Source organism: Kitasatospora sp. NPDC059646 (assembly GCF_042734615.1).
In the GTDB taxonomy this organism is placed as follows: domain Bacteria; phylum Actinomycetota; class Actinomycetes; order Streptomycetales; family Streptomycetaceae; genus Kitasatospora.
The window spans coordinates 1-54,241 of record NZ_JBHWDS010000021.1 but is presented as its reverse complement, the minus strand read 5'-3'; the positions used below and the strand labels follow the sequence as shown (position 1 = coordinate 54,241).

The window sequence follows — 54,241 nt, the reverse complement described above, 5'->3', positions numbered from 1 at the left end:
GTGTACGGGGTGGTGAACACCGGGCCGCGGAAGCCGTCCGCGACCAGCTTGGGCAGGTGGCCGCAGTGGTCGAGGTGGGCGTGGGTGAGCACCGCGCAGTGCACGTCGGCGGGGTCGAGCGGCAGCGGACGCCGGTTGCGGCGGCGCAGCTCGGCCGGGCCCTGGAACAGCCCGCAGTCGACCATCACGCGGGCGTGGTCGGTCTCGACGAGGAACTTGCTGCCGGTGACGGTGCCGACACCGCCGAGGAAGGTGAGCAGTCCCGGCCGGGGCGCCGGGGCGGGCTGGTTCTCCATCGGAACCTCCTGGTTCTCCACCGCCCCAGCATCCGCCGGACACCGCCGCACCGCAGCGCACGCCGCCGGGTCCGCCCGGGCCGTGACGGCGCGTCAGCTCGGCTGGCGGCGGGTCCAGTGCGGCTCGACCAGCAGCCACTCGGCGTCCCAGCGGGCGTAGCGGCGGCGATCGAGGACGCACCGTCCGCCGTCCCGGACCAGGACGCCGACCAGCGGCAGGGTGGCGCCGGTCAGCAGGGCCGCGATCCAGGCCGTCGCGACGGCCTGGCCGGTGGTGGCCGGCGCGCGGACGACCGCGCCGGCGGCGTCCAGCCAGATCCGCACCTCGGCGCCGGCGCGCTCGCCGGGGACGACCCGGGCGACGGCCCGGTGGGAGGTGCCGTCGGCGGTCCAGGTGACGGTGGCCGGGACCGTCGCGGTGCCGGCCCCGACCGGGACGTCCTCGGTCAGCCGCGCCGTCACCGGATGCCGGGACGCGGCCTCCGCCCGGGCGGCCCGGGCCTGGTCGTGATGGACCGCCAGGCCGACGGCGAGGGCCATCGGCAGGCCGGCCACCGCCAGGGCCAACGCCAGCGCGGTCAGCCACCACTGGACCCGGTCGCTGCCCCGCCGGAGCGGGTTCTTCCGTTGCCGCAGACGCCTGCGCATGACGTCGCCTCCTCCTCGGTCCACCGTGGCCCGTCCCTGCCACCAGACTCCCCCCGCCGGCCGCGGCGGCACATGGGTCCGAACGGCCCTTTTCGAGGGGCAAGGGGCCCGTAGGGCGGGTCGGCGGGCCGGTCCGCTCACCCGCCCTGGACCAGAACGCGAGGTGCACGGTCGGCCACGCTCGCGGGACGGAACCGGACGAGGCGGCCCCTGGAGCGCTGTGCCGGGTGCCGGACGAGGCTCTGGAGCCGCTGTGCCGGCGCTGCCGGAGCGCGACTCGGGCGGCCGCCCGGGGACGGTCGCCGCAGCGGAGCAGGCCGCCCGGGCGGCACCGGTCGGTGGCGCGGACAGCCCGAGCGCCTCGGTGCGCCGGCCGGGAGGGACGCTCCGGAGGCGCGGCGGCTGCCGGCCGAACCGGAGCAGGAACTCCGGCGGGTGCTGCGGCTGCCCGTCGTCGAGGCCGCGACCGGGCGCCGGCCCGGTACGCCCTGCGGGACCTGCCGGACGGCCGACCCGACCCGATCGCGGCGGCCGGGCCGTTCGGCTTCGAGCCGCGCGCCGCCCACGACCCCACCTCGCCGCTGCGGCCGGTTCGCGGACGGCCGCTGGGCGTGGCGGGTCGGCAGGAGCGCGGCGGACGGGCCGAGGGGGGAGTGGGTGGCGGGGCGGTACGGCCGGGCCCTCCGGTCTGCCGACCGGTCCGGCGGGTGGGGAGCGCGCTCGGTGATCCCGCCGCGCCGCGCGGCGGGCCGAGGGGCTGGTGGCCGACGGGTGGGGAGCGTGTTTCGGGGCCGCGGTGCCGTTGAGGCCGGTTCGTGACGGCCGGTGCGCGCGGCGGGCCGACGGGGGAGTTGGTGTCCGAGCGGCAGGAATCGGTCATCCGGTTCGCCGACCTGTCCGGCGGGTGCGGAGCGCGCTCGGCGGTGCCACCTCGCCGCTGTGGCCGGTGCGCGGGGGCCGAGGGGCGGCACGGGAGCGGGTGGGGGAGCAGGCTGGGGGGAGGAGCCGAGTCCGTCCGCTGCCCACGGATCGCCGTCGCTGTCGGGCGGGCGCCGAGAGGCGGGAGGACGCGATGCGCGGCACGGAGTCGTCGGTCGGGGCGGCGGGCGCCTGGGTGGTGGACCGGCCCGGTCCGGTGGGGTCGGGGGGCGGGGCCGGGCCGCTCGGGTGGGAGCGGCGGCCTCCGCCGGTGCCCGGGGCGGGGGAGATCCTGGTGGAGGTGGAGGCGTGCGGTGTGTGCCGCACCGACCTGCACCTCGCGGAGGGCGACCTGCCGCCGCACCTGCCCCGGTGCACACCGGGCCACGAGGCGGTCGGGCAGGTGGTGTCGACCGGCCCTGGGGTGACGGAGTTCGCGGTCGGCGACCGGGCCGGGGTGGCCTGGCTGGCCGGGACGTGCGGCCGGTGCCGGTACTGCCGCAGCGGGCGGGAGAACCTGTGCCCGGAGTCGACGTACACCGGTTGGGACCGGCACGGGGGCTATGCCGATGCCATCACCGCCGACGCCCGGTTCGCCTACCGGCTGCCGGAGGGGCCGCCGGCCGAGGAACTCGCGCCGCTGCTGTGCGCCGGGATCATCGGCCACCGGGCGCTGGAGCGGGCCGAGTTGCCCGAGGGCGGGCTGCTCGGCATCTACGGCTTCGGCGCGTCCGCGCACCTGACCGCGCAGGTCGCGCTGGCGCGGGGCGCGCGGCTGGCCGTGTTCACCCGCGGCGCGGCCGCCCGGGGCCTGGCGCGGGAACTCGGTGCGGGCTTCGCCGGCGACTCGTACGACCCGCCGCCGGAACCGCTGGACGCGGCGATCCTGTTCGCGCCCGCAGGCGAACTCGTGCCGGTCGCCCTGGCCGCGCTGGACCGGGGCGGCACCCTGGCGGTCGCCGGCATCCACCTCACCGACATCCCCGTCCTGAACTACCGGCAGCACCTGTTCCAGGAGCGGTCGCTGCGCAGCGTCACCGCCAACACCCGGGCCGACGGCCGGGCGTTCCTGGCGGAGGCCGCCCGGGTGCGGCCGACGGTCCGGGTCGTGCGCTACCCGCTGCGGCGCGCGGACGCGGCGCTCGCGGACCTCGCCGCCGATCGGGTGACGGGCGTCGCGGTTCTCGTCCCGTAACGCCGGGAGAGCGGGCCGCGGATTGCCTCCGAGGCAAATGTACGGACAATTCCAGAGGGATTTGCCCTGGTGTCTTGCGGTGGGTCGGCGGGGCGGCCTAGCTTAATGTCCGTACATTTGGCCAGGCCGGGGAGGCCCCTTTGACCAGCAAGCATCACCGGATCGTGATCATCGGCGGCGGGACCGCCGGAATCTCGGTCGCCGCCCGGCTCCGACGGGCCGGGGAACGGGACGTCGCGGTGCTCGACCCGAGCGACCGGCACTACTACCAGCCGCTGTGGACGCTGGTCGGCGGCGGGCGGGCGCCGCTCGCGGAGAGCATCCGGCCGCAGGCGTCCGTCATGCCCAAAGGCGTGACGTGGATACGCCGCGCCGCCGTCGCCGTCGACCCCGAGGCCCGGGAGGTGACGCTGGACGACGGCGGCACGGTCTCCTACCAGCAGCTCGTGGTCTGCCCCGGCATCCAGCTGGACTGGGACCGGGTGCCGGGCCTGGAGGCGGGGCTCGGCAAGGACGGCCTGTCCAGCAACTACCTGCCGCAGCACGCCCCCGCGACCTGGCGCTTCATCCGCGAGACCCGCTCCGGCAGCGCGGTGTTCAGCATGCCGACGGGCGCCATCAAGTGCGGCGGCGCACCGCAGAAGATCGCGTACCTGGCCGCCGACCACTGGCGCAAGGAGGGCGTGCTCGGCAACATCGACGTCCACCTGGTGATCCCCGGCGCGGCCATCTTCGGCGTCCCGGAGTTCGCCCGCGTGCTGGACGACGTGGTGCGCCGGTACGGCATCAAGGTCCACTACGGCAGCGAGGTCACCGAGGTGCGCCCCGGCTCGCGCGAGGTGGTCGTCACCGACCTGGCCACCGGCGGCACGACGACGCTGCCCTACGACGTCGCCCACCTGGTGCCGCCGCAGAGCGCCCCGGACTGGGTCAAGCGCAGCCCGCTCGCCGGCGCCGACGACCCGGCCGGCTACGTCGAGATCGACAAGCACACCATGCGGCACGTCCGCCACCCCGACGTGTGGGCGCTGGGCGACGCCGGATCGTCCCCGAACTCCAAGACCGGCGCCGCGGTGCGCAAGCAGGCGCCCGTCCTGGTCGAGAACCTGCTCGCCGCCCTGAACGGCCGCCCGCCCACGGCCTCCTACGACGGCTACTCCTCCTGCCCGCTGACCACCGCCCGCAACAAGATGCTGCTCGCCGAGTTCGACTACAGCGGTCGGCCCGCCCCGTCGATCCCGCTGATCGACACCGTCCGCGAGCGCACCGACATGTGGCACCTCAAGCGGCGCGGACTGCCGTTCCTCTACTGGAACCTGATGCTCCGCGGCCTCGCCTGACCCCCGCCGCGCGACCCCCCTTCACGCCCCGTCCACCAGGCCGCAGGCCGCCCGGGGCGCAACCACCCACCCTCCTCAGGAGTTTGAGATGACGACGCCTGCCTCCGGGCCGCTGGTCCTCGTGCAGTTCTACCTCGACTGCCTCTCCCACGCCTCGTACCTGGTCGGTGACCGCACCACCGGCCGGGCCGTCGTGGTCGACCCCCAGCGCGACATCCACGCGTACCTGGAGACCGCCGAGCAGCACGGTCTGACCATCGAGCGGGTCATCGAGACCCACATCCACGCCGACTTCCTCTCCGGCCACCTGGAGCTGGCCGAGCGCACCGGCGCGCGCATCTCCTACGGCTCCGTCGCCGAACTCGACTTCGACACCGACCCGCTGGGCGACGGCGAGCGGCTCTCGCTCGGCGAGGTCGACCTGGAGATCCTGCACACCCCGGGCCACACCCCGGAGTCGATCTGCGTCGTGGTGCGCGAACACGCCGACGACGCCGTCCCGTACGGCGTGCTCACCGGCGACACGCTGTTCATCGGCGACGTCGGCCGCCCCGACCTGCTCAGCTCGCGCGGCCGCTCCGCCGAGGAGATGGGCCGCCTGCTGTACCGCTCCACCCGCGCCCTGCTCACCCTCCCCGACGACACCCGGGTCTACCCGGCGCACGGCGCCGGCTCGGCCTGCGGCAAGAACCTCTCCACCGAGCTGAGCTGCACCATCGGCAACCAGCGCCGCGACAACTACGCGCTGGCCGACATGACCGAGGACGAGTTCGTCGCCGTGGTGGCCTCCGGCCAGCCCGCCGTGCCCGCCTACTTCGCGTTCACCTCGGTGCGCAACCGCCAGGCCCGCCCGGTGCTGGACGAGGACACCGCCGTCCCCGCGCTCGCCCCGGAGGAGTTCCTCGCGGCTCGGGCGGGCGGCGCCACCGTGCTCGACACCCGGGACCCGGAGGCGTTCGCCGCCGCCCACCTGCACGGCGCGGTCAACATCCCGCTCGGCGGCCGGTTCGCCGAACTCGCCGGCCAGGTCCTCGACGCCCAGGACGCCATCGTCCTGTGCGGCGACCCGGACACCGCCGTCGAGGCCCGGAACCGGCTGGCCCGGATCGGCTTCGACCGCGTGCTGGGCGCCCTGGCCGCCCCGGTGGGCGCCGTCGACGCCGGCTGCCTGACCACCGCGACACGCCTGGAGGCCGAACAGCTCGCCGCCGAACTGGCCGGCGCCGGCAGCGAGTTCGAGCTGCTGGACGTGCGCGGCCCGGGCGAGGTGCGGGACAACGGCACCATCCCCGGCGCCCGGCTGGTCCCGCTGCCGGAACTGCTCGCCCGGCTCGGCGAACTGCCGACCGGCCGGCCGCTGACCGTGATCTGCGCCAGCGGCAACCGCTCCTCGGTGGCCGCGTCCGTGCTGCGCGCCCGCGGCTTCGAGACCACCGACCTGCGCGGCGGCTTCGGCGCCTGGCACGGCGAGGTCGCCCGCCCCGCCGACAGCGCCCCGGACGGCGTCACGGCGTGAGCGTGCTGATCACCGCTCTGCTCTGCGGAGCCGTGGTCGGCGTGGCGCTCGGCGCGCTCGGCGGCGGCGGGGGAGTGCTCGCGGTCCCGGCCCTGGTGTACCTGCTGGGCGTCGCGCCCGCCGAGGCCGGGACGACCAGCCTGGTCATCGTCACCGCCACCACCGTCACCGCGCTGCTCCGCCACGCCGGCACCGGGAACGTCCGGTGGCGGACCGGCACGCTGTTCGCCGCGGCCGGCGTCCTCCCGGCGATCGGGACGTCCGTGCTGGCCCACCGCATCCCGCAGTCGGTGCTGACCGGCGCGTTCGCCGTGCTGGCCGCCGTGGCCGCCGCGGCCATGCTGCGCGGTGCCCGGACGGCGCGGCGGGCACCCGCCGCGGACGGCGACGCCGCCGTTCCGTCCGGGCCACCGGCCGGCCGGGGCGGGCGGCTGCGGACGGTCGCGGCCGGCGCCGGACTGGGCGCGGTGACCGGGCTGCTGGGCGTCGGCGGCGGCTTCCTGGCGGTGCCCGCGCTGGTGTCGGTGCTGCGGCTGCCGATGCGCAGGGCCGTCGGCACCAGCCTGGTGGTCATCCTGATCAACTCGCTGGTCTCCCTCGCCACCCGGCTCGCGGTCTCCGGCATCTCGCTCGACCTGGCGGTGTTCGGGCCGTTCGTCGGCGCCGCGATCCTCGGCGCCTGGGACGGCAGGCGGCTGGCGGGCCGGCTCTCCGGCGCCGCGCTCCAGCGGGCGTTCGCCGCCGTCCTGCTGGCCGTCGCCGCCTTCATGCTGATCGGCGCCGCCGCCTGACGGCTCCCACGACCGCCGCCCGGGACCCGTCCCGGGCGGCGGTCGGCCGATTTTGAGCTGTCCCCCCGGAAGCACGAACATTGATCGCGTGCTGCGCACCACCCATCCGATCGACCCCAGGACGGCGCCGTGACCTCCGACCCCGGGCCCAGGCCCCTCTCCCGGTCCGCGGGCAGTCCGCTCTGGGCGCAGCTCCGCGCCGACCTGCTGCGCCGGCTCGACGAGGGCGAGTTCCGCGACGTGTTCCCCGGCGAGCACGACCTGGTCGCCGAGTACGGGGTCAGCCGGCACACGGTCCGCGAGGCGCTGCGGGGGCTCCGCGAGGAGGGCCTGGTCAGCGCCGGGCGCGGCAGGGCCTCCCGGTTCACCGCCAGCCGCCCGCTGGAGCAGGACGTCGGCGAGGGGTACAGCCTGTTCCGCTCCGTCGAGGAGGTCGGCGCCGTCCAGCGCAGCGTGGTGCGGGCGCTCGACCGGCGGGCCGACGGCGTGATCGCCGCCCGGCTGGGCCTGGAGGAGTCGACGCCGCTGGTCTACCTGGAACGCGTCCGGCTGGCCGACGAGGAGCCCCTCGCGGTGGACCGGATCTGGCTCCCGGCGGACGTGGCCGCGCCGCTGCTGGACGTCGACTTCACCCACACCTCGCTGTACGACGAGCTCGAACGCCACTGCGGCAGCCGGATCTGCGGCGGCTGGGAGCGGATCCGCGCCGTCGTCCCCGGGCGGGGGGAGCGGATCCTGCTCGACTGCCCGGAGACCACGGCGCTGCTCGCGATCGACCGGCTCGGCCGTGACGACGGCGGCCGCCTGATCGAGTGGCGCCAGACCCTGGTCCGGGCGGACCGGTTCGCCGTCTCGGCGGCGTTCACCGCGCACGACTACCGGATGGGCGCCCCGGTCCAGATGGCCTGACGCCCCGCCGGCGGACCGGCGGGGCGTCAGGCCCGGCCCCGCCGCGTCAACCGCGCGGCGGCGGCAGGAGTTCGGCGAGGAGCGGCGCGACCTGCGCGGTCTCCAGCAGGAAGCCGTCGTGGCCGTGCGGGGACGCGATGGTGCGCAGTGCGTCGGCGTGCGGCAGGAGGGCCGCCAGCTCGGCCTGCTGGGCGGGCGGGTAGAGGCGGTCGGAGTCGACGGCGGCGACCAGGGCGGGCGCGGTGACGCGGCGCAGCGCGGCGGCGGTGCCGCCGCGGTCGCGGCCGAGGTCATGGGCGTTCATCGCCTCGTTGAGGACGACGTAGCTGCCCGCGTCGAACCGGCGGGCGAGCTTCGAGGCGTGGTGGTCGAGGTACGACTCGACGGCGAACCGGCCGCCGCGCCACGGGTGTTCGCCCGGTTGGGGAGCGCGGCCGAAGCGGTCGGCGAGCTCGGCCTCGCTGCGGTAGGTGATCTGGGCGAGGCGGCGGGCCAGACCGAGGCCGCGGTGCGGCCCGGCGCCGTGCGGAAGGTGGTGGTAGTCGCCGCCGTGCCAGCCCGGATCGGTGCGGATCGCGTGCAACTGCGCGGAGGCGTGGGCGATCTGCTCGGCGGAGGCGGCGGCCGCGGTGGCCAGCACCAGCAGCGCGCCGACCCGCCGAGGGTGCGTCACCGCCCATTCCAGGGCCCGCATTCCTCCCATCGACCCGCCGACCACCAGCGCCCACCGGTCGATGCCGAGCGCGTCGGCGAGCCGGACCTCGGCGGCGACCTGGTCGCGCTGGGTGAGGAAGGGGAAGCGCCCGCCCCAGGGCCGCCCGTCCGGCGCGGGCGCGGACGGACCGGTCGAGCCCTGGCAGCCGCCGAGCACGTTCGGCGCCACCACGAACCACCGGTCGGTGTCCAACGCCCGCCCGGGGCCGACCAGTTCGTCCCACCAGCCGGCCGTGGGATGGCCGGCCCCGGCGGGCCCGGCGAGGTGGCTGTCGCCGGTCAGCGCGTGCAGCACCAGCACCGCGTTGGAGCGGTCCGCCGCGAGCGTCCCCCAGGTCTCGTAGGCGAGCCGCCCGCCCGGCAGGGCACCGCCCGCCTCCAGGGCGAGCGGCCCGGGCAGCGCGAACCAGCGCCGCCCGCCGACCGGGTCGCCGTCCCGCCACGCCCCGGTGGCGGGCGGAACGGCGAGGCCCACCGCGCCGTTCAGGACGCGCCCTTCGCCGAGCGGAAGCCCGCCTCCAGGTCCGCCTTCAGGTCGGTGACGCTCTCCAGGCCGACCGACAGGCGCACCAGGCCCGGCGCGGTGCCGGTGGCCGCCAGCTGCTCGGCGTCCAGCTGGCTGTGCGTGGTGGACGCCGGGTGGATCACCAGGCTGCGCACGTCGCCGATGTTGGCGAGGTGGCTGAACAGCTCCAGCCCGTCGACGAACCGCCGCCCGGCCTCGACGCCGTCGCGGAGCTCGAAGGAGAGCACCGCGCCCGCGCCGCGCGGCAGGTAGTGCTGCGCCGCCGCGTGCCAGCGGCTGGACGGCAGGCCCGGGTAGTGGACCGCCGCCACCTCGTCGCGGGCGGCCAGCCAGCGGGCCAGCTCCAGCGCGTTGGCGGTGTGCCGCTCCAGCCGCAGCGACAGCGTCTCGATGCCCTGCAGCAGCAGGAACGCCGAGTGCGGGGACAGCGCCGGGCCGAGGTCGCGCAGCAGCTGGACGCGCAGCTTGGCGGCGAACGCGCCCGGGCCGAGGGCGTCCCAGAACCGCAGGCCGTGGTAGCTCGGGTCGGGCTCGGTGAAGCCCGGGAAGCGCGCGGGGTCGGCGCCGAAGTCGAAGGTGCCGCCGTCCACGACCACGCCGCCGATGGTGGTGCCGTGCCCGCCGAGGAACTTGGTCGCCGAGTGCACGACCACGTCCGCGCCGTGCTCGATCGGCCGCAGCAGGAACGGCGTCGGCACCGTGTTGTCGACGATCAGCGGCACCCCGGCGGCGTGCGCGACGTCGGCGACGGCGCGGACGTCCAGCACGTTGCCGCGCGGGTTGCCCAGCGACTCCGCGAACAGCGCCTTGGTGTTCGGACGGATCGCGGCCCGCCAGGCGTCCAGGTCGTCCGGGTCCTCGACGAAGCTCACCTCGATGCCGAACCGGGGCAGGGTGTGCCGCAGCAGGTTGTAGGTGCCGCCGTACAGCGAGGCCGAGGAGACCAGGTGGTCGCCCGCGGCGGCGACGGTGAGCAGCGCCAGCGTCTCGGCGGCCTGCCCGGAGGCCAGCGCGACGGCCGCCACGCCGCCCTCCAGGGAGGCCAGGCGCTGCTCCAGCACGTCGGTGGTCGGGTTGTGGATCCGGGTGTAGATGTTGCCCGGCTCGGCGAGCGAGAACAGGTCGGCGGCGTGCGCGGTGTCCCGGAACGCGAACGAGGTGGTCTGGTAGATCGGCACCGCCCGGGCCCCGGTCGCCGGGTCGGGCTGCGCGCCCGCGTGGATCTGCCGGGTCTCGAACGACCAGCCGGGGGTGCTCTGCTCGGACATGCTGCTCCTGTACGCGTGCGGGACCGGACGGCCGCACGGGGCCGTCGCGGGAGGAGGGTCGACGGGCCGCCGGACGGAGGGACGGTGGACGCAGGGCCACCGGGACGGCCGTGGCGCCAGGTAAGCACAGCGCGGGAACGGCCCGCCAGCGGATCGCCGGAGCGGACACGCGGGGACACGCGGCGACACACGGCCGAGACCTGACGGGACATCATCCGATCATCAGGTCATACGAGTTCACGAGGCCGGATCGGCCGGGACGCCCAGCAGCGCGAGGAACGCGGCGGTGGCCGGCGTGTGCCCCCCGCGGCTCCACACCACCGTCTCGACCCGGGTCGGCGCGTCCGCGACCTCGACCGCGGCCACCCCCGTCAACTGCGCCGCGTACGCGGCCGGGAGCATCGCCACCGCCAGGCCCGGGCCGACCAGGCGAGGCATGTAGGCCGCGTCGGTGACCTCGAACGCCACGTCGCGGACGAGGCCGGCCGCGCCGAACGCCAGATCGGTCTGGGCCCGCCCGGCGGTGCCCGCCGGCAGGTCGACGAACTGCTCGGCGGCCAGCTCCCGCAGCTCCACCCGGGACCGGGCGGCCAGCGGATGGTCCGGCGCGACCACCGCGACCAGTCGGCCGCGGGCCAGCTCACGGGCCGTCACCCCGTTCGGGCGCTGCGTCGGCGGCAGGCCGAGGAACGCCACGTCCAGGGCGCCCCGGCGGACCTGCTCGACCAGGTCGTCGCTGGCCCCGACCCGCAGCGAGACCCGCACCTGCGGGTGGCGCGTGCGGAAGGCGTGCAGGCCGGCCGGGATGTCCACGGCGGTGACGGTGGGGATCAGCCCGACCGCGAGCCGCCCGCGCACCTCGCCGACCGCCGCCGCCACCTCGGCCGCCGCCCGTTCCGCCGCCTCCACGCACTGCCGGGCGGCCGGCAGGAAGGCCTCGCCGGCGGCGGTCAGCCGCACCCGGCGGCTGGTGCGCTCGAACAGCCGGGCGCCCAGCTCCTGTTCGAGCCGGGAGATCTGGTGGCTGAGCGCCGACTGCACCACCAGGCAGCGCTCCGCGGCCCGGGTGAAGTTGAGCGTCTCGGCCACCGCGAGGACGTAGCGCACCTGCTGGAGCTCCATGCGGGCCATCCTGCATCCATCGCGGACCGAGATCAATGCGCTGACGAACAGGTGTTGGACTCATCGATCGGACGAACGCCAGACTCGTCGGCATGTCAGCCACCGACCGCACCACCGACCGCACCGTCCCTGCCGCGCCGGGCAGTTCGGGCCTCGGCACGCTGCCGCGCACCGCGCTCACCGCGCTCGCCCCCGCCGTCTGGGGCACCACCTACGTGGTCACCACCGAACTGCTGCCGCCCGGCCACCCGATGTTCGCCGGGCTGCTGCGCGCCCTGCCCGCCGGCCTGATCGCGCTCGCCGTCACCCGGGCGCTGCCGCGCGGCACTTGGTGGGGGAAGGCCGCCGTCCTCGGCGTGCTGAACATCGGGCTGTTCCTGCCGCTGCTGTTCACCGCGGCCGAACGCCTGCCCGGCGGGGTCGCCGGCACCCTCGCCGCCGCCCAGCCGATGGTCGTCGCCGTGCTGGCCGTCGTCGTGCTGCGTCAACGCCTGTCCGCCCGGCGGCTGTGGTGGGGCCTGGCCGGCGTGCTCGGCGTCGGACTGGTGGTGATCGGCCCGAGCGCGGCCCTGGACGCCGTCGGCGTCGCGGCCGGACTCGGCAGCGCCGCCACCATGGCGCTCGGCGTCACCCTCACCAAGCGCTGGGGCCGCCCCGAAGGCGTCTCCCCGCTCGCTCTCACCGGCTGGCAGCTCACCGCCGGCGGCCTGTTCCTGCTCCCGCTCACCGCCCTGTTCGAGGGCGCCCCGCCGGCCGTCGACGGACGGGCCGCGCTCGGCTACCTGTGGCTCGGCCTGGTCGGCGGACTGCTCACCTACGCCCTGTGGTTCCAGGGCATCGCCGTCCTCCCGGTCACCAACGTCGCGGTGCTCGCGCTGCTCTCCCCGCTGGTGGCCGCCGTACTCGGCGCGGTGGTGCTCGACCAGACGCTCGGCCCGGTCCAGCTGGTGGGCTTCGCCCTCGCGCTCGCCTCGATCGTCGCCGGACAACTCCCCGACCGCCGCCCCGCCCCCGCCCGGAGCTGACCGGCGATCGGATGCCGCGGCTCCCGCCCGGTGCCGTCAGACCCGGCGGATGGTGTTGATCGAGATGGCGTCGACCTTCATGACCTTCACCACGTCATTGGCCTTCGGCGCGTGCACCACCATGCCGTTGCCGATGTACATGGCGACGTGGCTCCGGTCGGACTTGTAGACCACCAGGTCGCCGGGCTGCGCGTTGTGCCAGTCGGTGCCCACGTTGGTGCCGACCGTCGCCTGCTCCTGCGAGGTGCGCGGCAGCGAGACGCCGGCCTTCGCGTACGCCCACACCATCAGGCCGGAGCAGTCGAAGGTGTTCGGACCGCTCGCGCCCCAGATGTAGTCCGCACCCTGCTTGCTGAGCGCGGCGTCCACCGCGACCTTGGCCGCGCCGCTGGCCTGCGGCAGGGTGGTCGGGTCGACCCGGGAGGCGCTCCGCGAGGCGGACCCGTCGTCGCCCCGGGTGATCGCGGCCCGGTCGGCGGCGGACAGCGTGGAGAGCAGCCTCTGCGCCTCCTGCAGCTTGGACTGCACGGTCGCCTTGGCCTCGTTGAGCGCCTGGGTCTGGCCGTCCAGCTCGGCGAGGACGGCCGCCGCCTCCTGCTTCTGCTGGTTCAGCCGGCGCTGCTGGTCCTGCAGCGCCTTCAGGGTGGCGGTCTGGGTGCTGGCGGCCTGGTCGAACGAGGACGCCTGGGCCAGGTACGCGTCCGGGTCGGTGGAGAGCATCAGCCGCACCGACGGATCCATCCCGCCCTGCCGGTACTGCTCGCCGGCCACCGCCGCCAGTCCGGACGCCAGCTCGGTCAACTGGTCCTGGCTGCGCGCCAGCTGGTCCTGGAGCTGGTCGGCCTGCTTGCGCAGCTGGTCGGCCCGCTCCTTGGCGCCGTTGTACTTCTCGGCCGCCTGCTCCTGCTCCTCGGCGAGCTTGTCGACCTGGGCCTTCACCTCGTTCTTGTTCGGCTGCGCGGGCGCGGCGTGCGCGGCGACCTGCGCGGAGAGGGCGATCGTGGTGGCGGCGGCACCGGTCAGGACGTACGTGCGGGCGCGGCTCGCCTGCTTCGGACGGCGATGGGAAGCCATGCGGGGCTCCTTCCTGCTGCTCCGGTCGGATGCGAGTGATCGTCCGACAATGAGTTCGATGCCAGACCGTAATCAGCCGCGGGCCCCCGCGTCCACTTCCGCAGGTCGCCGAACCCGCCGACGCACCGGACCCGCTGACGGTCGATCAGTGGTGACGTACCTGTCGGCGGGCGTCGATAGCGTGTTCGCATGAACGACGCCCACCACGATCTGCGCCGCCTGCGGCCCGACGCAGAACCGGCCGCAGTGGCAGCCCTGCTCCCCGCCGGACGGCTGGTCGGACCCGACGACAACGACCCGGACGCCCCGCCCGTCCTCTGGATGAGCGACGGGCCCGCACCCCTCGGCCTCTGGGAAGAACTCCACCGCGAGCACCCCACCAGCGGCCTGTGGCCGCTCCTGCTCGCCCCGCTCTCCACCACCGACGGCGCCTTCCGGCCCTGGGGCACCGGCGAACTCGCACCCCGCGCCGGCACCGCACCCGACCTGTACGACCCCGCCGCCCTGCTGCGCACCGGCTGGGAGTACTCCACCACCCTGGTCGACGCCGACGAGGACGGCGAGCCCCTCGACCCCGAGGAGGCCGCGGAACTCGCCGGCAGCATCGCCCCGTTCACCGACGGCTGGCCCGGCCCGGCGCCCGCCGCCGCACACCTCGGCGACCCCGACGCGGCGGCCCGCTCGCTGGCCCGCAACCTGCTCGCCGCCAACGAACACCTGCGGATCGGCCTGGTCCCCGCCGCCACCGGCGCCGAAGCGCTCACCGCCTGCGGCTGGACCGGACCGGTCAACCACGAGGACGACGTCGCCAAGGTATCCGCCGTCCTGCTCGACTGGGAGCGCCGCTACGGCACCCGCGTGGTCCAGGTCGGCTTCGCCGACCTCGAGTTGAGCGTCTCCGCCCCGCCCCGGGACGGCGACACCGCCCTCCGGATCGCCGCGGAACACCTCGCCTTCTGCCCCGACAACATCTTCCAGGGCGCCGGCTCCCTCGCCGAGTACGCCCCCGGCCTGGTCGGCGCCGACCAGTGGACCTTCTGGTGGGACTGACCGGGCCGACGGCCGCTCCGCCAAGTCCCGCTCCATGGCCGTGACATGCCTGAGCGTCAGTCCGACTCGGCCCCGAATCGCCCGTGCGGGTGGAGAGTTGCCCGAGGACTCACTCCGCCGGGTGGTTTGGGGGCCGGACCAGCAGGTTCGCCCGTGAACCGACCCTAGGCTTCGGACCATCCGGAACCGGCCGAAGCCGGACGGGCCGACGGACGGCCGCCGGCCCGCCGGGGCGACGAGGGGGAACCACGTGACGGACACCGCCCGCACCGAAGCGGACTCGATGCTGCGCCGCACCCTCGGCGAACGCCGGATCGCCCTGGTCGCCTGGCGGCTGCTCGTCCTGCAGAACGCCCACCCGGCCGTCGGCGCCGGAGTCGGCCAACTGTCCACCTACCGCAGCCACCCCTGGCGGCGCGTGGAACACACCATGGACAGCGGCCGACGCCTGTTCTTCTCCGACCAGCAGGCCCTGCACCGCGAGATCGAGCGACTCGAACGGAGCCACCGCCGGATCGCCGGCGTCGACGACCGGGGCCGCCCCTACACCGCACTCGACCCGGCCGTCCGGGTCTGGGTGCTGGTCACCCTGTACGAGGCCATGACGGCACTGCGGGCGCTCTCCGGCCGCCCGCTGGGCCCCGCCGAACTCGACCGGCTCTACCAGGAGTTCCGGGAGGTCTGCGCGGCGTTCAAGCTCCCCGACGAGCTGTACCCGCCCACCGCCGCCGACGTCCCCGGCTACCTCCGCGCCACCATCCGCGACACCCTCGAACTCACCGACGCCGCACGGGACATGCTGTACACCGTCCTCACCCGCGCCCCCGCCCCGCGCCGCCTCGGCCGGCTCCGCCCCGGCTGGCCGCTGCTGCGCCGGCTCGTCGCCCGCTTCCTCACCGCGCTCACCCTGGCCGACCTGCCGGCCGAGTTCCGCGCCAAGTGCGGCCTGCCGCGCAGCCGCAGCGCCGCCGCGCTGTCCTGGACGGTCCACCGGGGCGCCCGCCTGATCGCCGAGCGGCTGCCCGACCGGCTCCGCTACCGCACCCTGCCCGACGGGGAGCGGGCCCGGCCCGCCACCGCCCGGCCACCCCGGCCGCCACGCGCGCCACGGCGGGACGACCGGCCGGCCCGGCTCACCGCCTTCTACCACCAAGTGCTGGACCAGACCGGTGACGGACGCCTCACCGCCGCCGACTTCCAGGCCATGGCGCACAACGTCTGCTGGCCGTTGGAGCTCGACCAGGAAGCCGAGACGGCCGTCTACGCGGCCTTCGACACCTGGTGGCGGCAACTGCTGGCCGACACGGACGCCAACGGCGACGGCGAGGTCTCCGCCGAGGAGTTCGTCGCCGCGACGCTGGCCGGCCTCGACCGCGACCCCGACTACCTGAGCCGCGGCCTGCACGTCGCCGTCCGCGCCATGTTCCACGCCGCCGACCTCGACCACAGCGGCCTGCTGTGCGCCGACGAGTACCGCACCCTGTTCGGCGGCTCCCGCGTCCACCCCGCCGAACTCACCCACGGCTTCCGGCAGCTGGACACGGACGGGGACGGCGTGATCACCGAGGAGGAATTCGTCCGGGGCTTCACCGAGTTCTTCACCGCCCGGACCAACAGCACGGCCGGTACCCAACTCCTCGGCCGACCATGACACCGCTGGGGTCGGCCCGGGCAGCTGCGGGCTCCGGGCGGCGTGCCGGGCCGGGGGCGAGAGGGCCGAGGGATCGGCAGTGCGGAAGAATGGACGGCGCGGAAGGATCGGCAGTGCGAAGGGGGCGGCGGTGGAGCTGCGCGCGGAGTTGCGGCCACCCGTGGTGACGGGGGCTCAGCAGGCCGGGCCGGGTCGGGAGATCGAGCGGATCGCCGGTCTGCTGACGGCCGGGGGCCAGGAGGCCGGCGACGCCGTGCGGGCGTTCAACCGGGCGACGGGGCACCACTACGGACCGCTCGACTTCACCGAGTACCAGGGCAGCCGGAGCCTCGCGGAGTTCGCGGTCGAAGCCGCCCGCCCGGCCCGGCCGCAGATCGGACGGGTGAGCCGGGACGAACTGGTGGAACTGGTCCGCCGGGCCCTGGAGGCCGGCCCGGACGCGGACTGGTACCTGCGCGTGGTGCAGGCCGCCGTCACGCACCCCGCCGTGACCGACGTGCTGTTCTGGGGCCCGGCCGGGGCGACGCCGGAGGAGATGGCGGCGGAACTGGCGGCCCACCGGCCGATCGCGCTGTGAACGCCCTCTGAACGCCGCAGGGCCGCCCGGGGAAGGGGCGGCCCTGCGGGGCTCCGCTCAGAGCGCGGTGGTGGGACGGCCGCGGAGCAGGGCGCGCCCGGGGACGGCGGTGGCCGCCAGGCAGAGCAGAGCTGCCCCGGCGCCGAGCGGCAGGGCGATCCCGAGCGGAACGTGCGGGGCCGCGGAGGTGAGTGCGCGGGTGAGCGGGCTGAGCGTCGCCCAGGCGATCGCGCCGCCGGCCGCCAGACCGATCGCCGCGATCAGCAGCGCCTCCCAGCGCAGCATCGAGCGGACCTGGCGGCGGGTGCCGCCGCCCAGCCGCAGCAGCGCGATCTCGCGCCGGCGGTCCAGCACCGTCATCACCAGCGTGTTGGCGGCCGTCAGTGCCGCGAACCCGGCCAGCACGGCCGCCATCACGTTGTTCGCCCAGCCGTTCAGCTCCCGGTCACGGTCGACCTGCGCCGCGAACCCCTGACGGTCCGTCACCGGCAGGCCGCCCGGGGCGAGCTCGGACAGCGCCTTCGCGGTGGCCGCGCCGTCCGCCCCCGGCTTCTCGGCGACCAGCAGGCGCGCCGCGTACGGCGCGTCGGTGTGCGCGGCGACCGCGGCCTTCGGCAGCAGCGCCTGCCCGAGGCCCAGCCCCCGCTGGTAGACGGCCACCACCGTCGGCTCCACCCGGGTGCCGTCGCCGAGCCAGAACGCCGCCCGCTGACCGACCCCCACGTGCAGGCCCTCGGCCAGGAAGGAGTCCAGCGCCACCGTGTCGGGGGACCGGCCGAGATCGGCCAGCGAACCGGACGTCACCCCCGGGTCCAGCACCTTCGACAGGGCCGCCGGATCGCCGTCCACCGCCTGGGCGGTGGCCGTGCTGAGCGCACCGGACGCCTGCACCACCAGGCCGGTGGGCAGCAGCCCGACCGCCGCGTCCACCCCCGGCAGGCGCGCCGCCCGCTCCACGGCCCACGAGGGCAGCCCGGGCGCACCGGCGGCCGCACTCACCACCCGATCCGCCGTCAGACCCGCCCGGACCTGCTCGCCGGCCGAGTGCTGGAGGCTGGACTGCAGGAACACCAGCGTCCCGCAGAAGGCCGTGACCATCACGATCGGCACGACCGCCGCCGACAACCGCCGCGACCCGGCCCGGGCGTTGTCGGCCGCCAGCGAGGCCGACGCCCCGGCGGCCCGCAGCAGCACGCCCACCAGACCCACCGCACCGCGCACCAGCCACGGCCCGAGCAGCCCGACCGCGACCAGGAAGCACATCACCACGCCGAGCGCCGTGTTCGCCGCCGCCGCACCGGGCAGGTGGGCGGCGACCACCGCCAGCGCGACCGCGCCCGCGGCGAACAGCGCGCCGCACACCGTCCGCACCGCACCCGGCGCGCCCGGCCCGGCGACCGCGTCGCCGAGCGCCTGCGTCGGCCGCAGCCGGGCACTGCGCCGGGCCGCGAACCAGCCCGCCCCCAGCGCCGTCACCGTGCACACGGCGACCGAGACCAGCAGCGGCAGCGGGCCGGCATCGAGCGACACCCCGGCCGGGACCGCGCCGCGCGCGACCAGCTCGCCGAACCACCAGCGGGCCAGCAGCAGCCCCGGCAGCACACCGATCGCCGCCGCGACCGGTGCCACCAGCACCGCCTCGGTGGCGATCGCCCGGCGGATCTGACGGGGCGTCGCCCCGATCGTCCGCAGCAGCGCGAACTCGCGGGCCCGCTGACCGGTGGCCAGCGCGATGGTGCTCGCCAGCACGAACACCGCCGTCATGGTGGCCGTCCCGCCGAAGGAGCCGCCGAACCCGGCCAGCAGCTCCTTGGCCCGCAGCAGCGCCGGCTGCTCCACCGCGCCGCGCTGCTGACCCGTCGTCACCTGCGCCTTGCCGTCCAGGGCGTGGCGCAGCGTGCGGGCCAGCGCGGCCGGGTCGGTGCCGGGCGCGGGACGCACCGCCAGGGCGTCGATCCGGCCCGGGTGGCCGGAGATCCGGTCGGCGGCGCCGTCCGCGAACCAGGCGGTGGCGGTGCCGGGCTGCGCGTCGGCGAGGCCGGACACCCGGTAGGAGGCGGTGCCGGCGGGCGTGTCGACGGCCAGCACGGCGCCGGGGGCGAGGCGGGCGGCGCGGGCGCTCGCCGCGTCCAGCACCAGTTCGCCCTCGGCCGGGGCGCGGCCCTCGACGAGCCGCTCGCCCGGGGCGATGCCGAGCGCGGCCCAGCCGCGGCCGGTGAGCGCGGGCAGGCCGGAGGCGGCGGCCGACACCGGGAACGCGGAGTCGGGCCGGGCCTGCCCGACGCCCGGGACGGCGGCCACGGCGGCCGTCAACGAGGCGTCCAGCCGGGCCCGTTCGGGCAGGGACTGGGTCATCGTGTCGGGATCCTCGCCGTGCACGACCGTCACCCCGACCTGCTGGTCGGCGGAGACCACGATCGGCGCGTCCGCGTACCGGGCGGGCGCGACGCTCGCGGTCACGCCGGTCTGCAGCAGCACGCCGCAGGCCGTCACGATCGCCGAGGCGAACAGCAGGGCCAGGAAGGTGCCCGCGAACGGCGCGGGCCGGAAGCGCACGGCGGCGCGGGCCAGTCCGGTGGTCATGCGGTCGGCTCCGAGGGGTGGAAGGGGCGGCGACGGGGGCCCGGGCGGGCGGGGCCCGGGTCGTGGGGGCTCGGGGCGCAGGGACTCATGCGGCGGCTCCGGCCGGGCGGGCGGAGAGGGTGAGCATCCGGTCGGAGACGGCGTGCGGATCCGGGTGCCGGAGCTCGCCCGCGAGGACGCCGCCGGCCAGGAACACCACACGGTCGGCGAAGGAGGCGGCGACCGGGTCGTGAGTGACCATCACGACCGTCGCCCCCAGGCCGTCCACCACGCTGCGCAGCAGGCCGAGGACCTCGTGCGCGCTGCGGGTGTCCAGCGCGCCGGTGGGCTCGTCGGCGAAGATCACGTCGGGGCGGGTGATCAGCGCCCGGGCCAGCGCGACGCGCTGCTGCTGGCCGCCGGAGAGCTGGCCGGGGCGGCGGTTCTCGTGCCCGCCCAGGCCGACCGTGGCGAGCAGGTCGCGGGCGCGGGCCCGGTCCTGCCGCGCGCCGGCCAGGCGCTGGGGGAGCAGCACGTTCTGAAGGACCGTCAGTGAGGGCAGCAGATTGAACGCCTGGAAGACGAAGCCGATCCGGCTGCGGCGGAGCTTCGTCAGCGCCTCCTCGCCGAGCGAGCCGATCTCGCGGCCGGCCAGCAGCACCTGCCCCGCGTCGGGCCGGTCGAGGCCGGCGGCGCACTGCAGGAAGGTGCTCTTGCCGGAGCCGGAGGGCCCCATCACGGCGGTGAAGCTGCCCGCCGGGAGCGCCAGGTCGATCCCGGCGAGGGCGTGCACCACCGCCGGGCCGCGGCCGTAGCTGCGCCGCACACCGCGCAGTTCGATCGCGGGCAGCCCGACCTGTGGCAGTCCCGCTCCCGGCAGACCCGCTCCCGGGTGTCCGGTTCCCGGATGTCCCGCTCCTGGCAGCCCCGCTCCCGGGTGTCCGGTTCCCGGGTGTCCGGCCGGGGATGCGACCGTGTCGAGCCGGGGCGGCCAGGGCGCGGCAGCGCCGTCGGCGGGGAACTGGGTGGGCCGGCCGGGCTCTGAACGGCGCAGGCGGGGCGACATGGTGAAGCCTTCCTCGGAGGTGACGCCCCGGTGGTCCTCGTTCCCGGGGCATCGCCAACGCTAGGAAAATCGCAGGTCACGCACCATGAAGAGGGCAGGAGACTTTACGGTGGGGCTACCCCCACCCCCCACCCGGCAGCCAGCCCCAGGGCCGGTCGGCGCGAGGCGGACTGCACGGTGGCCGGTGTCGGTCGGCCGGGGCGGGCTCAGACCGGCCTGGACGCGCGCACCGGCACCTGGTTGGTGGCCGCCAGCACTTCCCCCTGCGGCCGCACCCCGAGCGAGCGCCGCAGTTCGGCCACCTCCGGGTCGGCCAGCGACACCGTGACGGTGTACGGCGCGGGGCCGGTGACGGCGTTGCGCCCGTCCGTGCGCAGGGACAGCCCGTCGGCCAGTGCCTGCGCGTCCACGCCCGGGCAGAGCGCCGCCGCGGGCAGCACCAGGTGTGCGACCGCGCCGCTGGAGGAGACCAGCCAGCCCCGGCCGTCGGGGGTGTGCGGCGCGCCCTCGACCGTCGCGGCCAGCCCGTACGCGCCGGCCAACAGGCCGTCCGGGCCCTCGATCTCCACCGCCACGCCGTCCGGGCCGAGCGGCGCGGACAGCGCCAGCGGCGCCGCGGAGCCCGAACTGAGCCGCAGGTCGAAGGTGAACTCTCCGGACCGGCCGGCGCCGAGGTCCCGGTGGCCGTGGGCGGCCAGCAGCAGAGCCGGTCCTGACGACCCGTCGACGCCCAGCGAGGCGGGCGCCGTCGGGAAGCGGTGGTAGCCGCGCGTCCCGCAGCGGCTGCCGGCCGACATCCCGCCGCCGGGCAGCGCCCGGTCCACCGAGGGCGAGGGCCGGCCCGGGCCGCCGGCGGTGCGGGCGAGTTGCGGGGTGTGCGCCCGCTGCGGCTCGAACAGCACCCCGCCGACCACCAGCAGCACGATCAGCAGCCCGAGCGCCGCCGTCCACCGCTCGCCCCGGCTGAGCGAGTGGAACCGGCGCAGCCGCCCCAACCGGCCGCTGCCGCCCGGGAGTTCGTGCCGCCCGCGGCGGCGGGCCCGGCGGGAGCGACCCGGGCCGCCGGTCGACCAGCGGCGGCCGCCGGGGTCGACCGGCGGCTCGTGCCGCCAGCGCTCGGCCAGCATCCGGGCCCGGGCGGACGGTTCGCTCACGGTGGCGGCGCGGACGAACGCCTCGTCCAGGACCAGACCTTCGAACGGGTCCGGCGGTTCGACGGCGTCGGGCGGGCGTTGGTCGGACATTGCGCCAGTATGCCCGCCGCGGGTGACGTGGCGGGGACTATGTTCTCCGATCAAGGACGCCACCGTCCCGGGAAGGCCCCGGGCGGTCGAACGTCCGGTGAGGAAGCCGCCATGCCGCAGATCCTGATCGACCACTCGCCCGGCCTCGAGTTCGACGCGACGGCCTTCGCCAAGGAGGTCCACCAGCTGATCCCCGAGGTGATCGACGCCGGCACCGCCGACTGCAAGACCGTGGTGCGCCCGGCCGCCGCACACCTGGTCGGTGACGGTTCGTCGGGCGAGGCGGTGGTGCTGGTCGAGATCAAGATCCTGGCCGGGCGCAGCGCCGAGGCCCGCGGCGAACTGTCCGCAAGGGTCACCGACCTGCTGCGCTCGCACGTCCCGGTGCCCGCCGCGTTCTGCGTCGAGATCACCGAACTCGACCGGGAGACCTACGTGTTCGTGCACCACGGCGGGCACTGACGGGGGCCGCTCCGCCGGTGCTGACGGCGCTGCCGAGGCCGGTGGCGCTGCTGGTGCCGGTGGTGTGCCGGCGGGGCGGGCGACGGTGGCTGCGGTAGCAGGCCGGGCAGGAGGCGGCAAGGGGGTCGTCGCTGGCGGGATCCCGCCAGGGCGGCGAACGGGGCGATAGCGGGGCATCACCGGCGGGCGGAGGGATCCGGCCCGGGCCGGTGGCGGGACCTGGCCAATGTGCGGACAGGAGCTGTCCTTTCACCCTCCGCATTGTCATGCTTCTGCCCACCTCCCGTTCGGCGGCCGTCCCCCCACCCTGACGGGCCGTCGAGCACCGCACGGCAGCAGCACGCCAGCGCCCGTACCGCCCCACGGTGCCAAGCCCGGCGCCCCGGTGCGCGGCCCGACCGCGCACCCGCGGTCTCGTGGAAGGACCCCGTACGTGAAGCGGAAGCCGACCCTCGCCGCCGTACTCTCCGCCGCCGCCCTGCTGGCGGGCGCCGTCCAGGTGGCCGCCGTGCCCGCGCAGGCGGACGCGCCGTCGGCGGGCGTGCCGTCGGGCCGGCAGCGCGACGCCCTGCTCGCCCTGGCCGGGGCCGAGGCCGACCCGATCGCCAGGGCGCTCGCGCTGGGCGGGCAGGAACGCCTGGTCGTCAAGGACGCGGTGCTGGACGCCGACGGCGACCGGCACCTGCGCTACGAGCGGACCCTCGCGGGCCTGCCCGTGGTCGGCGGCGACCTGGTCGTGCACGAGCGGGCCGACGGTTCGATCGCCTCCGTCGACCGGGCCTTCGCCGGCCAGTTGGCGCTGCCGAGCCTCTCCCCGCGGCTCTCCGCCGAGCAGGCCGCCGCCGGGGCGACCGGCGCGGTCCGGGCCGCGCTCGGGGCGGTCGCGGGCCCGGACGCGGCGGACACCGGATCGGACGGGGCGGTCACCGGCTCCGACGGGTCGGCTGCGGGGCCGGCCGGGGCGGCGCTCGCGCGGGTCGATGCCACCGGCGAGGCGCAGTTGGTGGTCTGGGCCGGCGGCGACGCCCCGCGGCTGGCCTACCGGACCGTGGTGGCGGGCGTGCGCTCCGACGGCACCCCCAGCAGCCGGCGGGTGATCACGGACGCGGACACCGGTGCGGTGCTCGCCGCCGACGACGGCATCCGGACCGCGACGGGCACCGGCACCGGCGTCCACGTCGGCACCGTCACGCTGACCACCACGCAGAGCGGCGGCACCTACCTGCTGAAGGACGGCACCCGGGGCAACCAGTCCACCGTCGACGGGGGCGTGGCCGGCAACCCGCTGTTCACCAGCGCCACCAACATCTGGGGCAACGGCCTGCCGTCCAACCGTCAGTCGGCCGCCGTGGACGCCCAGTTCGACGCGGCCGCGACCTGGGACTACTTCAAGAACACCTTCGGCCGCAACGGCATCAGGAACGACGGCGTCGGCATCACCAGCCGCGTGCACGTCGGAAACAGCCTCCTCGACCTCTTCTGGGACGACTCCTGCTTCTGCATGAGCTACGGCGACGGCCCCGGCAACACCAAGCCGATGACCGAACTCGACGTCGCCGCCCACGAGATGACCCACGGCGTCACCTCCGCCATCGCCGGGCTGAGCTACTCCGGCGAGCCCGGCGGCCTCGACGAGGCCACCTCCGACATCCTCGGAACCATGGTCGAGTGGTACGCCGGCCTGCCCGCCGACCCGCCGGACTACCTGATCGCCGAGAAGCTCGACCTCAACGGCAACGGCACCCCGCTGCGCTACCTGGACAAGCCCTCCAAGGACGGCTCCTCGCGGGACTACTGGTACGCGGGCATCGGCAGCCTGGACCCGCACTACTCCTCGGGCGTCGCCAACCACTTCTTCTACCTGCTGGCCGAGGGCAGCGGCACGAAGACCATCAACGGCGTGACCTACAACAGCCCGACCGTCGACGGCTCCACGCTCGTCGGCATCGGCCGGGCCAAGGCCGCCGCGATCTGGTACCGCGCGCTGACGGTCTACTTCACCTCCACCACCACCTACCGCTCCGCCCGCACCGCCACCCTCGCCGCAGCCACCGAACTGTACGGCTCACCGGAGGCCGCCGCGGTGGCCGCAGCCTGGAAGGCGGTCAACGTCAACTAGCGTCGGCGGGGCCGACGGACCGGAGCGGGCCGGGCAGCACGCTGCTGTCGGCTCGCCTTCCGGCCACCGCCCTCGAAGACGTGTCGCAGGAGACGGTCGGAGCCACGGTCCGCGGACTCCTGCTCCACGGACTCCGGTCGTGCCGTTCTCAGAGGTTGAGCTTGAAGCCCTCGTGGCTCGGGGCGAAGCCCAAGCCCGCGTAGAAGCGGTGGGCGTCCGTGCGCTGCTTGTTGCTGGTCAACTGGACCAGCGCGCACCCGCGGGCCTCGGCGCGTTCGACGACGAGGGTCATCAGGGCCCGGCCCCGGCCGCCCCCGCGGCGGTCGGCCCGGATCCGTACCGCCTCGATCAACGCCCGTTCGGCTCCGCCCTTGCCGAGCCCCGGGATGTACGTCGCCTGCAGGCAGCCGACCACGGTGCCGGACTCCTCCAGCACCAGCACCTCGTTCCGCGGATCCGCCTCGATCGCCGCGAACGCCCGCTCGTGCGCCGCGCCGACCACGACGCTCCCCGGATCCACCACCTGCTCCTCGTCGGCGAGCAGCGCGAGCACCGCCGGCAGATCGGTCCGTGTCGCGGGGCGCAGCAGGTACGGTGCGGAGCGGGTGGGGCCGGGCGTCGAGGTCACGGGACCAGAGCCTACTGGTCGGTCAGGCGTCCGCGGGTCGGCGCGGCTGCCCGGCGGGGTGCGCCAGCCAGAAGAACAGCGGGGGCAGCAGCAGTTCGACGGCGCCGAGTACCAGTTGGAACCAGTGGGGCCACCCGTCGGCGGCGATCGACAGGATCCGGCCGAGGCCGCCGAGCAGCATCAGGCCGGCCAGCCAGTGGACGGCCGTCACGGGGATCGGTGATCGGCGGGCGGCCCGGAGCCAGGCGACGCCGTAGCCCGCGAAGATCGCGCCGAAGAAGCGGCCGAGGCTGTCGACGGTGGCCCCGGCCGAGGCCGCGCCCGGGATCGCCGCGTTCCCCAGCAGCAGGTGGTAGAGCCCGATCGCCACGCAGGCGTACCCCATGACCTTCATGAGTCCCCGCAGCGCCCCGACCTTGGTCATGGCGGCATCCCCCGCTCAGTAGACACGTGTCAACCAGGACCACCAGGCTACGGCCGGTCAGTAGACACGTGTCAAGTACCATGGCGGCGTGCCTCCCAGACGACGCCTCAGCCCCGCCGACCGCCGCGCCCAGCTCCTCGCCGTCGCCGCGCAGTGCTTCGCCGCGCACACGTACGACGAGGTGCTGATGGAGGACGTCGCCGAGCGGGCCGGGGTCTCCCGCGCGCTGCTGTACCGGCACTTCCCGAGCAAGCGCGACCTGTTCGCCGCCCTCTACCGGCAGGTCGCCGAGCAGCTGCTCGCCAAGACCCGGTTCGACCCCGCCGACTCGCTGGTCGAGCAGCTCACCGAGGGCCTGGACGCCCACATCGAGTACTTCGCCGAGAACCGCAACACCGTGCTCGCCGCGAACCGGGTCCTGGCCGGCGACCACCTGATCCGGACGATCATCGCCGACGAACTCGACGCCCTGCGCGAGGGCCTGCTCGGCGTCCTCCCGCACGCCGACGCGGACGAGGCCACCCGCGCCGCCGTGTCGGGGGTGCTGAAGAGCTGGCTGGTGTTCGTCCAGGTCCTGTGCGTGGACTGGCTCGCCGACCCGCACTGCACCCGCACCGAGCTGCGCGACGTCTGCATCGGCGCCGTCCTCGGCGCGATCCGCCCGCTGCTCCCCGAGGACCCCGCCCCGGACTGGCCGCGCCGGACGTGAACCGCCGGACGTGAACCGCCGGACGTGGACCGCCGGACGTGGACCGCCGCTGTGGTCCGGCCCATGGTTGAGGTGGCCCGAGGTCGGCGTGGCGGCTCGCCGCACCGGCGGAACCGGGCCCGCGGGCGTCGGCCCCGCCCCGGCGGAGAGCCGGTGACCGGCGTCACATCCCAAGCCTGTCAGCAATCGGTCCGCCGTCCCGTTCAGAGGGCACGCGAACCAGACAGGAGAGCACCGTCATGAGGCACCGCATCGTCGTCCTCGGCGCCGGCTACGCCGGAGCCTTCGCCGCCGGCAACCTGGCCCGCCGGCTGTCCGCCGCCGACACCGAGATCACCGTCGTCAACGCCGCCCCCGACTTCGTCGAGCGGATGCGGCTGCACCAGCTCGCCATCGGCCACCCGGTCCGGTTCCGCCCGTTGACCGACCTGTTCGCGGGCACCGGCGTGCGCGTCCGGGTCGCCCGGGTCACCGGCATCGACCCCGAGCGCCGGACCGTCGCCGTCACCGGCGAGGACGGCGACGCCGAACTGGCCTACGACACCCTGCTGTACGCGCTCGGCAGCTCCGTCGACCGGCACGACGTCCCCGGCGTGGCCGAGTACGCGTTCGACGTGACCGGCCTGCCGTCGGCGCTGCGCCTGCGCGACCGGCTGGCCGAACTCGGTGCGGGCGGAACCGTGTTGGTGGTGGGGGAGGGGCTCACCGGGATCGAGACCGCCACCGAGGTCGCCGAGGCCCGGCCCGACCTGAAGGTGGCGCTCGCCGCCCGGGGCGAACTCGGCGCCTGGCTGTCCCCGAAGGCCCGCCGCCACCTGCGCGACTCCTTCGCCCGGTTCGGCATCACCGTCCACGAGCACACCGCGATCGCCGCCGTCGAACCGGGCCGGGCCCTCGCCGCCGACGGCCGCGCCGTCCCGGCCGACGTGACCGTCTGGGCCGCCGGGTTCGCGGTGCAGCCGCTGGCCGCCGCGAGCGGCCTGGAGGTCACCGCGGACGGCCGGGTGGTGGTCGACCGCACCATGCGCTCGGTCTCCCACCCGGACGTGTACGTCGCCGGCGACAGCGCGTACGCGATCGGCGTCAACGGCCGCCCGCTGCCGATGTCCTGCGCCTCGGCCGGGCTGACCGCCCTCCAGGCCACCACCGCGATCATCGCCCGGCTGACGGGCGGTGAGGCCACCGTCTCCGGGCTGAAGTACTACGGCAACCACATCAGCCTCGGGCAGCGGGACGCGATCGTGCAGATGGTCGACGCCGACGTCCGCTCCAAGTCCTGGTACCTGAGCGGCCGGACCGCCGCCCGGTTCAAGTCGGGCGTGCTCAAGGGCTCGGTGTGGAGCATCGCCCACCCGACCTACGGCCTGCCCAGGCGCAAGCGCCACCTGGCGGTCGCCCCCGAGTCGGCCCGGGTGCGGAGCGCCGCCTAAGTTGTGGTGCATGGACACAGTCGCCGTCGACCGCTTCGAGGCCAGCCGGCCCCGGCTGGCCTCGCTCGCGTACCGTCTGCTCGGCTCGGCCGCCGACGCCGAGGACGCCGTCCAGGACGCGTTCCTGCGCTGGCAGGCCGCCGACCGCGCCCGCATCGAGGTGCCGGAGGCGTGGCTGACCAAGGTGGTCACCAACCTCTGCCTGGACCAGCTCCGTTCGGCCCGGGCCCGGCACGAGCGGGCCGTCGGCGAGCAGTTGCCGGAGCCGCTGCTGCAGGGCGACCCGATGCTCGGGCCCGCCGACACCTACGAGCAGCGCGAGTCGGTGTCGCTCGCGGTGCTGACCGTGATGCAGCGCCTCGCGCCGGTCGAACGCGCCGCGTACGTGCTGCGCGAGGCGTTCTCGTACCCGCACGCCGAGATCGCCGGGATCCTCGACATCAGCGAGTCCGCCAGCCAGCAGCACGTCCACCGGGCCCGCCGCCGGGTCGCCGCCGAACGCCGCGGCGGCGACGGGCGGACCGACCCGGCGTCCGCCCGCCGGGTGGTCGAGGAGTTCCTGCTCGCGGCCACCTCCGGGCGGGTCGACCAGCTGGTGGCGATGCTGACCGCCGACGCCACCGCGGTCTCGGACGGCGCCGGCCTGGCCAAGCGCCTGCTGCGGTTCACCGACCGGAAGCAGATCGCCACCTTCGTGCGGGCCGGGTTCCGGCCCACGCCGGCCAAGATCCGGCTGGCCGGCGGCGCCCCCGCGCTGCACGTCGCGGACGTCAACGGCGCCCCGGCGGTGATCGCCGTGGTCGACGGCCGGGTGCGCGGCGCCGTCGTGCTGGAACTGCGGGACGGCCTGGTCGCCGGCCTGTGCGGCATTGCCGCCCCCGCCCGGCTGGCCCGCCTCGACGCCGCCTGGCAGCAGCACGGTGCCGAGTCGCCCGCGGTGGCCAGCTGGTGACGGACGGTCAGGTCCGCGCGGGCTCGACCCCGACCCGAGGTCGAGCCCCACGCCGAAGGCACGACGAACAACGACACCGCGAGGACACCCGCGCAACGACGGACTGCCCCGCCGAGGACGTCGCCCGCCCGCGAAGGACTCGTCCTGGTCCGGACGACGGTGCCGGACGGCTTCGACGACCACCTCGCGCAGATCGAGCACGGCCTCGACGACCCGCGGCACGCCGCCCTGATCAAGCCCACCTGGAGCGCCGGCAGGCGGGCTGCCGACGACCCCCGGATCGAGGAGTCGCCGAGGAGATGGCGCAGCACTTCCTCGCCGACCCGTCCCCGCTGCCCACCCTGACGGGCCTTCAGCAGCAGGACGAGGCCGCCACCCGCCGCCACGACCCGCTCACCCGCATCACGGCGAGGACGGCCGGCCCGGCCGGACCACGCCCGCCGCACCGATCCGGCGGAGACCGCGCGCGGCGGGCGTGGAACTGCCCCGACCGGCCGCCGGAGCGGACGGAGGCGGGGAGTCGGGAACAATGGGCGGATGCCCGACTCCACGCCGCACCCCGCCGACCCCGCCCGACTGACCGCCTCCGCCTGGCAGCACCTGCGGGACGAGGCCGCCGGACTGGACCACCCCTGGGCGGCGACCCACCGTCAGCTGGTCGAAGCGGCCCACGCCGAGCCCGAGCTGCGCGCCCTGTTCCCGTTCACCAGCCACTGGGCGCTGCGCTTCTCCACCACCACGGGGCCCGCCACGGCCGCCGTGGGCCCCGTCCTGTCGGCGGGCACCGACGGCACCTTCGGAGTGGGCACCGGCCTGGGCGCCCCCGACCTCGGCTGCTACCCCACCGCGCGGGAGGCCGTCGCCCACGCGGTCCGCGAACTCCCGCCCGGACTCGGCCCGGTGGGACTCGGCGGGCCGCTGCGACCGCTCGGCGAGGACGGGTAGGCCGCGCGGGATGTTCGAGTACCACGGCTGGGTGACCGTCCGGGAGAGCGCCGGCCCGGAGGACGGCGAGGAGTTCGTCGTCGAACAGGCGCGCCTGCGGCGGCTGGTGGCGGGCATCGAGGAACGGGCCCGGCAAATCGGCGGCCACGGGCTGGTCGACGTGCGGTGGATCAACGGCGAACCGTTCCTGCACCTGGGTGGGTTCGGCAACCACCGCGACCCCGGGATCCCGGCGTTCTTCCGCGAGGTCGGCGCCCGCGCCCCCGGCTCCTACGGACTGCTGTACGTCCACGACGACGAGGACCGGGCGCACCCCGACGGGTTCGTGGTGCACCGGATGGTCCGCGGCCGGGTGAGCGAGCAGGCGGACGCCCTGCTGTCGCCGTGCGTCCCGGTGGTGGAGGATCCCTGGACGGCCTGACGGCGAGTCACGGGCGGCGGGCCAGGAAGACGAACTCGCGGCCGGGGCGGTCGGGTGCGTCGCGGACCTCCCGGAGGTCGAACCCGGCGGCGCGCAGGTCGTCGGTGACCTCGGCGCGCTCGCGGAAGCGCAGCGTGGAGTCCGAGGTGAGGTGCGCGCCGTCGGCGGCGAAGACGTAGTGCCAACGGAACGTCACCAGCGGGCCGGAGACGTCCAGCAGGTCCGCCCAGGTCTCCACCCGGCCGACGCCCGGTACCTCGTCGATGCGGTGGGTGGCGTCGCGGTTCCACTCCTCCCAGGCGCGGCGCGCCGGGTCGCGGGTCTCGAACACCAGGTGGCCGCCCGGGCGCAGCACGGCGCGGGCGCCCCGCAGGGTGGCCTGCCAGTCGCCCGGATCGGTGATCGACTGGGCCGCGTTGGCCGTCAGGGTGACCAGGTCGACGGCCAGTGGCGGCAGTGTCGCGCCATCGGCGCAGAGCCAACGGACCCTTTCGGCACCGGGTTTGGCGCGGGCCAGCGCGACGGACGCCGCCGCCGGGTCCACCGCCGTGACCTGGTGGCCGCGTTCGGCCAGCAGCAGCGCGAACACGCCGGTGCCGCAGCCGAGATCGAGGACGCCGTGCGCGCCGAGCTCGGCCGCCAGGTCGAGATAGGGGACCAGGTCGCTGCGGTCCGGATCCAGCGCGTCGTAGAGCGCGGCCAGCCGGGGGTCCGTGAAGCACTCGTCAGCCATGCGGGCGAGGGTACGTGCCGACGAGGGTGCGCACCCGCGGTTTTCCGCCCGGCCGGCCCGGCGGGGAAAACCCGTTGCCGCCGGGGCGGGGCGTTGCGTACGGTGTGCGGGTGAACACCGGAACGGCCACGGGCCACGCACGGATCGGCAACCCGGTGGGCGACTGAGCCCATCGCGGGCGTCCTCGGGGCGCCCACCGGTCAGGGGACCGCCCGGTCCCGGGAGCAGTGCTCCCGGAACGACCAGGCTTCTCACCCACTCCCCGACCCGGAACGAGGTTCCTCCGCCATGCCCGCTGCCTTCAACCACACCATCATCCCCGCCACGGACCGCGAGGCCTCGGCACGCTTCTACCTGGAGCTGCTGGAGGCCGAACAGGCGCCGTCCTGGGGCCCGTTCACCAACCTGACGATCGCCGACGGCGTGCTGCTCCAGTTCGCCGAGCCGCCGGTGGAGATCCAGCGCCACCACTACGCCTTCCTGGTCGACGACGAGCACTTCGACCGCGCCTACGCCCTGCTGTGCGCACGCGACATCCCGCACTGGGCCGACCCGCAGATGCAGCGCCTCGGCGAGACCAACACCGAGCACGGCGGCCGCGGCGTCTACGTGCTCGACCCGGCCGGCCACGGCGTGGAACTGATCACCCGCCCCTACCTGTAGGCCGCCCGACGGTGCGGGTGCGAGGATGGCCTGATGGACCATCAGGACGTGCGGGCCGCGCTCGCGGAGCTGCGCCTCGCCCTCGCCCCGCACCTGCAGGCGGACTGGAGCGTCCCGGCCGGCGGGCTGGAGTGGTCGTGCCGGGAGACCCTGGCGCACATCGGCCACGACCTGCTGGCCTACGCCGGCCAGGTGGTCGCCCGGCCCGCCGACCGGTACCTGCCCTTCGACCTGACGGTCCGTCCGGACGCCGACCCCGCCGCCACCCTGCAGACCGCGCTGGCCTGCGGCGAACTGCTGGCCGTCGCCCTCGCCGCGGCCGACCCCGCCCTGCGCGCCTGGCACTGGGGCCCGACCGACCCCGGCGGCTTCGCCGCGATGGGCGTCGCCGAGACCCTGCTGCACACCCACGACATCACCACCGGCCTCGGACTCGACCGGGCCATGCCGCCCGCGCTCTGCGCCGCCGTCCTGGCCCGGCTGTTCCCGGACGCGCCCGGCGGCGACCCGGCGGCGGTGCTGCTGTGGTGCACGGGGCGCGGTGGACTGCCGGGCCTGGAACGGCGCACGACCTGGGGCTGGAAGGCCGCGCTGCCCGCCTGACGGGCGGCGGGCGGTCCGGTGGCGGCGCGCCTCAGGACGGTACGGGCACCATGCGGTGCAGGCCCTTGCGGTCGTAGTAGCGGGTCATCGCGAAGCCGAAGACCAGGGCCACCACGAACCCCACCGCGATCATCACCCAGCCGCGGGTCAGCCCGGCGTCCGCCTGCGCGTCGAAGTACAGGATCGCCCGCACCCCGCCCGCGACCTGCCGCATCGGCTCGAACGCGCCGAGGAACCGGTAGAAGGACGGCGTGGCCTGGAGCGGGATCGTCGCGCCCGAGGACGGCAGGGCGAACGCGATGAAGACGAACATCGCGACGAGTTGGCCGAGCGTGCCGAACGCCGCGTTGATCGCCTGCACGCCGAGCCCGACCGCCATGCAGGCGCAGAACGAGAACAGCCACAGCAGCGGCAGGTGCGGGGCGTCCATGTCCAGGATGCCCACCGTCGCCAGCACGATCATCGTGGTGGTGACGGCCGACAGGCCCGCCGTCATCACCATCTTCACCACCAGCGTCTGCGTCCGGTTGATCGGCACCGTCGGCCGGCGCGAGTGCCACGGGCCGATCTCGCTGTCCGCGTAGCCCAGCGCCGTGTCCACCCCGTTGTGCACCAGGTTGGCGCTCATGAACCCGGCCAGCACCAGCAGCAGCGTGTAGTAGAACGCGCTCAGCCCCAACCCCGTGTGGCGGGCGATCGGATGACCCTGCTGCACCTGCACGTCCACCGGGTCGGCCAGCAGCAGCCGCGCCGTCGCCGAGGCGTTCGGCACCGCGGCCGTCAGCCGCTCGCCGATCGACCGCGAGGACCGGTGCGCCGCCTGCTGGGTGATCTGCGACGCCAGCGACGACGCCAGCGACCCGGTGCCCGGATTGGTCAGCGCCAGCAGCACCGGACGGGCCGAGGCCTGATCCGCCGTCAGCGCGGCCACCGTGCGGGAGAAGTCCTCAGGCACCACCAGCGCCCCGTACACCCGGCCCGACGCCAGCAGCTCCTGCGCCCGCTCGCGGCTCACCCGCTGCCACTGCACCTGGCCCGGCGGCGTCCCCGCCGCCACCGCGTCCGCCAACTCCGCGCCCAGCGGCGCGGACTGCCCCGGCAGCGGCGGCCCCGCGTCCGCGTCGACCAGGGCGATCGGCAGCCGGTGCAGGCTGTCCGAGGGCGTCAGGATGCCGCCCATGTACAGCAGCGACAGCACCAGCGCGACCAGCGCGCTCAGCACCCCCGGGATCAGCCACAGCTTCCAGCGGCGCAGCACCCGCCCCGCGCGGGCCTGCGGGGCGTTCACCTGCGGGGGAATCCCGGTCGCCATGCCACTCCCGGCCACTCGACGCCACCGTCGGTCCCCGGGTCGGGAACCCCCACGACGATAGGGGCCCGGGCGCGCCGCCCGGCTGCGACACCGGCCGTGGTCACCCCAACGGGCCAGCCGGGAGCGGGCGGGCCGGTTCGTTAGGGTGGGGCCATGACTGAACAGGCTGCGCCGGACCGGACGGCTGCCCCCGTTTCGAACTCCGCCGACGGACGGGTGACGGCCCCGTTCGGAAACTTCCCGGACGTGCGGCGGGCGGTCGACTGCGTCGCCGAGCTGGCCGGGCCGGTCGCCGCGCTCCTCAACGACTGGGACACCGAACTCGCCCGCGCCGTACGGTACGTGGACACCGACCCGGAACTCGCCGACACCGCCGTGTTCTGCGCCGCGTACGACGTCCCCGTCGAGGCGTCCGCGAACTGCGTGGTGGTCGCCGCCAAGCGGGGCGGCGAGACCACGCTCGCCGCCGGCGTCGTGCTGGCCACCACCCGGCTCGACGTCAACAGGACGGTGCGCGGCCACCTCGGCGCGCGCAAGGCCTCGTTCGCGCCGATGGACACCGCGGTCGGCGAGAGCGGCATGGAGTACGGCGGCATCACCCCCGTCGGCCTGCCCGCGCACTGGCCGCTGCTGATCGACGCCGCCGTCGCCGCCACCCCGTGGGTGCTGATCGGCAGCGGCCGCCGGCGCGGCAAGCTGATCCTGCCCGGCGCGGCACTGGCCGCCCTGCCCGGCGCGCAGGTGCTGGACGGGCTGGCGTCCTGAGACCTCCGGGAACACCGCGCGCCCGGCGGAGGTTGGACCGGATGGTCCCCGCCGGGCGGCGTCGCGCGGAGGGGCCACGCACCGCACCAGGAGTGCGGACGTCCCATGCGAGGAGTGAGAACGAGATGACCACGGACCGGGCTGTCCTGGCCGGCGGCTGCTTCTGGGGAATGCAGGAGCTGATCCGCAAACTCCCCGGCGTCCAGTCGACCCGCACCGGCTACACCGGCGGCGAGAACGCGCACGCCACGTACCGCAACCACCCCGGCCACGCGGAGGCGCTGGAGATCGTCTACGACCCGGAGCGGATCAGCTACCGCACGCTGCTCGAGTACTTCTTCCAGATCCACGACCCGAGCACCGTGGACCGGCAGGGCAACGACATCGGCAGCAGCTACCGCTCCGCGATCTTCTACGGCGACGAGCAGCAGCGCGCCACCGCGCTGGACACCATCGCCGACGTCGACGCGAGCGGCCTGTGGCCGGGCAAGGTGGTCACCGAGGTCACCCCGCTGGGCGACTTCTGGGAGGCCGAGCCCGAGCACCAGGACTACCTGCAGCACTACCCCAACGGCTACACCTGCCACTACCCGCGGCCCGGGTGGAAGCTGCCGGTGCGCGAAGGCGCGTGACGGGGCGTCAGGGTCCTTCGTCGGCCGCCGGCCGGTTCTGCCGGCCGGCGGCCGGTCCGTCTGACGTCGGTCCCGCCAGGTCGGCCGGCTGCCGGTCCGCGGCCTCTGCGGCCTCGGCGGCTCGCGATCGGCGGCTCGGGATCGGTCGGTGGGGCGGCGGTCAGTGAGCGGCGCGGGCGCGGAGCAGGGCGTCCAGGGAGTCGACGATCCAGTCCCAGGACTCCTGCGGGTCGACCGGGGTGTGGGCGAAGCCGCCGGCGGCCTCCAGTTCGATGTAGCCGTGGAACGCCCCGCCGAGCAGCCGCACCGCGTGCGTCTGGTCCGGCTCCGGCAAGTGGTAGCCGCGCAGGATGGCCCTGGTCAGCTGGGCGTGCCTGGGAGCCGAGCCGGCCGCGGCGGTCTCCGGGTCGAGCCGCAGCCGGGTGGCCTGGTAGCGCCCCGGGTGCTCGCGGGCGTAGCCGCGGTACGCCTCGGCGAAGGCCGCCAGCGCGTCGCGCCCCGCCCGTCCGGCGATCGCGTCGCCGGCCCGGTCGGCGAGCTCGGCCAGCGCCAGCAGGGCGATCCGCACCTTGAGGTCCTGCGAGCTCTTGACGTGCGAATACAGGCTGGCCACCTTCACGTCGAAGCGCCGGGCCAGCTCCGTCACCGTGACCTGCTCGAAGCCCACCTGGTCGGCCAGCTCCGCGCCCGCCCTGGTGAGGACCTCCGCCGACAGACCTGCACGCGCCACCCGGACCCGCCTCCCGCTCCTCGATCGTTCTGTTGCACCGCTCGGTCAGATTATCCATTTGCCTAAACGACTTAGGCAAATTAGCGTGGCGTTTCGTGCGAGAGTTGACCGAAGCCGAGATCCGCGCCGCGTTCCTGAACTGCTCCAAGGGCGAGGCGAAACGACTGAACCTGCCGCGCGAGCTCGCCGAGCAGCCGTGGGGCGAGCTCGACTTCCTCGGCTGGCGCGACCCGCAGGCCCCCGACCGCGCCTACCTGGTCACCGTCCTCGACGGCCGCGCGCGGGCCGTCGTCCTGCGCAGCTCCGCCGCCGCGGGCCGGCAGGCCCGGCGAAGCATCTGCTCCCTGTGCGTCACCACCCACACCGGCGGCGTCTCCCTGCTGGTCGCGCCGCTGGCCGGCCCCGCCGGGCGCCAGGGCAACTCCGTCGGCGCCTACGTGTGCAGCGACCTCGCCTGCTCGCTGTACGTCCGCGGCCTGCGCGAGACCGGCACCAAGATCCACGAATCGCTGACGCAGGACCAGCGGATCGACCGCCTGCGGCAGAACCTGGCCGGGTTCCTCGCCAAGGTGGACGGCGGGGAGGCCAAGTGACGGACGTGCAGGAGGCGGACGGCGTCGGCGCGTTCGAGGCGCTGGAGCGGCGGATCTGGTCCGGCCGGGCCGCCGCCTACGCCGCGAGCTTCGCCCGCCTGTGCGCCCACCCCGTGCCCGAGCTGCTCGACGCCGGCGGCGTCCGGCCCGGCAGCACCGTGCTGGACGTCGGCACCGGCACGGGCACCGCCGCGGCGGCGGCCTGCGCGCGGGGGGCCCGCGTGGTGGCGGTGGACGCCGAACCGAGCATGCTGGCCGAGGCGAGCCGGGCAGCGCCCGACGCCGAGGTGCGGGCTGCGACGCTCCCCGAACTCCCCTTCGCCGACGGCGCGTTCGACTGCGTCGTGGGCAATTTCGTCCTCAACCACGTCGGACGGCCGGAGGCGGCCCTCGCCGAACTCCGCCGGGTGCTCCGACCCGGCGGCCGGCTCGCCCTCACGACCTGGGCCGCCCCGGCGCCGCCCGGACAGTCCCTGCTCGGCCGCGCCTTCGAGGCCGCCGGAGCCGTCCGGCCCGCCGACTTCCCGCCGCCGCCCGCCGCCCTCGTCGCCGTCACGGACCTCGGCGCCCTCACCGCCCTGCTCACCGCCTCCGGCCTGCGGTCGGCCTGCGGCCGCGTCCTGTCCTGGAGCCACCGCACCACCGCCGACGCCTGGTGGGCCGGTCCGGCGAGCGGCGTCGCCTTCCTCGGCGAACTGCTGCACCACCAGGAGCCGGCCGTGCAGTTCGGGATCCGCCGGGAGTTCGACCGCCTTGCGGCAGAATTCCTGGACGACAACGGTCAGTTGGCGCTGCCGCACGCCGCACTGCTGGTGTCGGCGCAGCGCTGACGCACCCCGCACCAGGGGAGGCGCGGTGCCGTCTCCGGCCGGTTCCCGTCCGGAGGCGACCGCCGCGGTGCGGTCAGTCGGGGCGGTCCGCCGCTTCGCGGGCGTCGAGGAGTTGAGGCAGGTGGGCCTCGGCCCAGGCGCGGGCGGTGGAGAGGGGGCCGAGGAGGGTGCGGCCGAGGGGGGTCAGCTCGTACTCGACGTGGCGGGCGGGGCCGGGACGGACGGTGCGGGTGACGAAGCCGTCGCGTTCGAGGGAGCGGAGGGAGGCGGTGAGCACCTTGGGCGTGACCGTCCGCAGCGGGACGCGGAGTTCGGAGAAGCGGCGGGGGCCGCCCTCCAGGCACTGGATGATCATTCCGGCCCACTTGTCGCCCACCCGGATCGGCATCAGCTCGGAGGGGCAGACCGGGTCGAACATCTCGGGGTCCAGGGGTTCGCGCACCGGACCACCGTAGTCCGGCGTCCCGGCGGTATCCCAGCGGTAACCACGCCGGTGACTACCTTTCGGACAGATCGACACCGAGAGAGACGAGGCGGTACCCCGGATGAGCAGGATCATCGTTTTCGGCGCGGGCGGACGGACCGGACGGGCGGCCGTCGAGGAGGCCGCCCGGCGAGGGCACCACGTCACCGCCGTGGTCCGGAACCCCGACAGGTACCCGGAGTTGGGCGGCGAGAGGGTGCGGGTGGCGGCCGGTGACGTCACCGACGCCGAGAGGATCGCCCGGCTGGCGGCGGGGCACGAGGCCGCGATCGCGGCCGCGTACGACGCGGGCGTCCGGCCGGAAGCGTTCTTCGCCGCCGCAGCGCACGCCCTGGTCGGCGGACTGGAACGGGCGGGCGTCGGCCGCCTGATCGCCGTCGGACTGGCCGCCACCCTGGAGATCGCCCCCGGTACCCCGCTGATGGACGCCCCAGGGTTCCCGCCGGAGTTCCGTGCGTTCTCCCGCGCCCACGCCGCAGGCGCGGCCGTCCTCCGCACCTCCACGACCGCGCTGGACTGGCTGATCGTCAGCCCCGCCGGCGACTTCGAGCACACCACCGCAGCCCGCGGCGGCTACACGGTCCGGGGCGCCGACCCCGCTGGGCGGGTCACACATGCCGACCTGGCGCTCGCGCTGCTCGACGAGATCGACGAACCGGTGCACCACCAGGTCCACGTCGGCGTCGTCGGGGCCTGAGCCGTCATCAATCGCCTTCCGCCCCGCAGTAGTTGGGTGCCGGGCTTGCGTGACCGAGGTGATCGGTGGCTCGGCGCGACGTTGGGATGCGGGCCCGCCACTGGGTCTGGAGGCCGGCGGTGAGGGTGTGCCGAGCGGCGGGGGCGAGGTGCGCGATTCCGAGCGGCCAGGTGCGGCAGTCGCAGGCGGTGAGCACCCGGCCGTCCCCGGTGAGGCGTACGGAGGCCGGCGAGGTGAGGCCCGAAAGTCCGTCGTCGGGTCCTGAGAGATTGTCAATCGGTCGGCGTCGCGTGCGAGCTGGGAACTGTCGGAACTGTCCGACCGATCACTTGAAATCTTGTCCCGTGGTTTCGGCAGGGCCGCCAACCTGCGACAAGCATCCGTGAGCCGGCCGACCCGGAGACGGCCATCGGCCATTCCCCGGTGCCGGACGAGCGTTGCCAGGGAGCCCGCCGGTGAACGACAGCGACAGCCCCACCGCGACGGCGGGCCCCGGCACCTCACACGCGACGGGGAGACCCCGCCCCGCCGAACCCAGCGTCGAGCGGGGTGACGGCGAGGTGGCCCTGAACACTGCCAACCCCGGCCCGGCAAGCACCGAACCGGCCATAGCACCCTCCCTCGCGCCGCCCGGGCCGAACGCTTCGCCAGCATGGCATCCATACGAAGAAAACACTCGGCGCACGGCAACCCATAGCCGCCAACTCCCCCTTGAGCAGCCATTTCTGACGGAATGAGAGGTGCAGGTGTACGACCGGTTCGAGCGGTCTGTCGGGCGGTCGCCACCCACTAGATTCCTCACCACGCGGTGGACGCCCCACCATGGGGGTGAATGGGCGACGACGGGGGGATGGTCGGCCGGCGAGTAGCGGCCAAGGCCGCCCCGTTCTCCACCTCTGACGAAGGGGGAATGGTTATGGCCACGACCACGATACGGCGCTTGGCCGGGCTCGGTGCGGCAGCGGCGATGAGCTCTGCGCTGCTGCTGGGTCTGCCGACCTCGGCCCACGCCGCCGGGTACTGCGATGGGAACGTTCTCATCACGAATACCTACAACGGCATGAGCTCCCGCCTGATCCGGTCCTACGACGGCAGCAGCCTCTGCGTCAACACCTGGAACCAGACCGGCGGCTATGCCTGGACGAAGGCGGCCATCACGAAGCAGGTCGGCGGTCCCGACGCGGCGAACGACTACGGCTGGTACTCCCAGTACGCCTCGACCGGCTGGGTCGCCAAGGGCAACGGCTGCTGGTGGTGGGGTGGCACCCCGGTCTCCCCGGGATCGACCACCTTCAGCTTCTGGTACAACTGCGTCTGAGCTCTGTCCGCCCGATCATGAGCGGAGCTGGATGAGGAGGGCGGCGGCCGTGATTGTGTCGGGACTCCTGACCGAACGGGACGATGGCACCGACAGCGGCATCATCAGCCTTGAAGACTTCCTCACGGCAGCGGACTTGGTGCTGGCCCCGGGCGCCACAATGCCCGAGCCCCCGTGGCACGCGGTCAGGTTCGAAGCCGGATGGCGAGGGCAGCCGCGGTGACGGTGCCGAGGACGACGTAACCGCGCCTTTCCCGTAACGGGTCGTGACGGCGCGGGAGTTCTCCAGCCTGTTGATGGCCCGCTCGACGGTGAAGCGCTTCTTGTACCGATCCTCGTCGAACCCCGATGGCCGCCCGCCTCGCGATCCCTTGCGCAGGCGGGCGGCCTGGCTGTCGGCCTCCTCCGGGATCGTGTGGCGGCTGCCGCGCCGCCGCAGGTACTCACGGCAAGGACCGTTGCTGTAGGCCCTATCGGCAGCGACGCTCTCGGGCTTCTTGCGGGGCCTGCCCGACCCGATCCGGGGGACGCGGATCTTCTCCAGCACCGGCACGAACCGGGTGCAGTCGGCCCGCTGCCCCGGCGTAACGATCACGGACAGCGGGCGACAGAACCCGTCCGCGCGGGCATGTCCTGATCGACGGCGGGCTGGACCAGTGGGCCGCTGACGGCGACCTGTCGTGTGATCGCGGTGGGCGGGTCGGCCGGGCTGAGGGTGGTGTCGCGGTTCTTGGACGGGTGCGGGTCGTAGAAGCCGGGGGCCTCCGGTGAGCCGCGTGCGGTGCCCATGAGGTCGGGGATGGTGAGCGGTTCCGGATCCTCGGTGCAGTCCCAGTAGGGCAGCGAGAGCTGGGAGGTCGATCTCGCAGATCGAGTCCTCGAACCGTTGACGATTTCGCGGTGCCACGGCCGGAACGCCGGGCATCCGTGGGCATGCGTGCTCTGGTGGATCTCATTCTGCTTGAACCAGTGGCTCCCACCGTCGGGGATCGGCAGATCGGACTTGCTGCCGCGGTAGAAACGCGTGTTCGGCATGATCATCGCGTTCCCGCCTTCGGATTTTCCTGCGATGCCCGGTGGAGATGGCCAGTGCCTGCACCAGGGTCACCTGCCGATCCGAGGGTCGAATGCTCAGGCGGGGACGGCCTCGATATTGGGCCGTCCTCCTTGCAGTGGTACGGCCGACCCCCGCGCATGCGAGAGCAGTCTCATTGACCTGAGACTCCAGGCGTGGGCTACTCGGAAATGACCCAATTTCAGCGGTTCGGGTATAGGTGAATTCCCACCTTTTGGGAATTGGCGTGTCAGGCAAGCGGAGAGTCGCCGTGCCGGCACGATTCATTTTCGACCGCGGGCCGGTTCTGCAGCCGACGGCCTTCACTCACAGTGGCAGTCGAGGCGCTAGCGACGCTGTGAACATGCCAAGGGGCGGCGGCATGTGGATGGTCATCCCGCAGCAGTGCAGCGGCGAAGACTCCGCAGGCGCTTGTGGATCGTCCCGCACGTACGGGGAGCGGCAGCAGTCGGCCCTCGCCGCGGTCACCTGTTCCAAGGTGTCATTTCTGCGGACCATTATGAGGGTCTCCGGAAATACATTCATCGGTGCGTAGCCGGGAAGCTTGGTTTCGTACAGTGGCCGGCCGGCACTTCCCGGAGCCGGATGGCGAGAAGTCGCTTTTAGACGTAATGTGCTGGTATCGGGTTGGAGGTGCTCTGATGACCAATCATCAAGAAGAGCCCATCGACGTCACCCGGGATGCCGGACAGATAGACATCACGCGGGACGCCGGACAGATAGACATCTCCCGCGATGCTGGCCAGATCGACGTCACGCGGGACGCCGGCCAGATTGACATCGCGCGGGACGCCGGGCAGATCGACGTCACGCGGGACGCCGGGCAGATTGACATCGCGCGGGACGCCGGGCAGATCGACGTCACGCGGGATGCCGGACAGATTGACATCGCGCGGGATGCCGGGCAGATCGACGTCACGCGGGACGCCGGGCAGATCGACATCGCGCGGGACGCCGGCCAGATCGACGTCACGCGGGACGCCGGCCAGATCGACATCGCGCGGGAGGTCCACATCGACATCACCCGGGAGAGGATCCACATCGGCATCACGCGGGATGCCGGGCAGATCGACGTCACCCGGGATGCCGGACAGATTGACATCGCGCGGGACGCCGGGCAGATCGACGTCACGCGGGATGCCGGGCAGATTGACATCGCGCGGGATGCCGGGCAGATCGACGTCACCCGGGATGCCGGGCAGATTGACATCGCGCGGGATGCCGGGCAGATCGACGTCACCCGGGACAGCTAGTCCGTGCCGCTTGCTGCTCTAGATGACATCAGGGAGGCGGCATGGCCGCGGTACGGCCGCATGACTATGAGGCGCGCGAAAACGCGCTGGCACGCAGTGTCCAACCGTTGTCGGTCGAGGACTTCCTCGCGAACTACTGGCAACGCGCACCGCTGCTGACGGTCCGCAATGGCTCGGCCGAGTTCGCCGACATAGTCGACATGGACGAGTTCGACGCGATCATCGCGGGTACTGGCCTGCGGCACCCGTACTTTCGAATCTTCGACGACGGCGCGCCGCTCCCCGTCGGCATGACCACCACGTCTCGCCAGCTCGGTCCCGATCTGGACAGTGGTCTGGCGGATCTGGACGCTGTGTATCAGCACCACGCCAACGGCGCCACGATCGTGCTGCAAGCAATGGAGCGCTGGTGGCCGAAGTTCCAGCAGTTCTGCCGTGACTTCGAGTTGGCTTTCGGCTTCCCGACTCAAGCACACGCGTACTTGACGCCCCCGCACGCACGAGGCGCCCCGGTGCACTACGACACCCACGACGTTTTCGTGCTCCAGGTGCAAGGGTCAAAGAGGTGGCGGGTGTGGGAGCCCGTCAAGCGACTGCCCATGCGGATGAGCGAGGACGTATACGAGCCCAGTGCTGTGCAGGCGCAGACCGAGGAGAAGCAGCCGTTAATCGACGTGGAGCTTCGCGCGGGCGACTCGCTTTACCTTCCGCGCGGTTACATTCACGAGGTGACGACGGACCGGCACCGATCGTTGCATGTCACGGTCAGTGTCATGGTCTACCGGTGGGCCGATCTCGCTGAGGCTGTCATCTCCGATCATCTGGTGAAACTGCGGGACGTCGTGGAGTACCGCGAGTCCCTTCCGTACGGCAGAGTCCCCTTCGGCCCACCGGACCGAAAGTTGTCCGATCACTACGCGAAGCTCGTCGACGACTTCCTCAGCGGTCTTGACCTGGCCTCCGGTGAGGAGCTGATGCGGTCCCGGCTGGTGTCCTACATCGCACCCTCGTGGCGGGGGCGTTTCCTGGACGTCCAGCGGGCCTCCGAACTCACCCTGGACCAGCCGGTGTTCGTACGGTCGGACACGGTCTACCGGATTTCGGCGACCGAAAGCACCATCACGCTCACCGTGGGTTCCACTGCGGTCGAATTCGACATACGGTTCGCCCCGGCCATTCGCCACGTCGTCGCCGCGCAGTCGTTCACCGCCGGTGACCTGTCAAGTGATCTCACCGACGCCGAGCGGCTCGACCTGACCCGCAGGTTGGTGCAACTCGGCCTGTGCACGCTCGGCAAGGAGTGGCAGTCGTGAGCACCCCACCGCGCAACGCGCTGGAATTCCTGATCGATCCCATTCCGCGGGGGGACTTCCTGCGCGACTACTGGGAAAGGCGGCCGCTGTTCGTCGGGCGCGGTCAGCCCGACTACTTCGCCGAACTGTTTTCCTTCGACTCCCTCGACGCACTGCTTGCCCGGGGAGACCTGTGGCATCCGAACGTGCGTGTCTTTCTCTCCGGTCGGCAGATACCCCAAGAGGAGTTCGCCAGTCGCTGGGCCTACGGCCGCGAGGTCCACGAGCGGATCGTCGATCGGGGCCGGCTCATCGAACTGTACGAGGCCGGGGCGACCGTCAATGTGCTCGGCGTCGAGCGCACCTGGCCGACAGTGACCGACTGCAGCAAACAGTTGGAGATCGATGCGGGTTTCCCTGTGCACACCACGGCATTCCTCTCACCGCCCAATGCGGTGAACATCCCCCCGCACTTCGACATGACCGATGTGCTGGTCACCCAGATCAGCGGGAGCAAGGAGTGGGGCCTGTGGGAAGCCGACCGGACACTGCCCCTCAACTCCGACACCGCTGGGCGGATCTACGGTCGTGAAGATCCTCGCGTTGGGCCGGGCAGACTGCTGGGCCGGCACGTCCTGCACCCGGGCGACACCCTCTACGTGCCCAGGGGCGTCCTCCATGAGGCGATTACCACCGACGAGATTTCGCTGCATCTCGCCTTCGGAATCAACGTGCACCGGTGGTACGACCTGATCGAGGCAGCCGCACGGCATGCGGTGGCACGCCTCGCCGACGACGAGCAGGCGCGGCACGCCTTGCCGGTCGGATTCCACCGGACCAAACCCGTGGGTACACCTGCAGAAAGTGTTGCTCACCCGATGCTGCAGACGATGACTGAGCACCTCGCCTCTACCATGCGAGCCGGTCTCGTCGAAGGCCTGCACACGTTGGACGAGCGTTACCTCAACGGCCGGCCTGCCTCCCGGCCCCGCCAACTGACGGACATCGCCGCCGCCGAGGACCTCACCATGTCCAGCCGGCTCGTCGCACGACCTCACCTCGCCCATGGCATCGCTCCGCACAACGGCCGGATCCGATTGGTCTTTCACCGCAAGACCCTGAGCTTTGGGACCGAGCTGCGCTCGGCGCTGGACTTCGTCGCCGCCGGACAACCATTCGCTGTCTCCGAAATCCCCGATCTCACCACCCATCAGCGCCTTGAGTTCGCTCAACGTCTCCTCAAGGAAGGCTTCCTGACCCTTGACACGAACGGTGGCATCGGGTCGGCGAGCCAAGGGCCGTCCCGTGAATGATCTCGGAGGTGCCGAAGTGCTGTCATCCGGATGTGACGGGACAACGATCAGCGGATGAAGAGGGACAGTTGGGTGCCGAGCTCGCGGAAGCCGAGGCGGGCGGCGACTCGGCGGGAGGCCGGGATGCGGGCCCGCCATTGGGGTAGGAGGCCGGCGGCGAGGGCGTGCCGGGCTGCGGGGGACGCGGCGCGGCGGGCGAGGCCGCGAGCGCGGTGGGCCGGGTCGGTGAGGACACCGAGATGCGCGATTCCGAACGGCCAGGTGCGGTAGCCGCAGGCGGCGAGGACCCGGCCGTCCTCGGCGAGGACCGCGAAGACCGGCGAGGTGAGGCCCGCGAGTCCGGACTCCTCGGCGTCCGCGACGCCCGTGCGTTGCTCCAGGTCGCGCAATCCGGGGTCGTCGCCGGGGAGTTGGTGGACGGTGCCGAGGTGCGGCAGGAGGGCGTCGGGGGCGAGGTAGGAGAGTGTTGCCGGGCCGAGCAGGTCGCCGATCGGGAGGAGGGGACGCAAGCGCTCGGCGTCCCCGGCCAGGTCCGCCGGGTGCTCGCGGAGTGCGGCCCGCAGCAGGCGGGCCCGGCGTTCGTCCGGCGCGGTGGCCAGGACGGAGCCGCCGAGCGTCACCAGGCCGAGCCATCCCGGTGGGCAGAGTCCGGAGCGCGGCGAGACCACGACGGCCGCCCGGCCGGGCTCCGGGAAGGCCGCCGGTGCGCCCGCCAGCGCCTCCCAACGGCGCCGCGTCGTGTGCAGCAGAACCTCGTTCGTCATCGCGTCATCCTGCCCGCCCCACCTGGTGCCCGCACCCCAATTGTCCGGTCACCGTGACGGCCGTGCAGAGACCGGCGGCGTGCCTCCGCCACGGGCTGCTCGGACCAGGGGAGAACAGGTGCGCACGGGAGTCGGACCGCCGCGGGTCTCCGGGGAGGGCGGCCCGGGGTCGCGGCGCGGGCCGGCCGTCCGGAGCGGGGTCAGTGGCCGCCGCGCGGGTACTCGCAGCCGCCTTCCAGGTAGGCGCCGTGAACGTCGATGCGGCCCGCGCCGGAGAGGATGCCGGTCAGGCAGCCGCCGGAGCCCGGGACGGCGAGGGTGAAGTGGACGCCGTCGGCAGCGGCGGACAGCGTGGCCCCGGGGTAGTCGAGCCGGGTCATCAGTGCGCGGCCCTGGGCCTCGTCGGTGGGCGTCTCGCGGGCGGCGGCCGCCGTGATCCGGGCCGCGTGGGCCTCGCCCCGGCAGCGCTGACTGTCCGTCAGCAGCACCATCTGCCGGAAGGCGTGGTTCTCGGCGTACTTCGGGTTCTCCGGGTTCGAGCCGCCGGACTCGCCGGACCCGGCGGTCGGCGCCGGGGTGGGCACGGCCGTGGACGCCTTCGCGCAGGCCTTCGCCACCTGGGGGAACTTCCGGTCCGCCTCGGCGAGTTCGCGCTGCCGGCGCTCCTCCGCCTCCTGCTGGATCCTGCTGATGCTCGCCGACGCCTGCGGGTCCGGCTGCGCCTTCGCGCCGGTGCTCCCCGCGTGCGTGCTGCCGCAGGCGGTCAGCGCGCCGGCGGCGGTGAGCGTGACGGCGGCCAGGACCAGGACGGGTCGTCTCACGGCGCGTGCTCCCAAGGAAAAGCCAGTGGCGGGCCCCGGGCGGCCCGTCCCCCCGACCTGCATCCTTCCGTATGCGATGCACGGGGCGCCAGAGTATCCGTACTCAAGCCCGAGGAGGAGCGGGAGGCGCGGCTCGCCCGGACCCGCGACTACCTGGCGGGCCGGGCGGAGACGGCCTCCGGCGGGTTCGTCCTCCCGATGCTGACCGGGGTGCTGAGGGCCCGCCGCCTGTGACGGCCCGTCAGGTCGGGGTGGGGCGGCGTCGTCAGGAGGCGGCGCGGTCCTCGTGCAGCGGGACGGCGTACACCGGCTCCGGGCCGTACGAGGTGAAGCCGGAGGTGAGCAGGATCGGGCCGGAGGTGGTCGGATTCGCCTTGACCAGGGCCATCGTCGCGCCGTGGCCCACCGCGTAGGTCAACCGGGCGTCGAGCAGCGCCCGGTACACCCCGCGCTTGCGCCACTCCGGCACCACCACCCCGCCTGTCAGCCGGGCGACGCCGTCCACGACCTGCACGCCGCCGGTGCCGACGGGTTCGCCGTCGACGTACGCGACGACCAGGCCGCCGCCGCCGGCCGGGACGGAGGTCGCGTTCCGGGCGGCGAGAGCCTCGATCCGGTCGTCCGGCGGAACGTCGCCGTGGAAGGCGGCGGCTTCGATCGTCACGCCGTCCCGGGCGGTGGTGGCGTCGGCGGCCCAGCGCAGCGACACGTCCACAGTGGGCCGGGGGAGTTCGGGGACGCCGTGGCTCAGGTCGGCCGCCATGATCTCCAGCACCAGCTTCACCGTGGCGCCGCGCGCGGCCAGGTCGGCCTCCAGGTCGGCCGGGGCGCCGAGCAGCACCTGCCAGTCCAGGATCGGCGGACCGAAGGCGCGGGCCCGCTCCACCAGCTCGTCGACGACCTGGCGGGTCGGGCGAGTCGGCGTGAACGAGACCACCGAGAGGTCGAAGTCGATGTAGTCGGGCAGCCGGAGGAAGGTGTACTCCTCGGTCTTCACGACCTCGGCGTCCGGCGGCATCCACACCCAGGCCGCACCGGCGGCGGCGACATCAGAAACTGTCAGGCTCATGCAGGCCAGGCTAGGGGCGCGGTCCGGAACGCCCTGCGCTGTTACAAGATCAGAACCTGACGGTGACACAGTTCAAGTCCGACCGACAGGGGTTGGTCACCGCGCAGCGGCGAGGTGGGCGGCGTGGGCGCGCATCCGGGCGCGGTCGGCGGGGAAGCAGCTGGCCCACGGGCGGTCCAGCGGGAGCCACGCCGCCGGTTGGCCGTGCTCGGGCGCGAGCGGCACGGCCGCGTCGACCAGGGCGACGTACGAAACCCCGAGGGTCGGCGGCAGGCCGGGGAGGTAGCAGCGGACGGTGGCGGCGGCCGGGCGCGCCAGCAGCCGCACGGCGAGGCCGGTCTCCTCGCGGAGCTCGCGGGCGGCGCCCTCGCGCGGAGTCTCGCCCGGCTCGACCGCCCCGCCCGGCGGCACCCAGCCGCGGTGGCGGTGCCGCACCATCAGGACACGGCTCAGCTCCAGGTCGAACACCCAGACCTCCGCCGCCAGCGGCTCGACCCACCCACGGGCCCGCTCGGCGGCGAACCAGCGGCAGGCGTCGTCGAACTCGGCGGCCGCCGACGCGGCGTCGGCCGCCGCCGCGTCCAGGGCGCGTCGCTGCGCGGGCATCTCTCGGGTCGTCATCGGGGCACCGTACGCACCGGGTCCGACAGTGCGGGCTACTCGACGACCAGGCGGACCTGGTGCCGCGGATCCCGCTCGCAGAGGAACACGACGAGCTCGTCCCAGGCCCCGTCGAAGCCGGTCGGGCCGTCGAACTCCGGGTCGTGGCCGTGCCGGGCCGTGCGCGCGCGCTCTTCGAGGGGAGTCCAGCTGTGCGCGCCGTCCCCGTCGTCGGGGATGGTCAGGAACAGGCCCATTCCGGACCCGCAGTCGCACTGGACCCGGCGGGGGCCGACCGGCCAGCCGCCGGTCTTCATGCCGGGAGCCACCGAGAGGTCGCGGCGGTAGGTCGGGCCGGAGCCCGCCTCCTGTGCCTCGTCCCACGCCAGGACGCGTGAGCGCAGCGGCTCCGGGAGGGCATCGGCGCAGGGGAACTCGGTGACGCCTTCGGGACGCACGACGCACTGCTCCAGGACGAAGCCGTCGAGTGCGCCGACCGGCGGCCGCGCGCCGACGGACCGTGAGAGCGCGGCGGCGGCCCGCCAGACGACGAGCGGAGCCGGTCCGGGGGAGCGGGAGAGCAACCCGGGCGCACTGCGGTGGGGGAGCGGGCACCACAGGAGCTGGACCAGGTCGGCGCTGTCCGGGAACGGCGTCTCCGGTATGTCGGCGGCGTGCAACTGCACGACCGGCAGCAGGGGCACCGGCTGCTCGGGCGTCACCAGTTCCTCGGTCGTGACGGTCGTCCGGTCCTGCTCCTGCGGCGCGGACAGGACGGTGCGCTGGGTGTCGTACCAGTGGGCCGTGAAGGCGGCCAGGGCGGAGCCGGGATCGGCCGCCTCCGCGGAGAACGGCTCCATGGCCTGCTCGAACGTCGCGTTGATCCGGGCGAGCGCGGCGGCGGCCTGTTCGGCCGAACGCCGGGCGTCCTCCCGGTCCTCGGGCGTCGCCGGCCGCTCGACCTCCACCACGTGCGCCAGCCCGCAGGTCGGCCACGGCTCGTCCTCCGGCCACAGCAGCGGCCCCGCCACGGAACTCGCCCCCGGGGCGGGGATCCCCCGGCGAGGGTGCAGCCGGGTCGCGCGCCGGGCGCGGGAGGCGAGTTCGGGGAAGGCGGCAAGGACGTCGAGCGGCCGGTCGGGCGTCGTGAACATGGGCCACGATCCCACCCGGAGGCCGCTCACTGTCAAGATCGACCACCGCCTGCCCGGCCCGTCGGACCAGGGCGGTAGTGTCTGCCACCATGTCGACCGACCCCGGATTCACCTGTGCGTGCTGCGGCGAACGCCACGCAGAGACCCCGATGAACTTCTCCAGCCCTGCGCCCGCCTTCTGGGAGCCCGGGATGGAGCGGGCGAAGAAGTGCGAGCTGACGTCCGACCAGTGCGTGATCCGGGGCGAGGCGTTCTTCGTCCGGGGGCTGATCGAACTGCCCGTCATCGGGCACGACGAGGTGTTCTCCTGGGGCGTGTGGGTCTCGCTCAGCGAGCGGAACTTCCGGCGGGCGAACGAGATGTGGGAGAACCCCGCGCGGGAGGCGGAGCCCGCGTACTTCGGGTGGCTGTCGACGGAGCTGTTCCCGTACCAGCCGACGACGATCAACCTGAAGACCATGGTGCACACCCGTGCCGTGGGCCTGCGGCCGACCGTCGAGCTGGAGCCGACCGACCATCCGCTGGCCGTCGAGCAGCGGACGGGCATCACCATGGACCGGGTGCGGCAGCTCGCCGAGGCGGTACTGCACGCGCAGGCGTGACGGAAGCGGCCGTCCTGGGCCGAACGAGGGGACTCGGGTCCTGCGGGAAGCGGGCCCGGTCGGGGGTGCGGGCGGGCGAACTACATTGCGGGGCAGGGGCCGAGTGTCGTGCCCGGGGTGCGGGCGGGCCTGATCGCAGTGGGAGAGCTCATGACCGAAGGACAGCTCCGCAGTACGCCGGCACCCGGGCGGCGGCCGGGAACGCTGGTGTTGATGGGCTCGGGCATCCGGGCCATCGGACAGTTCACCCTGGAGTCGCAGGAGTACCTCCGGTGGGCTGACCGGGTGTTCTACTGCGTCTCCGACCCGACCACGGAGCAGTGGATCCTCGACCAGCAGCCGGACGCCGTCGACCTGTACACGCTCTACGACAACGACAAGCCGCGGCGGATCACGTACGTGCAGATGGCCGAGACGATGCTGCGGCCGCTGCGCGAGGGGCTGAACGTCGTCGGCGTCTTCTACGGGCACCCCGGGGTGTTCGTCAATCCGTCGCACCGGGCGATCGCGATCGCCCGGCAGGAGGGGCACGCCGCGTTCATGCTGCCGGCGGTCTCCGCGCTGGACTGCCTGTTCTCCGACCTCGGGATCGACCCGTCGCGCCCGGGCTGCCAGATCATCGAGGCGACCGACCTCCTGCTGCGCAAGCGGCAGTTGCTGACGGACAGTCACGTGGTGCTGCTCCAGGTGGGCAGCGTCGGCGACACCGGCTTCCGGTTCGCCGGGTTCCCGAACACGCACCTCGGCGCGCTGGTCGCCTACCTGCAGGACGCGTACGGGCCCGACCACGAGATCGTCAACTACATCGCCTCGCAGTACGCGATCGCCGACCCGGTGGTCCACCGGGTGAAGCTGTCCGAGCTCCTGGAACCGGAGAACAGCAGGCGGGTGACGGGCATCAGCACCTTCTACGTCCCGCCGGTCGCCGAGCGGCCGATGGACCTGGAGACGGCGAAGGCGCTGGGGCTGAAGGTGGCGACCCAGCCGCAGCCGGAGGGCGCGCTGCGCTCCGGCTCGGCACTGGCCGGGCCGTTCGCGCCGTTCGACGAGCCGTACACCGAGTACGACGAGCGGTTCGTCGCCCTGCTCGACCGGCACCAGGTGCCGCGCGACTACCGCAAGTCCCGTCCCTCGCGGGCGTTCTACGAGGCGATCCGCGACCTCTCCGTCGATCCCGCGAAGATCGAGCAGTACAAGGACGACCCGGAGCGCGCCCTGCTGTCGCGGACCCCGCTGCGGGCCGACGAGCGGACCGCGCTGCGGACCGGGCACGCCGGACGGATCCGGGAGGGGTTCCACCGCACCGAGGACGAGGTGGCGGCCGGGTTCGCACTGAGCCTGGTCACCGACGTCGAGACCGCGGCCGAGTACACCCGGCTGCTGGTGGAGGCGTCGTCGGCGGCCGAACCCGCCGAGGCGGCCCGGCAGGCGCTGGCGCACTGGGGATACGACACCGACGTGACCGCGATCGGCGAGGCGTTCACCCGGCTCGGGACCGGGCGGGCGCTGTGGGCCGGCGGCTACCACCTGGTGGTGGACGGCGAACCCGGCCGGACGCTGTTCGTCGGCGGAACCCGGATCGAACTGGACGGGGCGGAACTCCAGGGCGCCCGCCTCGCCGACGGGGTGCTGTCCTGGAGCGAGGACGCCGGCAACCCGTCGTCGGGAGCGCTGGAGTTCGCCCTCGCGTCCGCGCCGCAGGCCGGTGCGGCGGACGCGAGTTACGTCGGCCCGTACTGCCACGGACGCGTGTGGTACGGCAGCGCCCGCCCCGCCGCCGAGAACGCCTTCGGCAAGGTCGGCGTGTTCGACCCGGAGTCGGTCGCCGCCCGGGGCGCGGCAGATCCGCTGTCCACCTGGTACGGCACGTACCGGACGGCGCTGGTCGGTGACGCCGGCCGGTGGGTCGACGGCCCGGTGGTCACCGTGCGGGCCGACGACGGCGAGGGACGCGGTGCCACCGTCGAGTGCGACGGGAAGCCGGTCCAGCGGTTCGGCTACGCCGACGGGGTGCTCGGATGGACCAGCGCGGAGCCCGGCTGGTCCGGCGGCGTGGTCTTCCAGAAGCGGCCCGGGCAGGCCTTCGTCGGACGGCTGTGGAACAGCGCGGCCGACCCCAGGATGATGAAGATCCGCGCCATCGGGTCCGCCGACGGCGCGCCGGAGCAGGCGGCGCTCGCGGAACTGAGCCCGCTGCTCGCCTGGCGGGCCCACGCCACCTGCGTGTCCCTCGCCGGAACGGCCGTCGAACTGGGACGGTCGCTGGCCCTCGCCGAGCGGTCCACCGCGGTGGACCGGGCCCGGACGGCCCTCGCCCGCACCTTCCGGACGCCGTCGACGCTCGCCCGACTCGCCCCCACCGAACTGAAGTTCGTCCCCACGTTCACCGATCTCGACGTGGTCGACGTCGACATCGACGCCGTGGACGTCGACACCATCGACGTCAACGCGATCGAGGTCGACATCGACGCGGACTTCATCGACGTGACCATCCCCGTGGACATCGTGGACGCGGCGGTGGTCGAGGTCGAGTTCATCGCCGCGGTCGACTCCGGCGAGAAGGAACTGCCGGAGGAGGAGGGGTAGTCGGGCCTCTTCGACGGTGCCGGGTTCCGGAGGGTTCCCCGGGCTGGGTCGGCGAGCATCCGGCGCAGCCGGCCCGGCCGTGTTCGTGCGGGACGTCGGCCGGCGGCTCGACGGCGCGGCCCGGTACGCCACGTGGTCGAGCACCCGGTGCTGCGGCTGCGGGGCGTCGATCCGGGCCATGGCGGCGCGCAGCGCCGGGTGGCGGCGGCGGGTGTCACACCGGTCCGTGTCCGACGGGATGCGGGGCGAGCATCTCGTCGGAGGCGGCCGGAAGCGCGGACGCCCGGTCGGTGGGGGCACCGGTCAGTGGGTCCGTGATCGCCGCCCCGCCATCGCGGGACGCGCCCCCGGGGTTGCCCAACGGTCTGTGCGGGCCACCTGTTGACGGCGCATCGGCGGCTCTGTCGTCGCGGCCGGATAGCGTGTCCCGGTGATCGACACCGACCCGCTGGTACCCGCCCTCGCCGGAATCGTCCTCGACGTGCTCCGGTTCCTCGACACCTGCGACGACGAGGAGGTGGACCCCGACACCGCCGTGAAGATGACGGAGAACGTGGCCTGGTTGCTCAGCCGGCTGCCCCCGGACCAGATCGACCGCCTCCTGGCGGTGGTCGCGGACCTGGCCGAGACCGAGCCGGACCCCGGGCGGCGGGAGTTCCTGACCGCGTTTCCGTTCGCCTGCGGCCTGCGGGAGGAGTAGCCCGAACTGAGCCCCCGGCCGGGGAGCTGCGGACCATGGCGTCGATGGCGGGTGGCAGGGGTGGGGCGAGGGATCGGATCGACGCGTGGCTGACGTCCGCCGGCACCCGGCGGGCTCCGGCCGGCGCAGTGGCGGAACCGGGACGGATCGCGGAGGTGGAGGCGGGGTTCGGGTGGGCCGCCGTTGGTGGTTCCCGGAGTCCGGGCGGGCTTCTGGCTGGGGAGTTCGCGCCCCCGGCTCTGGGAATCTGTGCGGTCGGCCTGTCGGTGGCTGGGCAGGAAGAGCTCGCACCGGGGGACGACGAGTCCCGGTTCCGGCCGGAGTGCATTCCGGTCGCCGGGTGGGACCACGAGGAACTCAGGGTCCCGCTCCGGGGCGTCGCCGACGCGTTCGGGGGCCGGAACGCTGAGATTGGCCGCGTCCTGACGGCGGGTCGGGCCCGGATCGGTGGTGGGGGTGACGTGGTGGGGGAATCCGCGTCGGGGGCGAGATGATTGTCGCAGGATATGAATGTGGCGGGGTGGAACCGGAATTCGTCGGATTCCACCCCGGGGGGTCGAACGGACGTCAGCCGATGGTGTAAGTGGTGACGCTCGGCGGCGTCCGGCCGGTGCGGCCGTTGTGTTCGAAGGTGACGCGGGTTCCCTTGGGACAGGCCCGGTCGGTGTACGTGAACGATTCGTGGGCAGGCCACCAGATCCGGACCTGCACGCACTTGCCGTCGGCCGAGGTGTCCTCCAGCCAGCCCGAGACCCGGGTGGTGGTGGGGCCGCACTGGATCAGGTACGAGGACCTGCCGCCGGGGATGTCGACGTTGTACCGCTTTCCGCAGGTGGCCGCGCTCGCCGTGCCGGTGCCGACCGTCAGCACGCCGCCGAGTGCCAGCAGGCAGGTGAACGCCGCGAGAAGTGCCCGCCTCGGTTTCATGTGTTCCCCCTTCGATTCGGGCGGTGCCGTTCCACGGCCGGCCCCCGCCCTTTCGGCGGGCGGCCGGCCCGGCATCCAGAATGCCGGGAAATCCCTTGCGGGCGGCGGCCGTTGCGCAATACTGCAAAGGTGCCGCAGGCGGACCGGAAGCGTGCATCGCGGTACGCCGGCACGCCGGCGCGGGTACGGACGGGGGCGTGGGCGGAATGCTCAGAATCCATTTCTCCGGGGACGACGCCACGAGGATCCGGGTGGCCCCCGCCGCCCCCGCGCTGTGGGACGTCGCGTGCAGCCTGCACCTGCTCGGCGCCCGCGACCTCCCGGCCTCGTTCGAACCCTGGCGGCGCACGGTGCGGCGGCACCTCCACCGGGCGGGCCTGGCGCGTGCGGTGCGGGCGCTCGCGTCGGCGTTCCCGGTCGACGGCCGGCCCGCTCCGTCGGCCGCGGGCGGCGGCGCGCGCGAACTCGTCCGCCGCTACCACGAGATCGCCGTCGCCCCGTTCGCCCGGCAGATCGCCGCGGCCGTCGCCGCCGACCGGGCGGTGCGGGCGCGGGCCGCGCTCGACCGCGGGGTCGAGGGGCTGATGGCCAGCTACCGGCCGCACGGCGTCCGCTGGTGCGGGGGAGTGCTGCACGTGCGGTGCGCCGTGGACGCGGACGTCCACGTCCGGGGGCGGCCCCTGACGCTCCTTCCGTCGTTCTTCGGGACGCGCACCGCCGTGCTCGCCGACCCGCTGCTCCCCCCGGTCCTGGCCTACCCGCTGCTCCCGGCGGCGTCCTGGCTCACCGCCCCACCCGCGGCCCCGGGCGGCCCGCCCGGCCTGCGCCGGTTCCTCGGGCCGGGCCGGTGCGCGGTGCTGGCCGCGCTCAGGTCGCCGCTGTCGACCCGTCAACTGGCGGACGCGCTGCACCTGTCGCCGTCCGCAGCGAGCCGCCGGGCCGCCGCGCTCCGCGAGGCCGGGCTGCTCTCCACGGCCCGGGACGGTCGGTGCGTGCGGCACGCACTCCGGCGGGCCGGGAGCTGCTCGACCGGCTGGGCTGAGCCGGGCGCTGATGCTCCTATTGATCGTCAAGCCCTGCGGCTCGGGTGAGCCGTATGGTGGCCGGGTGCGGTACTTGGCGGAGTCGTTCATTCTCGGGGCC

56 protein-coding genes (1 of these 56 cut by a window edge) are annotated in these 54,241 nt (G+C 74.2%); 33 read left to right on the top strand and 23 right to left on the bottom strand.

Annotated features, from left to right (window positions below):
* A protein-coding gene (locus ACFV1L_RS17380; RefSeq protein WP_380366697.1) for an MBL fold metallo-hydrolase RNA specificity domain-containing protein crosses the window boundary here: on the bottom strand, window positions 1–296 show its 5' portion. It extends 1,120 nt beyond the left edge of the window; only the first 296 of its 1,416 coding nucleotides appear in the window; the start codon lies at window positions 294–296; its stop codon lies beyond the left edge, outside the window.
* A 93-nt stretch (window positions 297–389) separates the two neighbouring features.
* Window positions 390–944, bottom strand: a complete 555-nt coding sequence (locus ACFV1L_RS17375; protein ID WP_380366695.1) for a hypothetical protein — start codon at window positions 942–944, stop codon at window positions 390–392.
* A gap of 1,072 nt (window positions 945–2,016) precedes the next feature.
* Here ACFV1L_RS17375 and ACFV1L_RS17370 point away from each other — a divergent pair.
* The 5 genes from ACFV1L_RS17370 (at window position 2,017) to ACFV1L_RS17350 (ending at window position 7,613) form a co-directional block, all read left to right on the top strand.
* Complete coding sequence (locus ACFV1L_RS17370; protein WP_380366694.1) at window positions 2,017–3,057, top strand: zinc-binding alcohol dehydrogenase family protein; 1,041 nt, start codon at window positions 2,017–2,019, stop codon at window positions 3,055–3,057.
* Between the two features lie 140 nt (window positions 3,058–3,197).
* The gene (locus tag ACFV1L_RS17365) at window positions 3,198–4,397 is read left to right on the top strand and encodes an FAD-dependent oxidoreductase (protein WP_380366692.1); all 1,200 of its coding nucleotides are present in this window, start codon (window positions 3,198–3,200) and stop codon (window positions 4,395–4,397) included.
* A gap of 88 nt (window positions 4,398–4,485) precedes the next feature.
* Window positions 4,486–5,913 carry a rhodanese-like domain-containing protein gene (locus ACFV1L_RS17360; RefSeq protein WP_380366690.1) on the top strand — a complete coding sequence of 476 codons (1,428 nt, stop codon included), beginning with the start codon at window positions 4,486–4,488 and terminating at the stop codon, window positions 5,911–5,913.
* Entirely contained in the window at window positions 5,910–6,704 is a 795-nt protein-coding gene (locus ACFV1L_RS17355; protein ID WP_380366688.1) for a sulfite exporter TauE/SafE family protein, read from the top strand. Before ACFV1L_RS17360 ends, ACFV1L_RS17355 begins: the two co-directional genes overlap by 4 nt.
* A 129-nt stretch (window positions 6,705–6,833) precedes the next feature.
* On the top strand, window positions 6,834–7,613 hold the full coding sequence (locus ACFV1L_RS17350; RefSeq protein WP_380366686.1) for a GntR family transcriptional regulator: 780 nt from the start codon (window positions 6,834–6,836) through the stop codon (window positions 7,611–7,613).
* 46 nt (window positions 7,614–7,659) lie between these two features.
* Here the strand turns inward: ACFV1L_RS17350 and ACFV1L_RS17345 are convergent, their stop codons facing one another.
* From ACFV1L_RS17345 to ACFV1L_RS17335, 3 genes are all read right to left on the bottom strand, one after another.
* The gene (locus tag ACFV1L_RS17345; RefSeq protein WP_380366684.1) at window positions 7,660–8,802 is read right to left on the bottom strand and encodes a homoserine O-acetyltransferase; all 1,143 of its coding nucleotides are present in this window, start codon (window positions 8,800–8,802) and stop codon (window positions 7,660–7,662) included.
* 8 nt (window positions 8,803–8,810) lie between these two features.
* Entirely contained in the window at window positions 8,811–10,121 is a 1,311-nt protein-coding gene (locus ACFV1L_RS17340; protein WP_380366682.1) for a bifunctional o-acetylhomoserine/o-acetylserine sulfhydrylase, read from the bottom strand.
* 237 nt (window positions 10,122–10,358) lie between these two features.
* Window positions 10,359–11,243, bottom strand: a complete 885-nt coding sequence (locus ACFV1L_RS17335) for a LysR family transcriptional regulator (protein WP_380366680.1) — start codon at window positions 11,241–11,243, stop codon at window positions 10,359–10,361.
* A 92-nt stretch (window positions 11,244–11,335) separates the two neighbouring features.
* Between ACFV1L_RS17335 and ACFV1L_RS17330 the strand changes: the two genes are divergently transcribed.
* Complete coding sequence (locus ACFV1L_RS17330) at window positions 11,336–12,268, top strand: EamA family transporter (RefSeq protein WP_380366678.1); 933 nt, start codon at window positions 11,336–11,338, stop codon at window positions 12,266–12,268.
* A 36-nt stretch (window positions 12,269–12,304) separates the two neighbouring features.
* Here ACFV1L_RS17330 and ACFV1L_RS17325 read toward each other — a convergent pair whose 3' ends face one another.
* A complete protein-coding gene (locus tag ACFV1L_RS17325) occupies window positions 12,305–13,342 on the bottom strand; it encodes an NlpC/P60 family protein (protein ID WP_380366676.1) in 1,038 nt (345 codons plus the stop codon).
* Between the two features lie 189 nt (window positions 13,343–13,531).
* Here ACFV1L_RS17325 and ACFV1L_RS17320 point away from each other — a divergent pair, with 189 nt between their 5' ends.
* The 3 genes from ACFV1L_RS17320 (at window position 13,532) to ACFV1L_RS17310 (ending at window position 16,620) form a co-directional block, all read left to right on the top strand.
* Complete coding sequence (locus tag ACFV1L_RS17320) at window positions 13,532–14,392, top strand: DUF4253 domain-containing protein (protein WP_380366674.1); 861 nt, start codon at window positions 13,532–13,534, stop codon at window positions 14,390–14,392.
* Between the two features lie 250 nt (window positions 14,393–14,642).
* Complete coding sequence (locus ACFV1L_RS17315) at window positions 14,643–16,043, top strand: oxygenase MpaB family protein (protein WP_380366672.1); 1,401 nt, start codon at window positions 14,643–14,645, stop codon at window positions 16,041–16,043.
* A gap of 130 nt (window positions 16,044–16,173) precedes the next feature.
* The gene (locus ACFV1L_RS17310) at window positions 16,174–16,620 is read left to right on the top strand and encodes a hypothetical protein (protein ID WP_380366670.1); all 447 of its coding nucleotides are present in this window, start codon (window positions 16,174–16,176) and stop codon (window positions 16,618–16,620) included.
* Between the two features lie 57 nt (window positions 16,621–16,677).
* Here the strand turns inward: ACFV1L_RS17310 and ACFV1L_RS17305 are convergent, their stop codons facing one another.
* The 3 genes from ACFV1L_RS17305 to ACFV1L_RS17295 form a co-directional block, all read right to left on the bottom strand.
* Window positions 16,678–19,203 (bottom strand): ABC transporter permease, encoded by a 2,526-nt coding sequence (locus ACFV1L_RS17305; RefSeq protein WP_380366668.1) that lies wholly within the window; start codon window positions 19,201–19,203, stop codon window positions 16,678–16,680.
* Window positions 19,204–19,288: 85 nt separating this feature from the next.
* Window positions 19,289–20,248, bottom strand: coding sequence for an ABC transporter ATP-binding protein (locus ACFV1L_RS17300; RefSeq protein ID WP_380366666.1), 960 nt, complete (start codon window positions 20,246–20,248; stop codon window positions 19,289–19,291).
* A gap of 206 nt (window positions 20,249–20,454) precedes the next feature.
* On the bottom strand, window positions 20,455–21,492 hold the full coding sequence (locus ACFV1L_RS17295) for a hypothetical protein (RefSeq protein ID WP_380366665.1): 1,038 nt from the start codon (window positions 21,490–21,492) through the stop codon (window positions 20,455–20,457).
* A 111-nt stretch (window positions 21,493–21,603) separates the two neighbouring features.
* Between ACFV1L_RS17295 and ACFV1L_RS17290 the strand changes: the two genes are divergently transcribed.
* Window positions 21,604–21,954: a 5-carboxymethyl-2-hydroxymuconate Delta-isomerase gene (locus ACFV1L_RS17290; protein WP_380366663.1), complete on the top strand. Its 351-nt coding sequence runs from the start codon at window positions 21,604–21,606 to the stop codon at window positions 21,952–21,954.
* A gap of 433 nt (window positions 21,955–22,387) precedes the next feature.
* Window positions 22,388–24,073 (top strand): M4 family metallopeptidase, encoded by a 1,686-nt coding sequence (locus tag ACFV1L_RS17285; RefSeq protein WP_380366661.1) that lies wholly within the window; start codon window positions 22,388–22,390, stop codon window positions 24,071–24,073.
* A gap of 148 nt (window positions 24,074–24,221) precedes the next feature.
* Here the strand turns inward: ACFV1L_RS17285 and ACFV1L_RS17280 are convergent, their stop codons facing one another.
* Together ACFV1L_RS17280 and ACFV1L_RS17275 are read right to left on the bottom strand one after the other, a co-directional pair.
* A complete protein-coding gene (locus ACFV1L_RS17280; RefSeq protein WP_380366659.1) occupies window positions 24,222–24,701 on the bottom strand; it encodes a GNAT family N-acetyltransferase in 480 nt (159 codons plus the stop codon).
* A gap of 22 nt (window positions 24,702–24,723) precedes the next feature.
* Window positions 24,724–25,125 carry a DUF4345 domain-containing protein gene (locus tag ACFV1L_RS17275; RefSeq protein WP_380366657.1) on the bottom strand — a complete coding sequence of 134 codons (402 nt, stop codon included), beginning with the start codon at window positions 25,123–25,125 and terminating at the stop codon, window positions 24,724–24,726.
* Window positions 25,126–25,213: 88 nt separating this feature from the next.
* Here ACFV1L_RS17275 and ACFV1L_RS17270 point away from each other — a divergent pair, with 88 nt between their 5' ends.
* The 6 genes from ACFV1L_RS17270 to ACFV1L_RS17245 all read left to right on the top strand — a co-directional run bounded on the left by ACFV1L_RS17270 (window position 25,214) and on the right by ACFV1L_RS17245 (window position 29,582).
* Window positions 25,214–25,834, top strand: coding sequence for a TetR/AcrR family transcriptional regulator (locus ACFV1L_RS17270; RefSeq protein WP_380366655.1), 621 nt, complete (start codon window positions 25,214–25,216; stop codon window positions 25,832–25,834).
* A gap of 239 nt (window positions 25,835–26,073) precedes the next feature.
* A complete protein-coding gene (locus tag ACFV1L_RS17265) occupies window positions 26,074–27,264 on the top strand; it encodes an NAD(P)/FAD-dependent oxidoreductase (protein ID WP_380366653.1) in 1,191 nt (396 codons plus the stop codon).
* Between the two features lie 10 nt (window positions 27,265–27,274).
* Complete coding sequence (locus tag ACFV1L_RS17260) at window positions 27,275–28,216, top strand: sigma-70 family RNA polymerase sigma factor (protein ID WP_380366651.1); 942 nt, start codon at window positions 27,275–27,277, stop codon at window positions 28,214–28,216.
* A gap of 159 nt (window positions 28,217–28,375) precedes the next feature.
* Complete coding sequence (locus ACFV1L_RS17255; RefSeq protein ID WP_380366649.1) at window positions 28,376–28,561, top strand: hypothetical protein; 186 nt, start codon at window positions 28,376–28,378, stop codon at window positions 28,559–28,561.
* Between the two features lie 192 nt (window positions 28,562–28,753).
* Window positions 28,754–29,161, top strand: coding sequence for a DUF6193 family natural product biosynthesis protein (locus ACFV1L_RS17250; protein WP_380366647.1), 408 nt, complete (start codon window positions 28,754–28,756; stop codon window positions 29,159–29,161).
* A 10-nt stretch (window positions 29,162–29,171) separates the two neighbouring features.
* Window positions 29,172–29,582 carry an Imm7 family immunity protein gene (locus ACFV1L_RS17245; protein WP_380366646.1) on the top strand — a complete coding sequence of 137 codons (411 nt, stop codon included), beginning with the start codon at window positions 29,172–29,174 and terminating at the stop codon, window positions 29,580–29,582.
* A gap of 7 nt (window positions 29,583–29,589) precedes the next feature.
* On the opposite strand, the gene ACFV1L_RS17240 is transcribed toward ACFV1L_RS17245, so the two are convergent.
* A complete protein-coding gene (locus tag ACFV1L_RS17240) occupies window positions 29,590–30,315 on the bottom strand; it encodes a class I SAM-dependent methyltransferase (protein ID WP_380366645.1) in 726 nt (241 codons plus the stop codon).
* A gap of 288 nt (window positions 30,316–30,603) precedes the next feature.
* On the opposite strand from ACFV1L_RS17240, the gene ACFV1L_RS17235 reads away from it, so the two are divergent.
* Window positions 30,604–30,978, top strand: a complete 375-nt coding sequence (locus ACFV1L_RS17235; protein ID WP_380366644.1) for a VOC family protein — start codon at window positions 30,604–30,606, stop codon at window positions 30,976–30,978.
* 33 nt (window positions 30,979–31,011) lie between these two features.
* Window positions 31,012–31,581, top strand: a complete 570-nt coding sequence (locus tag ACFV1L_RS17230) for a maleylpyruvate isomerase N-terminal domain-containing protein (RefSeq protein ID WP_380366642.1) — start codon at window positions 31,012–31,014, stop codon at window positions 31,579–31,581.
* Window positions 31,582–31,612: 31 nt separating this feature from the next.
* On the opposite strand, the gene ACFV1L_RS17225 is transcribed toward ACFV1L_RS17230, so the two are convergent.
* Window positions 31,613–32,893, bottom strand: coding sequence for a YhgE/Pip domain-containing protein (locus ACFV1L_RS17225; RefSeq protein WP_380366640.1), 1,281 nt, complete (start codon window positions 32,891–32,893; stop codon window positions 31,613–31,615).
* Window positions 32,894–33,109: 216 nt separating this feature from the next.
* On the opposite strand from ACFV1L_RS17225, the gene ACFV1L_RS17220 reads away from it, so the two are divergent.
* Complete coding sequence (locus ACFV1L_RS17220; protein WP_380366792.1) at window positions 33,110–33,658, top strand: YbaK/EbsC family protein; 549 nt, start codon at window positions 33,110–33,112, stop codon at window positions 33,656–33,658.
* A 125-nt stretch (window positions 33,659–33,783) separates the two neighbouring features.
* On the top strand, window positions 33,784–34,290 hold the full coding sequence (gene msrA, locus ACFV1L_RS17215) for a peptide-methionine (S)-S-oxide reductase MsrA (protein ID WP_380366639.1): 507 nt from the start codon (window positions 33,784–33,786) through the stop codon (window positions 34,288–34,290).
* 160 nt (window positions 34,291–34,450) lie between these two features.
* On the opposite strand, the gene ACFV1L_RS17210 is transcribed toward msrA, so the two are convergent.
* Window positions 34,451–35,020: a TetR/AcrR family transcriptional regulator gene (locus tag ACFV1L_RS17210; protein ID WP_380366637.1), complete on the bottom strand. Its 570-nt coding sequence runs from the start codon at window positions 35,018–35,020 to the stop codon at window positions 34,451–34,453.
* A gap of 95 nt (window positions 35,021–35,115) precedes the next feature.
* Between ACFV1L_RS17210 and ACFV1L_RS17205 the strand changes: the two genes are divergently transcribed.
* A complete protein-coding gene (locus ACFV1L_RS17205) occupies window positions 35,116–35,613 on the top strand; it encodes an FBP domain-containing protein (protein ID WP_380366635.1) in 498 nt (165 codons plus the stop codon).
* Window positions 35,610–36,443, top strand: coding sequence for a class I SAM-dependent methyltransferase (locus ACFV1L_RS17200; protein WP_380366634.1), 834 nt, complete (start codon window positions 35,610–35,612; stop codon window positions 36,441–36,443). Before ACFV1L_RS17205 ends, ACFV1L_RS17200 begins: the two co-directional genes overlap by 4 nt.
* 73 nt (window positions 36,444–36,516) lie before the next feature.
* On the opposite strand, the gene ACFV1L_RS17195 is transcribed toward ACFV1L_RS17200, so the two are convergent.
* Complete coding sequence (locus ACFV1L_RS17195; RefSeq protein WP_380366633.1) at window positions 36,517–36,885, bottom strand: winged helix-turn-helix transcriptional regulator; 369 nt, start codon at window positions 36,883–36,885, stop codon at window positions 36,517–36,519.
* A 103-nt stretch (window positions 36,886–36,988) separates the two neighbouring features.
* On the opposite strand from ACFV1L_RS17195, the gene ACFV1L_RS17190 reads away from it, so the two are divergent.
* Window positions 36,989–37,624, top strand: coding sequence for an NAD(P)-dependent oxidoreductase (locus tag ACFV1L_RS17190; RefSeq protein WP_380366632.1), 636 nt, complete (start codon window positions 36,989–36,991; stop codon window positions 37,622–37,624).
* 1,060 nt (window positions 37,625–38,684) lie between these two features.
* Window positions 38,685–38,942 carry a hypothetical protein gene (locus ACFV1L_RS17185; RefSeq protein ID WP_380366631.1) on the top strand — a complete coding sequence of 86 codons (258 nt, stop codon included), beginning with the start codon at window positions 38,685–38,687 and terminating at the stop codon, window positions 38,940–38,942.
* Here the strand turns inward: ACFV1L_RS17185 and ACFV1L_RS17180 are convergent.
* The gene (locus ACFV1L_RS17180; protein ID WP_380366630.1) at window positions 38,917–39,537 is read right to left on the bottom strand and encodes a transposase; all 621 of its coding nucleotides are present in this window, start codon (window positions 39,535–39,537) and stop codon (window positions 38,917–38,919) included. The genes ACFV1L_RS17185 and ACFV1L_RS17180 overlap by 26 nt on opposite strands.
* Window positions 39,534–39,983 (bottom strand): tyrosinase family protein, encoded by a 450-nt coding sequence (locus ACFV1L_RS17175; protein WP_380366628.1) that lies wholly within the window; start codon window positions 39,981–39,983, stop codon window positions 39,534–39,536. The genes ACFV1L_RS17180 and ACFV1L_RS17175 overlap by 4 nt, the downstream gene beginning before the upstream one ends.
* 675 nt (window positions 39,984–40,658) lie before the next feature.
* Here ACFV1L_RS17175 and ACFV1L_RS17170 point away from each other — a divergent pair.
* From ACFV1L_RS17170 to ACFV1L_RS17160, 3 genes are read left to right on the top strand one after another with little or no spacing between them, the layout of a single operon-like run.
* Entirely contained in the window at window positions 40,659–41,270 is a 612-nt protein-coding gene (locus ACFV1L_RS17170; protein WP_380366627.1) for a hypothetical protein, read from the top strand.
* A gap of 41 nt (window positions 41,271–41,311) precedes the next feature.
* Window positions 41,312–42,583 (top strand): cupin domain-containing protein, encoded by a 1,272-nt coding sequence (locus ACFV1L_RS17165; RefSeq protein ID WP_380366626.1) that lies wholly within the window; start codon window positions 41,312–41,314, stop codon window positions 42,581–42,583.
* Entirely contained in the window at window positions 42,580–43,875 is a 1,296-nt protein-coding gene (locus ACFV1L_RS17160) for a JmjC domain-containing protein (protein ID WP_380366624.1), read from the top strand. The genes ACFV1L_RS17165 and ACFV1L_RS17160 overlap by 4 nt, the downstream gene beginning before the upstream one ends.
* 47 nt (window positions 43,876–43,922) lie before the next feature.
* Here ACFV1L_RS17160 and ACFV1L_RS17155 read toward each other — a convergent pair whose 3' ends face one another.
* The 5 genes from ACFV1L_RS17155 to ACFV1L_RS17135 form a co-directional block, all read right to left on the bottom strand.
* Window positions 43,923–44,639, bottom strand: coding sequence for a GNAT family N-acetyltransferase (locus tag ACFV1L_RS17155; protein ID WP_380366622.1), 717 nt, complete (start codon window positions 44,637–44,639; stop codon window positions 43,923–43,925).
* A 200-nt stretch (window positions 44,640–44,839) separates the two neighbouring features.
* Window positions 44,840–45,460: a hypothetical protein gene (locus tag ACFV1L_RS17150; protein WP_380366621.1), complete on the bottom strand. Its 621-nt coding sequence runs from the start codon at window positions 45,458–45,460 to the stop codon at window positions 44,840–44,842.
* Window positions 45,461–45,725: 265 nt separating this feature from the next.
* Entirely contained in the window at window positions 45,726–46,529 is an 804-nt protein-coding gene (locus tag ACFV1L_RS17145) for a GNAT family N-acetyltransferase (protein WP_380366619.1), read from the bottom strand.
* Window positions 46,530–46,625: 96 nt separating this feature from the next.
* Window positions 46,626–47,150, bottom strand: a complete 525-nt coding sequence (locus tag ACFV1L_RS17140) for an NUDIX domain-containing protein (RefSeq protein ID WP_380366618.1) — start codon at window positions 47,148–47,150, stop codon at window positions 46,626–46,628.
* A gap of 35 nt (window positions 47,151–47,185) precedes the next feature.
* Window positions 47,186–48,283 (bottom strand): hypothetical protein, encoded by a 1,098-nt coding sequence (locus tag ACFV1L_RS17135; RefSeq protein ID WP_380366616.1) that lies wholly within the window; start codon window positions 48,281–48,283, stop codon window positions 47,186–47,188.
* A gap of 89 nt (window positions 48,284–48,372) precedes the next feature.
* Between ACFV1L_RS17135 and ACFV1L_RS17130 the strand changes: the two genes are divergently transcribed.
* The 4 genes from ACFV1L_RS17130 (at window position 48,373) to ACFV1L_RS17115 (ending at window position 52,665) form a co-directional block, all read left to right on the top strand.
* A complete protein-coding gene (locus tag ACFV1L_RS17130; RefSeq protein WP_380366614.1) occupies window positions 48,373–48,885 on the top strand; it encodes a DUF2199 domain-containing protein in 513 nt (170 codons plus the stop codon).
* Between the two features lie 213 nt (window positions 48,886–49,098).
* The gene (locus ACFV1L_RS17125; protein ID WP_380366613.1) at window positions 49,099–51,471 is read left to right on the top strand and encodes an SAM-dependent methyltransferase; all 2,373 of its coding nucleotides are present in this window, start codon (window positions 49,099–49,101) and stop codon (window positions 51,469–51,471) included.
* Window positions 51,472–51,901: 430 nt separating this feature from the next.
* Window positions 51,902–52,171 (top strand): hypothetical protein, encoded by a 270-nt coding sequence (locus ACFV1L_RS17120; RefSeq protein WP_380366612.1) that lies wholly within the window; start codon window positions 51,902–51,904, stop codon window positions 52,169–52,171.
* 35 nt (window positions 52,172–52,206) lie between these two features.
* Complete coding sequence (locus ACFV1L_RS17115; RefSeq protein WP_380366611.1) at window positions 52,207–52,665, top strand: hypothetical protein; 459 nt, start codon at window positions 52,207–52,209, stop codon at window positions 52,663–52,665.
* A gap of 73 nt (window positions 52,666–52,738) precedes the next feature.
* Here the strand turns inward: ACFV1L_RS17115 and ACFV1L_RS17110 are convergent, their stop codons facing one another.
* The gene (locus ACFV1L_RS17110) at window positions 52,739–53,098 is read right to left on the bottom strand and encodes a hypothetical protein (RefSeq protein ID WP_380366609.1); all 360 of its coding nucleotides are present in this window, start codon (window positions 53,096–53,098) and stop codon (window positions 52,739–52,741) included.
* A 206-nt stretch (window positions 53,099–53,304) separates the two neighbouring features.
* Between ACFV1L_RS17110 and ACFV1L_RS17105 the strand changes: the two genes are divergently transcribed.
* Window positions 53,305–54,189, top strand: a complete 885-nt coding sequence (locus ACFV1L_RS17105; RefSeq protein ID WP_380366608.1) for an ArsR family transcriptional regulator — start codon at window positions 53,305–53,307, stop codon at window positions 54,187–54,189.
* Window positions 54,190–54,241 lie beyond the last annotated feature (52 nt).

What these genes read in the sequence shown, in the direction of transcription:
- ACFV1L_RS17375 (WP_380366695.1), bottom strand. Translation starts at nt 944, where the DNA reads ATGCGCAGGCGTCTGCGGCAACGGAAGAACCCGCTCCGGCGGGGCAGC.
- ACFV1L_RS17370 (WP_380366694.1), top strand. Translation starts at nt 2,017, where the DNA reads ATGCGCGGCACGGAGTCGTCGGTCGGGGCGGCGGGCGCCTGGGTGGTG.
- ACFV1L_RS17360 (WP_380366690.1), top strand. Translation starts at nt 4,486, where the DNA reads ATGACGACGCCTGCCTCCGGGCCGCTGGTCCTCGTGCAGTTCTACCTC.
- ACFV1L_RS17340 (WP_380366682.1), bottom strand. Translation starts at nt 10,121, where the DNA reads ATGTCCGAGCAGAGCACCCCCGGCTGGTCGTTCGAGACCCGGCAGATC.
- ACFV1L_RS17335 (WP_380366680.1), bottom strand. Translation starts at nt 11,243, where the DNA reads ATGGAGCTCCAGCAGGTGCGCTACGTCCTCGCGGTGGCCGAGACGCTC.
- ACFV1L_RS17330 (WP_380366678.1), top strand. Translation starts at nt 11,336, where the DNA reads ATGTCAGCCACCGACCGCACCACCGACCGCACCGTCCCTGCCGCGCCG.
- ACFV1L_RS17325 (WP_380366676.1), bottom strand. Translation starts at nt 13,342, where the DNA reads ATGGCTTCCCATCGCCGTCCGAAGCAGGCGAGCCGCGCCCGCACGTAC.
- ACFV1L_RS17320 (WP_380366674.1), top strand. Translation starts at nt 13,532, where the DNA reads ATGAACGACGCCCACCACGATCTGCGCCGCCTGCGGCCCGACGCAGAA.
- ACFV1L_RS17305 (WP_380366668.1), bottom strand. Translation starts at nt 19,203, where the DNA reads ATGACCACCGGACTGGCCCGCGCCGCCGTGCGCTTCCGGCCCGCGCCG.
- ACFV1L_RS17300 (WP_380366666.1), bottom strand. Translation starts at nt 20,248, where the DNA reads ATGTCGCCCCGCCTGCGCCGTTCAGAGCCCGGCCGGCCCACCCAGTTC.
- ACFV1L_RS17295 (WP_380366665.1), bottom strand. Translation starts at nt 21,492, where the DNA reads ATGTCCGACCAACGCCCGCCCGACGCCGTCGAACCGCCGGACCCGTTC.
- ACFV1L_RS17290 (WP_380366663.1), top strand. Translation starts at nt 21,604, where the DNA reads ATGCCGCAGATCCTGATCGACCACTCGCCCGGCCTCGAGTTCGACGCG.
- ACFV1L_RS17275 (WP_380366657.1), bottom strand. Translation starts at nt 25,125, where the DNA reads ATGACCAAGGTCGGGGCGCTGCGGGGACTCATGAAGGTCATGGGGTAC.
- ACFV1L_RS17265 (WP_380366653.1), top strand. Translation starts at nt 26,074, where the DNA reads ATGAGGCACCGCATCGTCGTCCTCGGCGCCGGCTACGCCGGAGCCTTC.
- ACFV1L_RS17260 (WP_380366651.1), top strand. Translation starts at nt 27,275, where the DNA reads ATGGACACAGTCGCCGTCGACCGCTTCGAGGCCAGCCGGCCCCGGCTG.
- ACFV1L_RS17250 (WP_380366647.1), top strand. Translation starts at nt 28,754, where the DNA reads ATGCCCGACTCCACGCCGCACCCCGCCGACCCCGCCCGACTGACCGCC.
- ACFV1L_RS17245 (WP_380366646.1), top strand. Translation starts at nt 29,172, where the DNA reads ATGTTCGAGTACCACGGCTGGGTGACCGTCCGGGAGAGCGCCGGCCCG.
- ACFV1L_RS17240 (WP_380366645.1), bottom strand. Translation starts at nt 30,315, where the DNA reads ATGGCTGACGAGTGCTTCACGGACCCCCGGCTGGCCGCGCTCTACGAC.
- ACFV1L_RS17235 (WP_380366644.1), top strand. Translation starts at nt 30,604, where the DNA reads ATGCCCGCTGCCTTCAACCACACCATCATCCCCGCCACGGACCGCGAG.
- ACFV1L_RS17230 (WP_380366642.1), top strand. Translation starts at nt 31,012, where the DNA reads ATGGACCATCAGGACGTGCGGGCCGCGCTCGCGGAGCTGCGCCTCGCC.
- ACFV1L_RS17225 (WP_380366640.1), bottom strand. Translation starts at nt 32,893, where the DNA reads ATGGCGACCGGGATTCCCCCGCAGGTGAACGCCCCGCAGGCCCGCGCG.
- msrA (WP_380366639.1), top strand. Translation starts at nt 33,784, where the DNA reads ATGACCACGGACCGGGCTGTCCTGGCCGGCGGCTGCTTCTGGGGAATG.
- ACFV1L_RS17190 (WP_380366632.1), top strand. Translation starts at nt 36,989, where the DNA reads ATGAGCAGGATCATCGTTTTCGGCGCGGGCGGACGGACCGGACGGGCG.
- ACFV1L_RS17185 (WP_380366631.1), top strand. Translation starts at nt 38,685, where the DNA reads ATGAGCTCCCGCCTGATCCGGTCCTACGACGGCAGCAGCCTCTGCGTC.
- ACFV1L_RS17175 (WP_380366628.1), bottom strand. Translation starts at nt 39,983, where the DNA reads ATGATCATGCCGAACACGCGTTTCTACCGCGGCAGCAAGTCCGATCTG.
- ACFV1L_RS17170 (WP_380366627.1), top strand. Translation starts at nt 40,659, where the DNA reads ATGACCAATCATCAAGAAGAGCCCATCGACGTCACCCGGGATGCCGGA.
- ACFV1L_RS17165 (WP_380366626.1), top strand. Translation starts at nt 41,312, where the DNA reads ATGGCCGCGGTACGGCCGCATGACTATGAGGCGCGCGAAAACGCGCTG.
- ACFV1L_RS17155 (WP_380366622.1), bottom strand. Translation starts at nt 44,639, where the DNA reads ATGACGAACGAGGTTCTGCTGCACACGACGCGGCGCCGTTGGGAGGCG.
- ACFV1L_RS17145 (WP_380366619.1), bottom strand. Translation starts at nt 46,529, where the DNA reads ATGAGCCTGACAGTTTCTGATGTCGCCGCCGCCGGTGCGGCCTGGGTG.
- ACFV1L_RS17140 (WP_380366618.1), bottom strand. Translation starts at nt 47,150, where the DNA reads ATGACGACCCGAGAGATGCCCGCGCAGCGACGCGCCCTGGACGCGGCG.
- ACFV1L_RS17135 (WP_380366616.1), bottom strand. Translation starts at nt 48,283, where the DNA reads ATGTTCACGACGCCCGACCGGCCGCTCGACGTCCTTGCCGCCTTCCCC.
- ACFV1L_RS17130 (WP_380366614.1), top strand. Translation starts at nt 48,373, where the DNA reads ATGTCGACCGACCCCGGATTCACCTGTGCGTGCTGCGGCGAACGCCAC.
- ACFV1L_RS17125 (WP_380366613.1), top strand. Translation starts at nt 49,099, where the DNA reads ATGGGCTCGGGCATCCGGGCCATCGGACAGTTCACCCTGGAGTCGCAG.
- ACFV1L_RS17115 (WP_380366611.1), top strand. Translation starts at nt 52,207, where the DNA reads ATGGCGTCGATGGCGGGTGGCAGGGGTGGGGCGAGGGATCGGATCGAC.
- ACFV1L_RS17110 (WP_380366609.1), bottom strand. Translation starts at nt 53,098, where the DNA reads ATGAAACCGAGGCGGGCACTTCTCGCGGCGTTCACCTGCCTGCTGGCA.
- ACFV1L_RS17105 (WP_380366608.1), top strand. Translation starts at nt 53,305, where the DNA reads ATGCTCAGAATCCATTTCTCCGGGGACGACGCCACGAGGATCCGGGTG.